General features: G+C 46.5%; 51 protein-coding genes, 2 tRNA genes and 1 rRNA gene. 4 read left to right on the top strand and 50 right to left on the bottom strand.

The features are described from left to right. Positions 1-404: 404 nt before the first annotated feature. The 13 genes from lysS to spoIIE all read right to left on the bottom strand — a co-directional run bounded on the left by lysS (position 405) and on the right by spoIIE (position 15,131). Positions 405-1,892 carry a lysine--tRNA ligase gene (gene lysS, locus LCM20_RS18995; protein ID WP_225197071.1) on the bottom strand — a complete coding sequence of 496 codons (1,488 nt, stop codon included), beginning with the start codon at positions 1,890-1,892 and terminating at the stop codon, positions 405-407. A 164-nt stretch (positions 1,893-2,056) separates the two neighbouring features. After that, positions 2,057-2,557: a 2-amino-4-hydroxy-6-hydroxymethyldihydropteridine diphosphokinase gene (gene folK / locus LCM20_RS19000; RefSeq protein ID WP_225197072.1), complete on the bottom strand. Its 501-nt coding sequence runs from the start codon at positions 2,555-2,557 to the stop codon at positions 2,057-2,059. Further along, complete coding sequence (folB, locus tag LCM20_RS19005) at positions 2,554-2,916, bottom strand: dihydroneopterin aldolase (RefSeq protein ID WP_225197073.1); 363 nt, start codon at positions 2,914-2,916, stop codon at positions 2,554-2,556. The genes folK and folB overlap by 4 nt, the downstream gene beginning before the upstream one ends. Continuing rightward, positions 2,909-3,682: a dihydropteroate synthase gene (gene folP, locus LCM20_RS19010; protein WP_225197117.1), complete on the bottom strand. Its 774-nt coding sequence runs from the start codon at positions 3,680-3,682 to the stop codon at positions 2,909-2,911. The genes folB and folP overlap by 8 nt, the downstream gene beginning before the upstream one ends. A 179-nt stretch (positions 3,683-3,861) precedes the next feature. After that, entirely contained in the window at positions 3,862-4,788 is a 927-nt protein-coding gene (gene cysK / locus LCM20_RS19015) for a cysteine synthase A (protein WP_225197074.1), read from the bottom strand. A 172-nt stretch (positions 4,789-4,960) separates the two neighbouring features. Next, entirely contained in the window at positions 4,961-5,842 is an 882-nt protein-coding gene (gene hslO / locus LCM20_RS19020) for an Hsp33 family molecular chaperone HslO (protein ID WP_225197075.1), read from the bottom strand. 6 nt (positions 5,843-5,848) lie between these two features. Next, complete coding sequence (locus tag LCM20_RS19025; protein WP_225197076.1) at positions 5,849-6,634, bottom strand: type III pantothenate kinase; 786 nt, start codon at positions 6,632-6,634, stop codon at positions 5,849-5,851. Between the two features lie 146 nt (positions 6,635-6,780). Continuing rightward, positions 6,781-8,835 (bottom strand): ATP-dependent zinc metalloprotease FtsH, encoded by a 2,055-nt coding sequence (ftsH, locus tag LCM20_RS19030; RefSeq protein ID WP_225197077.1) that lies wholly within the window; start codon positions 8,833-8,835, stop codon positions 6,781-6,783. Positions 8,836-8,952: 117 nt separating this feature from the next. Continuing rightward, a complete protein-coding gene (gene hpt, locus LCM20_RS19035) occupies positions 8,953-9,492 on the bottom strand; it encodes a hypoxanthine phosphoribosyltransferase (protein ID WP_225197078.1) in 540 nt (179 codons plus the stop codon). A gap of 12 nt (positions 9,493-9,504) precedes the next feature. Beyond that, complete coding sequence (gene tilS / locus LCM20_RS19040; RefSeq protein WP_225197079.1) at positions 9,505-10,938, bottom strand: tRNA lysidine(34) synthetase TilS; 1,434 nt, start codon at positions 10,936-10,938, stop codon at positions 9,505-9,507. Positions 10,939-10,974: 36 nt separating this feature from the next. After that, complete coding sequence (locus LCM20_RS19045; RefSeq protein WP_225197080.1) at positions 10,975-11,871, bottom strand: protein kinase domain-containing protein; 897 nt, start codon at positions 11,869-11,871, stop codon at positions 10,975-10,977. 13 nt (positions 11,872-11,884) lie between these two features. Continuing rightward, the gene (locus LCM20_RS19050; RefSeq protein ID WP_225197081.1) at positions 11,885-12,619 is read right to left on the bottom strand and encodes a vWA domain-containing protein; all 735 of its coding nucleotides are present in this window, start codon (positions 12,617-12,619) and stop codon (positions 11,885-11,887) included. A gap of 64 nt (positions 12,620-12,683) precedes the next feature. Further along, positions 12,684-15,131 carry a stage II sporulation protein E gene (spoIIE, locus tag LCM20_RS19055; protein ID WP_225197082.1) on the bottom strand — a complete coding sequence of 816 codons (2,448 nt, stop codon included), beginning with the start codon at positions 15,129-15,131 and terminating at the stop codon, positions 12,684-12,686. Positions 15,132-15,420: 289 nt separating this feature from the next. On the opposite strand from spoIIE, the gene LCM20_RS19060 reads away from it, so the two are divergent. From LCM20_RS19060 to LCM20_RS19070, 3 genes are all read left to right on the top strand, one after another. After that, a tRNA-Met gene (locus tag LCM20_RS19060) sits at positions 15,421-15,497 on the top strand. A 10-nt stretch (positions 15,498-15,507) separates the two neighbouring features. Next, positions 15,508-15,579: transfer RNA gene (locus LCM20_RS19065), tRNA-Glu, on the top strand. 194 nt (positions 15,580-15,773) lie between these two features. Next, complete coding sequence (locus LCM20_RS19070; protein ID WP_225197083.1) at positions 15,774-17,306, top strand: methyl-accepting chemotaxis protein; 1,533 nt, start codon at positions 15,774-15,776, stop codon at positions 17,304-17,306. A 169-nt stretch (positions 17,307-17,475) separates the two neighbouring features. On the opposite strand, the gene LCM20_RS19075 is transcribed toward LCM20_RS19070, so the two are convergent. The 25 genes from LCM20_RS19075 to metG all read right to left on the bottom strand — a co-directional run bounded on the left by LCM20_RS19075 (position 17,476) and on the right by metG (position 42,167). Further along, entirely contained in the window at positions 17,476-17,871 is a 396-nt protein-coding gene (locus LCM20_RS19075; RefSeq protein ID WP_225197084.1) for a S1 domain-containing RNA-binding protein, read from the bottom strand. Between the two features lie 75 nt (positions 17,872-17,946). Then, positions 17,947-18,330 (bottom strand): FtsB family cell division protein, encoded by a 384-nt coding sequence (locus LCM20_RS19080; protein ID WP_225197085.1) that lies wholly within the window; start codon positions 18,328-18,330, stop codon positions 17,947-17,949. Between the two features lie 22 nt (positions 18,331-18,352). Continuing rightward, a complete protein-coding gene (gene yabQ / locus LCM20_RS19085) occupies positions 18,353-18,937 on the bottom strand; it encodes a spore cortex biosynthesis protein YabQ (protein ID WP_225197086.1) in 585 nt (194 codons plus the stop codon). Beyond that, entirely contained in the window at positions 18,934-19,212 is a 279-nt protein-coding gene (yabP, locus tag LCM20_RS19090) for a sporulation protein YabP (RefSeq protein WP_225197118.1), read from the bottom strand. Before yabP ends, yabQ begins: the two co-directional genes overlap by 4 nt. 150 nt (positions 19,213-19,362) lie before the next feature. After that, positions 19,363-19,620, bottom strand: coding sequence for an RNA-binding S4 domain-containing protein (locus tag LCM20_RS19095; protein ID WP_225197087.1), 258 nt, complete (start codon positions 19,618-19,620; stop codon positions 19,363-19,365). Positions 19,621-19,622: 2 nt separating this feature from the next. After that, positions 19,623-21,083, bottom strand: a complete 1,461-nt coding sequence (mazG, locus tag LCM20_RS19100) for a nucleoside triphosphate pyrophosphohydrolase (RefSeq protein WP_225197088.1) — start codon at positions 21,081-21,083, stop codon at positions 19,623-19,625. After that, positions 21,080-22,630, bottom strand: coding sequence for a polysaccharide biosynthesis protein (locus LCM20_RS19105; RefSeq protein ID WP_225197089.1), 1,551 nt, complete (start codon positions 22,628-22,630; stop codon positions 21,080-21,082). The genes mazG and LCM20_RS19105 overlap by 4 nt, the downstream gene beginning before the upstream one ends. Before the next feature lie 157 nt (positions 22,631-22,787). Beyond that, positions 22,788-23,324, bottom strand: coding sequence for a stage V sporulation protein T (spoVT, locus tag LCM20_RS19110; RefSeq protein WP_318247333.1), 537 nt, complete (start codon positions 23,322-23,324; stop codon positions 22,788-22,790). A gap of 377 nt (positions 23,325-23,701) precedes the next feature. Then, on the bottom strand, positions 23,702-27,238 hold the full coding sequence (mfd, locus tag LCM20_RS19115; RefSeq protein ID WP_225197090.1) for a transcription-repair coupling factor: 3,537 nt from the start codon (positions 27,236-27,238) through the stop codon (positions 23,702-23,704). A gap of 31 nt (positions 27,239-27,269) precedes the next feature. Beyond that, positions 27,270-27,500, bottom strand: a complete 231-nt coding sequence (locus LCM20_RS19120) for an anti-sigma-F factor Fin family protein (protein ID WP_225197091.1) — start codon at positions 27,498-27,500, stop codon at positions 27,270-27,272. An 85-nt stretch (positions 27,501-27,585) separates the two neighbouring features. Next, on the bottom strand, positions 27,586-28,149 hold the full coding sequence (gene pth / locus LCM20_RS19125) for an aminoacyl-tRNA hydrolase (RefSeq protein WP_225197092.1): 564 nt from the start codon (positions 28,147-28,149) through the stop codon (positions 27,586-27,588). Between the two features lie 204 nt (positions 28,150-28,353). Next, positions 28,354-29,004, bottom strand: a complete 651-nt coding sequence (locus tag LCM20_RS19130) for a 50S ribosomal protein L25/general stress protein Ctc (protein ID WP_225197093.1) — start codon at positions 29,002-29,004, stop codon at positions 28,354-28,356. A 79-nt stretch (positions 29,005-29,083) separates the two neighbouring features. Then, complete coding sequence (locus LCM20_RS19135) at positions 29,084-30,037, bottom strand: ribose-phosphate diphosphokinase (RefSeq protein ID WP_225197094.1); 954 nt, start codon at positions 30,035-30,037, stop codon at positions 29,084-29,086. Between the two features lie 15 nt (positions 30,038-30,052). Next, a complete protein-coding gene (gene glmU / locus LCM20_RS19140; protein WP_225197095.1) occupies positions 30,053-31,432 on the bottom strand; it encodes a bifunctional UDP-N-acetylglucosamine diphosphorylase/glucosamine-1-phosphate N-acetyltransferase GlmU in 1,380 nt (459 codons plus the stop codon). Between the two features lie 180 nt (positions 31,433-31,612). Further along, positions 31,613-31,912, bottom strand: coding sequence for a septation regulator SpoVG (gene spoVG, locus LCM20_RS19145; protein WP_225197096.1), 300 nt, complete (start codon positions 31,910-31,912; stop codon positions 31,613-31,615). Positions 31,913-32,134: 222 nt separating this feature from the next. Next, on the bottom strand, positions 32,135-32,953 hold the full coding sequence (purR, locus tag LCM20_RS19150; RefSeq protein WP_225197097.1) for a pur operon repressor: 819 nt from the start codon (positions 32,951-32,953) through the stop codon (positions 32,135-32,137). Positions 32,954-33,019: 66 nt separating this feature from the next. Beyond that, entirely contained in the window at positions 33,020-33,880 is an 861-nt protein-coding gene (gene ispE, locus LCM20_RS19155) for a 4-(cytidine 5'-diphospho)-2-C-methyl-D-erythritol kinase (RefSeq protein ID WP_225197098.1), read from the bottom strand. Between the two features lie 121 nt (positions 33,881-34,001). Then, positions 34,002-34,175 carry a small, acid-soluble spore protein, alpha/beta type gene (locus LCM20_RS19160; protein WP_225197099.1) on the bottom strand — a complete coding sequence of 58 codons (174 nt, stop codon included), beginning with the start codon at positions 34,173-34,175 and terminating at the stop codon, positions 34,002-34,004. Positions 34,176-34,346: 171 nt separating this feature from the next. Continuing rightward, on the bottom strand, positions 34,347-34,607 hold the full coding sequence (veg, locus tag LCM20_RS19165; protein ID WP_035545428.1) for a biofilm formation stimulator Veg: 261 nt from the start codon (positions 34,605-34,607) through the stop codon (positions 34,347-34,349). A 200-nt stretch (positions 34,608-34,807) separates the two neighbouring features. Continuing rightward, positions 34,808-35,683: a sporulation peptidase YabG gene (gene yabG / locus LCM20_RS19170; RefSeq protein ID WP_225197100.1), complete on the bottom strand. Its 876-nt coding sequence runs from the start codon at positions 35,681-35,683 to the stop codon at positions 34,808-34,810. Between the two features lie 554 nt (positions 35,684-36,237). Beyond that, on the bottom strand, positions 36,238-37,125 hold the full coding sequence (gene rsmA / locus LCM20_RS19175) for a 16S rRNA (adenine(1518)-N(6)/adenine(1519)-N(6))-dimethyltransferase RsmA (protein ID WP_225197101.1): 888 nt from the start codon (positions 37,123-37,125) through the stop codon (positions 36,238-36,240). Continuing rightward, positions 37,118-37,678 carry a ribonuclease M5 gene (gene rnmV / locus LCM20_RS19180; RefSeq protein WP_225197102.1) on the bottom strand — a complete coding sequence of 187 codons (561 nt, stop codon included), beginning with the start codon at positions 37,676-37,678 and terminating at the stop codon, positions 37,118-37,120. The genes rsmA and rnmV overlap by 8 nt, the downstream gene beginning before the upstream one ends. Positions 37,679-37,888: 210 nt before the next feature. Next, entirely contained in the window at positions 37,889-39,109 is a 1,221-nt protein-coding gene (locus tag LCM20_RS19185) for a G5 and 3D domain-containing protein (RefSeq protein WP_225197103.1), read from the bottom strand. A 215-nt stretch (positions 39,110-39,324) separates the two neighbouring features. Then, positions 39,325-40,095: a TatD family hydrolase gene (locus LCM20_RS19190; RefSeq protein WP_225197120.1), complete on the bottom strand. Its 771-nt coding sequence runs from the start codon at positions 40,093-40,095 to the stop codon at positions 39,325-39,327. A gap of 113 nt (positions 40,096-40,208) precedes the next feature. Next, entirely contained in the window at positions 40,209-42,167 is a 1,959-nt protein-coding gene (gene metG, locus LCM20_RS19195; RefSeq protein ID WP_225197104.1) for a methionine--tRNA ligase, read from the bottom strand. 417 nt (positions 42,168-42,584) lie between these two features. Between metG and LCM20_RS19200 the strand changes: the two genes are divergently transcribed. Continuing rightward, a complete protein-coding gene (locus LCM20_RS19200) occupies positions 42,585-42,863 on the top strand; it encodes an AbrB/MazE/SpoVT family DNA-binding domain-containing protein (protein WP_225197105.1) in 279 nt (92 codons plus the stop codon). A 121-nt stretch (positions 42,864-42,984) separates the two neighbouring features. Here LCM20_RS19200 and rsmI read toward each other — a convergent pair whose 3' ends face one another. The 12 genes from rsmI to rrf all read right to left on the bottom strand — a co-directional run bounded on the left by rsmI (position 42,985) and on the right by rrf (position 50,987). Continuing rightward, positions 42,985-43,857 (bottom strand): 16S rRNA (cytidine(1402)-2'-O)-methyltransferase, encoded by an 873-nt coding sequence (gene rsmI, locus LCM20_RS19205; protein ID WP_225197106.1) that lies wholly within the window; start codon positions 43,855-43,857, stop codon positions 42,985-42,987. Beyond that, positions 43,832-44,122, bottom strand: coding sequence for a GIY-YIG nuclease family protein (locus LCM20_RS19210; protein WP_225197107.1), 291 nt, complete (start codon positions 44,120-44,122; stop codon positions 43,832-43,834). The genes rsmI and LCM20_RS19210 overlap by 26 nt, the downstream gene beginning before the upstream one ends. Continuing rightward, positions 44,112-44,855 carry a tRNA1(Val) (adenine(37)-N6)-methyltransferase gene (locus LCM20_RS19215; RefSeq protein WP_225197108.1) on the bottom strand — a complete coding sequence of 248 codons (744 nt, stop codon included), beginning with the start codon at positions 44,853-44,855 and terminating at the stop codon, positions 44,112-44,114. The genes LCM20_RS19210 and LCM20_RS19215 overlap by 11 nt, the downstream gene beginning before the upstream one ends. A 175-nt stretch (positions 44,856-45,030) precedes the next feature. Continuing rightward, the gene (gene yabA, locus LCM20_RS19220; RefSeq protein ID WP_225197109.1) at positions 45,031-45,381 is read right to left on the bottom strand and encodes a DNA replication initiation control protein YabA; all 351 of its coding nucleotides are present in this window, start codon (positions 45,379-45,381) and stop codon (positions 45,031-45,033) included. Positions 45,382-45,395: 14 nt separating this feature from the next. Next, positions 45,396-46,223: a stage 0 sporulation family protein gene (locus tag LCM20_RS19225; RefSeq protein WP_225197110.1), complete on the bottom strand. Its 828-nt coding sequence runs from the start codon at positions 46,221-46,223 to the stop codon at positions 45,396-45,398. A gap of 7 nt (positions 46,224-46,230) precedes the next feature. After that, positions 46,231-47,217: a DNA polymerase III subunit delta' gene (holB, locus tag LCM20_RS19230; protein ID WP_225197111.1), complete on the bottom strand. Its 987-nt coding sequence runs from the start codon at positions 47,215-47,217 to the stop codon at positions 46,231-46,233. Positions 47,218-47,230: 13 nt separating this feature from the next. Continuing rightward, positions 47,231-47,671: a YaaR family protein gene (locus LCM20_RS19235; RefSeq protein ID WP_225197112.1), complete on the bottom strand. Its 441-nt coding sequence runs from the start codon at positions 47,669-47,671 to the stop codon at positions 47,231-47,233. 17 nt (positions 47,672-47,688) lie between these two features. Further along, a complete protein-coding gene (locus LCM20_RS19240; protein WP_225197113.1) occupies positions 47,689-48,018 on the bottom strand; it encodes a cyclic-di-AMP receptor in 330 nt (109 codons plus the stop codon). Between the two features lie 31 nt (positions 48,019-48,049). Further along, positions 48,050-48,694 carry a dTMP kinase gene (tmk, locus tag LCM20_RS19245; protein ID WP_225197114.1) on the bottom strand — a complete coding sequence of 215 codons (645 nt, stop codon included), beginning with the start codon at positions 48,692-48,694 and terminating at the stop codon, positions 48,050-48,052. Continuing rightward, on the bottom strand, positions 48,691-50,145 hold the full coding sequence (locus LCM20_RS19250) for an aminotransferase class I/II-fold pyridoxal phosphate-dependent enzyme (protein WP_225197115.1): 1,455 nt from the start codon (positions 50,143-50,145) through the stop codon (positions 48,691-48,693). Before LCM20_RS19250 ends, tmk begins: the two co-directional genes overlap by 4 nt. A gap of 249 nt (positions 50,146-50,394) precedes the next feature. Next, positions 50,395-50,577 (bottom strand): sigma factor G inhibitor Gin, encoded by a 183-nt coding sequence (locus LCM20_RS19255; protein WP_225197116.1) that lies wholly within the window; start codon positions 50,575-50,577, stop codon positions 50,395-50,397. A gap of 296 nt (positions 50,578-50,873) precedes the next feature. Next, a 5S ribosomal RNA gene (rrf, locus tag LCM20_RS19260) occupies positions 50,874-50,987 on the bottom strand. Between the last annotated feature and the right edge of the window lie 3 nt (positions 50,988-50,990).

Here is a 50,990-nt window from a genome sequence, read left to right on the forward strand (position 1 = left end):
ATTTGCACATCGAAATGTGCTCGTTGTCTTTTCTTCACTAAGAAGAAAATATTGACGTACTGGTTGGTTCGTTCAGTTTTCAAAGATCAAAATGTTGTGTGCTGTTCAAAACAGCGACTCAACTATCATAACATTTTTTAAAGCGTTGTGTCAAGAACTTTTTTAAAATGTTTTTTTCAGTGTTGCCTTGCCGCGTTTGCGACTTAACTAATATAGCATGTATCTGCTATCGAAGTCAACAACTTTTTTAATGCGTTGTTTTGAATGACTTCGCTGTCTTTTTTGCGACAAGTAATAATATATCACGGTACCCAAACGGATGCAATAGGTAAATTGAAAAAAACTTCATTATTGTTGAAGATCAAATAAAAACCCTCTCTACCAAACGGCAGAGAGGGGCGTGATTAAGATTCACGGTTTCTCATTTGTGGGAACAGTAACACATCACGGATCGATGGAGAATCCGTCAGAAGCATGACCAGTCGATCGATTCCAATTCCAAGTCCACCTGTTGGAGGCATACCATACTCCAAGGCTTCAATGAAATCATTGTCCATCATATGGGCTTCATCATTTCCTTGTTCACGTTCTTTCAATTGAGCTTCGAAACGCTCACGTTGATCAATTGGATCATTAAGCTCAGAGAATGCATTTGCATGCTCTCTTCCTACAATAAACAGCTCGAAGCGGTCAGTGAAACGACTGTCCTCTTCGTTTTGTTTAGCTAGAGGAGAAATTTCAACCGGATGTCCATAAATGAACGTTGGCTGAATAAGCGTTTCTTCTACTCGTTGTTCAAAGAATTCATTCACAATATGTCCGAATGTCATTGTATCGTTAATTTCAATACCGTGTTCAGCTGCTAGCTCTTTAGCTTGATTGTCAGACATGTGCTCCCAGAAGTCTACGCCTGTGTGTTCTTTAATAGCATCTACCATGTGTAGACGTGTCCATTGAGGTTTCAAATCGATGGATTGCTCATTATACGTAACCGTTGTAGATCCGAGTACTTCTTCTGCTATGTGAGCCACCATGTTTTCTGTAAGGTCCATCACATCATGGTAGTCTCCGTATGCCTCATATAACTCAAGCATCGTGAATTCCGGGTTGTGTCGAGTCGACACCCCTTCATTACGGAATACGCGGCCAATCTCATAAACTTTCTCTAGGCCACCTACAATAAGACGCTTTAAGTGCAGCTCAATGGCAATACGCATATAAAGCTGCATGTCCAACGCGTTATGGTGTGTGATGAATGGACGCGCAGACGCTCCACCAGGAATGCCGTGCATCAGTGGTGTCTCCACTTCCAAGAAACCAAGCCCGTCCAAATAACGGCGCATGGATTGAATGATTTTACTTCTTGTAATGAAGGTATCACGGCTTCCAGGATTCGTAATGAGATCCAGGTAACGTTGACGGTAGCGTTGTTCGATATCTTGGAGACCATGGAACTTCTCTGGTAGTGGGCGAAGCGATTTCGTAAGAAGGTGGAATTCGGATGCTTTAACCGAAAGCTCTCCTACGTTCGTCTTGAACATAACACCTGTGACACCTACGATATCTCCAAGGTCAGCGGTCTTGAACACTTCGTAAGCCTCTTCGCCAATTTCGTCTTTACGTACATACAATTGAATTTGTCCACTTACATCCTGGATGTGAGTGAATCCCGCTTTCCCTTTTCCGCGCTTCGTCATGATACGACCAGCGATTGTAGCAGGGATCTGCTTTTCTTCTAATTCTTCTTTAGAAAAGGCATCATACTTTTCGACAAGTTCCTCTGATAGGTTGGTACGCTCAAATTTCCCGCCGAAAGGGTCCATCCCCTGTTCTCGATAAGCGTTCAATTTATCACGACGCACCTGCATCTGTTCATTGAGTTCTTCTGACATGATCATCACTCCATTCCCTTATATATAAATTAATTGCCGCTTCAATAATAAAAACTGCCAGCGGAATACTGGCAGCAGACTGTCTATGGTTTAGTATAGAAAAGTCCTCCAACCGTGTCAACGATGATGGGGGTGCGGTTCATCCTAAATTTGATTCTCATCTATTATAAGGTTCCCCACACCTTCAAGCTTTCGACATCCTCTTTCGGTAATTCACTCGCTACTTCACCAGCCGTCTTACCGAGAGTGGGAATTTCCACATCGGGGGAAAGATTCGCAAGCGGCACCATGACAAAAGCCCGTTCCTGCATATGGGGGTGCGGAATCGTTAAGTGTTCTGCCTCCATATTTTCTTGATTATAAAGCAAAATGTCAAGGTCGATCGTGCGAGGTCCCCACTTCACGACACGCTTCCGACCCAATTCCTCCTCTATCGATTGGCAAACATCAAGTAATGCAACCGGGCTTAGTGAAGTAGACACTTTCAGTACCATGTTCAGAAAATCATTTTGATCGGTGTATCCAACTGGCTCTGTTTCATATACAGTGGAGCGACCGATCAATCGGATGCTTTCATGCCGGTCAAGAATCTGGATGGCCTGGGATAAGTATTCTTCCCTCTCGGATAAGTTCGATCCGAGAGCAATGTAGGCTTGGTTCTTCACTGGCGGCTCCTGTAGATTTCAATCGCAACTGACTGATAGTGCCCAGGAATCGGCGGGTCCGGCTTGTACATCTTGATCCGGCAGGCATGAAGGATTTCAAATTGTTCCAAAAGCTGACTTGCGATCTGTTCCGAAACGGACTCGACAAGGTTATAAGCCTTCCCTTCAACTACAGCTTTCGTAATCTCATAAATCTCAGCATAGTTAATCGATTGGTTCATATCGTCCGATTCTCCGGCAGGCTTAAGATCAAGTTCAAGCTCCGCATCTACATAAAACCGCTGCCCAAGCTTATTCTCTTCCGGAAACAACCCGTGATAACCCCAGAACTGCATCTGATTCACATAAATCTTATCCATTCTTCTCACCCTTTCCTATCATAGCGTCCATCATCTTCGTCATTCGTACAATGGGCTTTACATCGTGCACTCTTACCATTTGTATCCCCTGAGCGATCGCATAGCAAACGGTAGCGCCCGTCCCTTCCATACGCTCTTCTTTAGGAAGGTCGAGTGTGAGCCCTATAAAGGACTTCCGGCTGCTGCCGAGTAGTACTGGATATCCGAGCGCATGAAACTGATCCAGACTTCTCATCACCTTAAGGTTATCTTCAGGTGTTTTGGCGAATCCTATTCCGGGATCAAGAATGATGTTTTCATCTTTGACGCCCGAGTTCTTAGCAATCGTGATGCTTTCCTCAAGGTCGCTTTTCATATCTTCTATAAGGGAGGTATAACCCCGTTGCGGTCTGTTCTGCATGAGAATGATGGGAACTTCGCATCTTGCTGCGACTTTTGCAATCGCCGGCTGTCTCTTAGCGCCCCATACATCATTTATAATCGATGCCCCCGCCTCAATCGCACGACTTGCGACTTCTGCCTTGTACGTATCAATCGAGATCGGAATTTCAACGGCCTGCTTCACTGCACGGATAATGGGCAGGATCCTATCAAGCTCATCCTGCTCAGAAACCGGTTCATGTCCTGGCCGGGTCGACTCACCACCTATATCAATAATATGGGCGCCGTCTTTCTCCATTTGAACAGCCTGTTTTACAGCGCTGTCCACATCGTTATACTCCCCACCATCCGAAAAAGAGTCCGGAGTCACATTCAATATCCCCATGACAAGCGTTTCTTTCTTTAGATCGTATGTTTTTTCTTTCGTCTTTAATTGATAGTTCACGTTTCCAGCCCTCTTTCTGTAGGAACTCTTCCTATCATCTTACAACATTTCACCTGAACAATCATTTCAGAAAAAAAGAGGCATCGATGAAAGACTCATCAATGCCTCTACCTTTATTCTTACTCTTCATCAAATTGATAAAGAGGCGTAGAAAGATATCGTTCTCCGTTACTTGGAATAACGGCAACGACTTTCTTTCCTTTTCCAAGCTTTTTAGCCACTTGCTTTGCGACATGGATAGCTGAACCAGAAGAAATCCCACCAAGGATTCCATCTTTCCTTGCTGCTTCACGAGCAGCTGCGAAGGAATCCTCTTTCGAAACCTGGTACACCTCATCGTAAATTTCAGTGTTCAGAATCCCCGGTACAAAGCCAGCTCCGATACCCTGGATTTTGTGTGGCCCAGGATCTCCACCTGAAAGGACAGGTGAGCCGTCTGGTTCAATGGCTATGATCTGGATATCCGGATAGCGCTCCTTCAATACCTTCCCAGCACCTGTGATCGTTCCACCTGTACCGATCCCTGCAACGAAGGCATCAAGCTGATCTCCCATTTGTTCAACGATTTCCGGTCCGGTCGCCTTTTCATGAACGAGTGGGTTGGCTTCATTGTTAAACTGCTGTGGCATAAAGTAATTATGCTTAGACTGAAGCTCCGCCGCCTTTTTGATGGCCCCTTTCATGCCGTCGCTTCCCGGTGTCAGAACAAGGTCTGCACCATATGCACGAAGAAGGTTACGACGCTCTTGACTCATCGTGTCCGGCATAACCAGAATCGCTTTATACCCTTTGGCTGCAGCAATCATCGCAAGACCGATTCCTGTGTTACCGCTGGTCGGCTCGATGATCGTATCTCCCTCTTTTAGTTCACCGGCTTTTTCTGCTTCTTCAATCATGGAAAGAGCAATACGGTCTTTGACCGAGCTGCCTGGATTCATATATTCAAGTTTTAAGTAAATATCTGCGCTGTCTTCATCGGCACTTCGGTTCAATTTTACCATTGGTGTCTGACCGACTAACTCACTTACATTGTTTGCAACTCTCATTGTCTCACTCCTAAAACCAAGTATTTTTATAGGATTTAACCTAAATGTACTGGAGTTACATGCTATTGTCAAACATTTCAATCAACTCACACAGGAACACTTCCCTATATAGAAAAGAGCGAAACAACACGTGTTCCGCTCTTAGTATATCGTAACTTCAGAAAAACAATGACTAGTTCGCTTGCTCTGACTGCAATTCCTGAAGTTGTTCAATTGTAAATTGATAATCTTCGTTACAGAAGTGGCACTTCGCTTCTGCTCCGCCATCTTCTTCGATCATACGCTCGATCTCTTCATCACCAAGACTGGCAATCGCCGTTTCGACACGCTCACGGGAGCAGTGGCATTTGAATTGGATCGGCATTGTGTCGAGCACCTCAACGTTCTCTTCACCAAGAAGCGTGTGCAGAATCTCTTCAGGTGATTTGCCTTCACGCACCAACCCAGAGATGGATTGAACTTCAGACAAACGTTTCTCGATCTCTGCCGTCGTCTCTTCGTCTGCCCCAGGCATCATTTGAATGATAAAGCCTCCTGCAGCTGCTGTTGTATAATCTGTATCTACAATGACACCAGCTCCTACAGCGGATGGAACTTGTTCAGAATTTGCGAAGTAATACGTAAAGTCCTCACTGATCTCACCAGAGACAAGTGGCACCTGACCTGTAAAGTGATCTCTCATACCGAGGTCCTTCACAACACTTAACGTTCCAGCCGTTCCTACAGCACTAGCTACGTCAAGCTTCCCTTGGTCATTCGACTCAAAGTCAACGTGAGGGTTTTTAATATATCCGCGCACTTCACCTTTGGAATTCGCATCGGCGATGATCGCACCAGCAGGGCCGTTTCCTTCGATTTTTATCGTTATTTTATCTTCACCTTTGAGCATGGCACCCATCATAGAGCTGATGGTCAGCGTACGTCCTAAAGCAGCGGTCGGTGTTACCCATGTATCTTGTCTGCGACGGGCTTCTTCAACGGTCTCGGTAGACTGAACAGCGTAAGCACGGACCTGACCATCAAACCCCATTGCGCGAACTAAATAATCTGACATTGCTTATCATTCTCCTTTAAATGTTTCTTTGTTGCGTTGATAAATCTTGTGCAGGCCTTTAAGTGTAAGATGGGCGTCTACATAATCAATCGTGCTGGATTGATCGGCAATCAACGAAGCAAGTCCTCCTGTCGCAATGACCGTCGGCTTCTTGTCTCCCGTTTCCTTCATACGTGTCACGACCTCATCCACTTGGCCTACATATCCATAAAACACTCCAGACTGCATCGCTTCTACTGTGCTTTGTCCAATGACGTGTTCCGGGCGCTTAATTTCGATTTTCGGAAGTTTGGCCGCTTTCGCATACAAAGCTTCCATGGAGATATTGATACCAGGTGCGATCGCTCCACCCAGATATTCTCCGTTTCCATTTATATAACAATACGTTGTCGCTGTACCAAAATCAATAATGACTAGTGGAAGTTCATACTCCCCGACGGCACCGACAGCATTGACAATACGGTCAGCTCCGATCTCTTCAGGGTTCGGATACTTCATCGGAAGACCATGGTCCACCCTGCCGTCCCCAATGATCATCGGACGCTTTTTAAAATAATAAAGGGACATGCGTTCAAGTGCAAACATAATGGGAGGTACAACAGATGATATGATCACACCATCCATGTCCTCGAACCGTAACCCTTCATGATCGAACAAAGACTTGATCAGCATACCGAATTCGTCTTCGGTTTTATGCCTGTCCGTCTTGATTCTCCATTGATACTTTAACTCCCCTTGGTCAAACACACCCAATACTGTGTTGGTGTTCCCAACATCAAGGACAAAATTCATGCTTACAGCCTCCTGTACCAAATCCTTCGGTTTCCATCATATCACAATTGCAGCGATGACTCTCAAGCAGATGAACTGGACACACAGAAAACCACACCACCTTCGTAAGAGGGGTGTGGTTCTCATCAGTTTAAGCACAATCAAAATTAAGAACGACGGTCATCTGAATCGTTCTGACCATCTTCGTCGGAAGTCTTCTCATCAGAAGGTTTTTCATCGGTAGGCTGTTCAGCGCCTGAATCCGTTTCTTCCTCTTCTTCCTTCGACTGGATGTTAACACGTACATCTTCATCATCTGTTGACTCAGAAGAGGTATTGTTCTTGATTTTCTCATTATTTTTACGAGCGATTTCTTCCAATTCCTCGTCGGTCGGCATGCGGCCTTTATCGAACAGGGAACGGATCTCTGTTGCATCCAGTGTCTCCACATCAAGCAACGTTTGAGCAATCAACTCAAGCTTATCTTTGTTTTCAGTCAAGATCTGCTTAGCGCGATCATAACAGTAATCGATGAAGTTCTTCACTTCCTGATCAATTTCGTAAGCGATTTGATCAGAGTAATTCTGTTCATTCTGAATGTCGCGTCCAAGGAAGACTTGACCTCCGGAATTGGAACCGAACTGAAGCGGTCCGAGCTTATCACTCATTCCGTATTCGGTTACCATCTTACGGGCAATGTTCGTGGCACGCTGGAAGTCGTTATGAGCACCGGTGCTCACTTCACCAAAGATGACTTCTTCTGCTACACGTCCACCTAGAAGGCCGGTAATCTTATCAAATAGTTCCGGCTTCGTCATGAAGTAACGGTCCTCTTTAGGAAGCATGACGGCATAACCACCAGCTTGACCACGAGGAACGATCGTTACCTTGTGAACCATGTCTGCGTCATCCAGAACCATACCGATAACGGTGTGACCACTTTCGTGGTGAGCGACGATATCGCGCTCTTTCTTGGAGATGACACGGCTCTTCTTCGCTGGTCCTGCAATGACACGGTCAATCGCTTCATCAACATCGTCCATATCGACACTCTTCTTATCCGCACGGGCTGCCACTAGCGCAGCTTCGTTGAGCAGGTTCTCAAGATCGGCACCAGAGAATCCAGGCGTACGTAAAGCAATTGTCTTCAAGTCGACGTTTTCTGATAGCGGTTTGTTCTTAGCGTGTACGGCAAGGACCGCTTCACGACCTTTCACATCTGGGCGGTCAACCGTAATTTGACGGTCGAAACGTCCCGGACGAAGCAAGGCAGGGTCCAGAATATCAGGACGGTTAGTCGCGGCGATGATGATGATTCCTTCATTCACACCGAAACCGTCCATTTCAACAAGCAGTTGGTTCAACGTTTGTTCACGTTCATCGTGACCGCCGCCAAGACCGGCACCACGTTGACGACCTACTGCGTCAATCTCATCAATGAAGATGATACCAGGTGCGTTCTTCTTCGCATTCTCGAACAAGTCACGAACACGAGATGCACCGACACCGACGAACATTTCTACGAAGTCCGAACCACTGATGGAGAAGAACGGAACTCCCGCTTCCCCTGCAACTGCGCGGGCAAGCAATGTTTTACCTGTACCTGGAGGTCCTACAAGCAGGACACCCTTCGGAATGCGGGCACCAACGGCAGAGAATTTACGCGGATCTTTCAAGAAGTCCACGACTTCGACAAGTTCCTGCTTCTCTTCGTCCGCTCCAGCTACATCTTTGAAACGCACTTTCTTCTTCTCTTCTGTGTACATCTTCGCCTTACTCTTACCGAAGTTCATGACACGGCTTCCGCCACCCTGAGCTTGGTTAAGCAGGAAGAAGAATAGAATGAAGATGATGATAAACGGTATAATCGACGTTAAGAATGTCACCCAGGCGCTGGGTTGGGATTCTTCTGCGACATTCAGAATACTTTGGTCTGTCGCGAGGTTCGTGACATCGGCAATAATTTGATCGTTTGCCGGAAGGTTCACCACGAACATCCCTTCGCCTTCTTCAGCACCTTGAAGCTGACCCGTAGCTTGGATCACCCCATTGACAGGCTGAAGTGTGACTTCCTCAATTTGACCGTTCTCCAATCTATTAAGAAATTCTTGAACATTAAAGTTTTCTTGCGGCTCACCTTGACCTCTGAATAGACCAACTACGCCTATAACGACGAGGAAGATAAGTAAATAAAAGATAGTGTTACGAAATATACGGTTCATTGCCTACCTCCTCCCAAACGAGAAAAACTATAGTAAATCGTACCATATACAGAACGGACCTCACAACTAATTACCCTTGCAGGTGAATCCCCGAAACATGCCGCCGCAGATTGAATGTTATCCGCCATAGACTTCCGGTTTCAGAACACCGATGTATGGAAGGTTTCGGTATTTCTCTTCGTAGTCCAACCCATACCCGACTACAAACTCATCCGGCACTTGGAACCCGATGGTGTCTGCTTTGATATTGGCTGTTCTTCCAGTCGGCTTATCAAGCAGCGTCACGATTTTGATAGATCTTGCACCACGATATTTGAAGAGATCAACGAGATAACTTAACGTCAATCCACTATCGATGATATCTTCTACGATCAGAAGGTCACGCCCTTCCACTTTCGTATCAAGGTCTTTTTCGATCTTAACCTCACCGGATGATTCCATTCCCCCGTGATAGCTTGAAACATCCATGTAGTCGATCTCCAAGTGAGTTTCTACACGTTTCAGTAGATCTGCCATGAATGGTGTCGCCCCTTTAAGAACACCGATAGCCAATGGGAAACGGTCCTGATATTCTTCTGTCAGCTGTGCTCCGATTTCTTTGCACTTCTGTTGAATATCTTCCTCGGAGATCAAGACCTTTTCAATTTCGTTATGCATGTTTTGCTCCTCCTACGTCTCTGCTTTATTTTCATAGTGTAACCGAAGCACTTCTCCAGAACCTTCCCCTTCAGGAAAACCACATTTCTTCAGACCGACGAGCCAGAGGATCTTTCCTTGGCTGTCTGTCACCAACGGCCACGTATCTCGTTTAGCAGCGGGGATTTTTTGGTCAATAAAAATATCTTTAACTTTTTTTGAACCTTTCATTCCCCTTAAACGGATACGGTCACCATTTCTTCTCGTTCTCACCACGAGAGGAAGCTTTACGTGATGGGCATCACAAATGAAGTCATAAGTTCCTTCTACCCTGTTCTCCGTCCACTCTGCGGATAGTCTGGCACCATCCGGCAGGTCAATCGTCTCTCCTATAAAGAGAGACTCATTGATAGACGGCTGCTCTTTCTTAATGAAAGAGAACGTCACTTCGTCATAAGCGCGAACGATAGTCAACCCTTGTGGAAGGTGGAGTTCTGCATTCGGTTTTGATTCAATTAATAAGTCAAAAAACATCTCCTCATGCAAATAGGAAATATCTTCTGTTTTGCTGATATACAGATAGTTCAATATTAGATGAAAGGCAGTCCTTTGTAAAGCAAGCGGGAATGTTTTGAAAGTTTCGATGGATAATCGCGCCGATTTGTGGTCATTCGAGGAAAAAACGACGGTTTCAAGAACGGATTCCGCTTGTTTAGATATGTACGATTGATTCTCCTGCATACGCTCACTCATCGCCTGCATATGCTGGTGCACTTTAGGGTTCTGCTCTTTTAAAAAGGGGACCACTCGTTTCCTGAAAGCATTCCGTTGATACGTCGTCTCTTCATTGGAAGGATCCAATCGAGGATGAATGGAATGGTTCGCTACGTAGTGCTCGATATCATCTTTGGACACAGCTAGGAATGGCCTCACCAGTCGTCCGCCAGCGAATGGGCGTTCGACAGGGATGCCCTTGACCGCTTCTGGTCTTGCGCTTGTCGCCATCTGCATCATTATCGTCTCGATTTGGTCGTCTCCGTGATGGGCTGTGACAAGGACGTCTGCGTTCCATTGGTTCATCTGTTGTTCGAACACTTGATAACGGAGCTGACGCGCGGCCTCCTGCGTGCCCAAGCCTTCGCTATCCTTGTACGCCTTCACGTCGACGTGTGCCCCGGTACATGGAACGTCCCATTCCTGGCACATCCGCTTCACATACTCGAGATCCTCCTGCGATTCCTTCCCTCTCAGCCCATGATCAACAGAAACCGCCATTATGGTTAAAGACCACTCTTTACGTAGTTTTGTTAAAAAATGAAGCATGGCCATCGAATCGGGACCGCCGGAGACGGCAGCGATAACCGTCTCGTTCGGGCGGATCAGTTGGTGCTTCTTGATGAATGAATGGACGAGCTGATCCATGAGACGGTTCACTCCTATGTTCAATAAACTTATTTCTTCCTCCATCGTACCACTCTTCACAGGTTCTGCAAAAGAATACACTTACATCCAGAAGCTATAAATGGAGATCCCTAAAAAGGCGGTCACAAGGACTGATAATGTGAGCATTTCAGAGGCCTCTGTATCGTTAGTTTGAGCCCTTTTCCGGGCTCTCGGGACAGTGGGTACAGGCTTCTGGTTCTTCCGCTTCATGACGACTCGCGACAGCGCGGCTTTCATTTCTGCTGCATCCTTGTATTTCCCCTGCCAGCATTGCAGCAGGAAAGACCTATACGGCTTCAACCAGACGGATGCCCCCGCTTTGTGTTCCAGCGTCTTTCTCGGATCAGATCCTTTTTCAAAGCGGTGCGGGTAGGCCATCTCCATCATGATCATCGTCACCGCAAACAAATCATAGCTCGGCTCTGCCTTTCTGGATCCCATATTCCAATAACCGCGGTCGTAGAACTCTGTATATTCTTTAATGGCACGTCCGATGGCTGTCACACCTCCGACGTCGATCCACCTCAGCTGTGTCTGGTGAATCAGAAGGTTATCGGTCTTCAAGTCTCCGAACACATACCCAGCCTTATGCAGGTGGTCCAACTGCGACAATAACTGAAGGGCACATACTCCGATCCAGTCTTTGCTACGCCCTTTAATGAACGAATGGAGCGACTCGCCTTGAATATATTCCATGACGTAGAACGGGTACGTCGTCGTTCCCGTGACCCAGTCATCTACGTCAACGAAAGAAGGCCCAAGCTTGACGCCTTGGACCTTGCTGAATTTCTTAAGCATATTCACCTCAAGCATCATTCGTGAACTGTCCGTTCCGACCTTAAGGGCATACGTGTCCCCTTGGTTGTTTTTGCACAAAAAAACCGTCCCACACGCTCCTTTTCCAAGCTCACGAATGACGGTATATCTCCGTCCGCTCCACTTTCCCCGTATACTCATCCCTGGATATATTTTAAAAGCCGGTTTCTTCATAAGGATCGACTCCATCTTGCATTCCGCGCATTGGTCTCTCTGTAAAAGCATACAACGCTTCTTTCAGTGCTGGTCCTGTCGGTGTGTAGCCACCACTTGAAAGCTTCGAGAACACACGGTTCATATCCCCAAGCTCCGGTGTCCATTCGATGACTTTCTTAATGGTGTCGTTCACATCAGGAAACGTAAATACACTGAAATGATTCTTCCCTGATCTTGCATTCAGACTTAATGAAAGGTCGTACAAGGCATCCTTCACCGTCGGAAGCTTATGATGCATGCTGGCACTTGTATCCACCAGAACGAGTACCTCGAGGTCACACGTTTCCCCGAGGTCATCAACGACTTCAACGACTTCCCCTCGTTTTTCCGGAGGAAGTTCCTCGATCGACTGGTCTTTCCCTAAAATCTCTTGTAATTCTTTATTAACGACTCCTTGAATCGTTTGAGTCATGGCTTGTCTCGTCACCATCTGCACGGTTTGGGACAAACTCTTCTGATATACAATTTGACTGACGCCTCCACCTGCTTCAGCAATCGACTCTACTTCTTCCAGCCCCTGTGGCTGGCTTTTCTGCTGATCGTCAAGAACGCCAATCACATTGACCGTTACCCCCTGATTCTGAGCAAGCGCGGCTACTGCAATCGGGTCTTCACCATGGTTCGAGCACCCATCTGTTAATAAAAGAATCTGTTTTAAGCGACCTGGTTTCATCGTCGTCATCCCTCCTGATTCGTTGTCACCATCTTCGCCGAAAAAGGAGGATCTTATACTCGTGCTATGCCTCTTTTTTATCAACCCGAATGGATGACCATTCAGGCATATATCGATCGATCCTTGCCACTAATATGGTCATGTCGTCATCAATCGCCCCCGCTCGTGTTCGAATCACTTCCTCAAGTAATAGATCCGCTACTTCCTGAGGATCTTCACTCGTAATTTCGCGTATTTTCCGCTTCACCCACACCTCCACATTCTCAATGTGCTTCGGACCTTCCAGCAACCCGTCACTCATCATGATCAGAAGGTCGCCTGCCTTCAGCTGTTCGCTCGTCATATCGACATCGACCTCCGGAATAATGCCCATCGGTAAGTTCCCCGCTTCCACCGTCAGGATCTGCCGCCCCCGCTTGATGAAGCTCGGTGTACTTCCGACCTTAATGAATTTCGATGTCGCCTGGTGTAAGTCAATGACAGCTAAGTCCAACGTCGAGAAAATCTCATCATTGGTCCGTAACGAGAGAATCGAATTAATCGACTGGATCGCAACAGACTCCTGAATCCCGGACTGCAGGATCTGCTTCAACAGCCGGAGTGTTTCCATACTCTCTTCATGGGCCCGCTGCCCGTTTCCCATTCCATCACTGATCGCTAACGCATATTTTCCCCTCCCCAGTTCCATCATGGTAAAGCTGTCTCCGGATATGAATCCTCCCCCTTTTGCTGCGTGCGCCACGCCTGATTCAATCGCATAATGCTTGGCCGACCCGAAGGTTAAATAACAACGGCCATTTGGATAGGGCGATATTTCCTCCATCGTGACCACAATCGTTTCGCCTAAAATATCCGATAGCACGGGAGCGATGATCTTAGCCCCTTCCCCCCTGTAATCATCCAGCTCCACGATCAATTCCAAATCCATATTTCCTGAATCGAGTGAATAGATTTCAAGTTTCTGAATGACCATCCCCATTCGTTCGAGTGATTTATAAATAATCTGTTCCTTCTCCTCATGATGTTCACGCTCTTTGACGATCTCAGCCGCAAAATTATTCATGACCTCGGATACACCCTGAAGCTGCTCCGCTACGAACCTGCGACTTTCCAACACCTGTTTTTTCAATTGTTTATTCGCATGGTAGAAAGACAGCTCGTGGTTCATCGTGTCAATCAGTTTCTGCGACTTCACACAATGCTGGTCTACATTCTTACGTAGAATACGGCTCGGTTCCCCCTTCTCATCCAATTCGGTCATCAGATCGGTCATCATGTCATGGGTATCATCGAACTTCGTGACCCAGCATTTCTCCTTTTTAAAGCAGGACTGACATGTTTTCTCCGTCACGTGACTGAGAAAATAATCGATTTCTTCTGCTTGTTCCTCCTCCTTTTCTTTAGGCACCTCTAGATGACTGAAGCTTTTAGATAACGCTTGGAAAACGTCAGAGAATTTCCCAACACGAACAGCCGTGACATCACGGACTTTTTGTAAGTATTTCTGTTGTTCATATTCATGCTCGTCCGTACCTGGGACATACCTGGAGATCCGTTTCACCCACGCATTCGGGGTCAAAAAGAACAGCAGGACCGCCCACCCCGTTGCCCATAGCGAAGATGGCAAATAGGCACCGTTACTTACATAAAACCCAATAAGTAACGTGCCGACGACAAGTCCAGCACTAACCCCCGCTTTTTTCCCCTCCTTCAACAGCCCTCCCAACAACCCGGAAAAAGCGAGGAGACTCATCTGATAGACGTGCTCCATATTCGATAGACTGAGCACCAATCCTGTTACAACACCAACGGTCGATCCAATCGCCGCCCCTGCAATATAGGCCAGCAGAATGACTAAGTACCTTGCGAATATATCAACAACCGCAACACCTGATATTTCCCATCCGATCATTCCCGTTAATACGGATGCCAGCAGAATGATCAAACAAACAATTTCTTCATTTTTCAGTGTCGGTTGGTATCTTTGTAGTGATAAAAGGGGAATACTCTGCATAAAGATTAAAACAAGGATAAAGCTTAAGATCCCTTCTGCGACCATTAAGGTCAGTTCATAGAGCTGCCACCGATCCAGTAAAGCGAGACTCGCCGTCCTCGGAATCATACTGGCGAATAACGCGAGCAGCGGCAGCCATTTCTGGGGGTGACTTATTTTGTACAGCCCCAGACTTAAGAGCAAAAAAGTCGCCGACGCTCCTGCAATAAAACCCGCGTGTCCATAACTATATGTACTCGCTCCTGCTGCCATCATGATCGTAACGGGAATCACCAGCGGACGTTTAAGCCACCAGATCACCGATAAGAACGCGACGGCGAACGGGGCCATCGATGATAGAATAATTGCCCGGCCGAGAAGAACTGCGAGCATCATGTGGAAGATCCCCTTGTCCATCATGAATGTATAAGTCCCCATAGACATTCTCTGCATACCTCTTTGAAACCCTGACTGCTTCACAACCTGCTGATCCCCACGCTTCGTTAATGCTTGTAACATATCATCACTCCTTCTCCCTGTTGAAATCTATTAAATCACATAGACAAGCAAGCATTTTGTCAAAACAAGAGGAGAGCAGAAACAAAAGTTTCGATAGTATTCTTACGGTCGTGGAGGTTTTCTACAAATTATCGCCCGACCGTCTACGCATGCCCCCATAATGCAAGACATTTCCCTAGCGAAAAAGACAGACTACTCTGATATTTTATTTTCTTGTTGACACTTTTTTTATGATGGTGTACTATATTTCTTGTGCTTAAGAAAAGCACACGAAACAAATCAACCATATGGCGGTGTAGCTCAGCTGGCTAGAGCGTACGGTTCATACCCGTGAGGTCGGGGGTTCGATCCCCTCCGCCGCTACCATATTACATAAGGCCCGTTGGTCAAGTGGTTAAGACACCGCCCTTTCACGGCGGTATCACGGGTTCGAATCCCGTACGGGTCATCTAGACACATTTTTGTCCTAAAAAAGACGCTTTCTCTAAAAAGAGAAGGCGTCTTTTTTTTCGTTTCTTCCGCCTATTGCACGACAACCGATGTACGCACCGGGGTTTATAGGTTTTACAACAGGGGAACTCCGTGTTAGACCACCACCTTTAGAAGGGAAGAACACATTTGGTTTCTCAAAAAAACAGAACGATGATCGCTTTTGCTCTAATTGGAATCTTCATAGCCTGGGCCATACACGCTATCCACCGCTTCATGCCGATGAACGACTCCTTTTCCCCCGTATCTTATTTCCAGACATACGAACCATACTTATACGTCTCTCTCATCATTCCTATGGTACTCGTAGCTGTCACAATCGTGCTTTATCAGATGAACCCTACCGGTAAAAGAATCCCGTGGATGATGAGCGTGACCTTTACGTTTATCAGCCTAGCGATGATTGTGAACGGAGAAGGGATGGTCGTCTATCATTTCTCGATCTTTCTTGTCGTCGCTCTGATCGCTTTTTATGACCGTCTCGATACGATCACCTTGATGACTATGATTTTTGGCGCCTTTCATTTGGTAGCCATGTTCGTCGGTACTGCCTTTCTTTACGGCTCATCCGATTATACCTGGTTCATGTTTGCGCTTCATGCTTTTTACTTAGTGCTGACAAGCGCCGGTACATCCTATCAGATCGTCTTAAAGAACAACCATACAAGCAGGCTGGAACGGGAAAACGAAGAGAAAGAGATTAGATTACAGCAGGTATTTCGTGAAGTGGACCAAATGGCAGCGTCGGTTCATCAGACCGCAGACCGGCTCGAGGACGAATCTCAGCAATCGACACGCTCTTTCTTAGAGGTCACAGGCTTGTTGAAAGAACAGAATAAGCACTCAGACCTTGAAGTGAAGGAAGCGGAACAGAATGCTTTGTACATCTCAGATATTCAGTCGGCGATCGAACAAATCGACCGCAGCATCGAAGCCGTTTCGGTCCAAGCTGAATCGACTTCTGAACAGACTTCCCAGGTGCGAAAGCAAGTTCATTCGATGGTCTCGGATATGAACGAAACCCGGACAGCTATTCAGGATACGAATAACGGACTGCACAAGTTACGTTCGCGCTCCAAAGAAATTGCAGGCATCACAGAAGAGATCTCAGACATCACAGAGCGGACAAACCTACTCGCCTTGAATGCATCCATTGAAGCGGCGCGTGCCGGACAACACGGTAAAGGGTTCAGTGTCGTAGCGGATGAAGTACGGAAGCTCGCCTTTCAATCGGAGGAAGCAACCAAACGAATCCTATCCATCATTCAATCGATTCTGGACGAGATCAACCGAGCCAACCAATCCTCCACTCTGAGTGTCAGCCAGGTGGAAAACAACAAAGATCAGCTGCATGATGTCGTCACGGTGTTTGAAGCCTTGCACGCGAAATCTCAGCATGTTGAAGAACGGACTCGCGAAGTACGCTCCGCTTCTGAGGAGCTTCTCTCAAGCACCGCTTCCATAAACGAGACCTTCGACCAACTGGTCCACTTCACCAAGCATGCGAAGGATCAAAACAAGCATGTATTAGAAGCTTCGCAATTCCAGCATCAATCGATGGAAAATATGCTGTCGAACGTGCAATCGTTAGTCGCGATGACGAATGACTTGAATACCATCACCTCATCCATGAGCGAAGAACGAAAAGCGAATCCTTCAACAGATGTGATGCCGAAAGTCGGTTAAACCAAAAGACCCCTGATCCACGAGTGGATCAGGGGTCTTTTTTAGACAGTGCGGGGCTGCGGGCAGACACTCCCATCAACCAAAAAAGAAAGCCAGCCCCCACAGCGGGACCAGCTTTCCTGTTATTTAAACGTGCATATCTTTTACTCATTGTCCTAGACAGCAAGTTTTAACCGCGTTTAGCACCTCGGCCTCCACGCTTGGATTCTGTGTGCTTTTTCAATGACGTTAAGCGCTCTTCACTATCTTTCATGAAACGGTTCATCTTTTGTTCAAAAGACTCAGCCGGTTTACGAGGCTTAGACGGCTTAGATGGGCGACGATTATAATTCTCTTTCGCTTTCTTGATGGAAAGACCAATCTTTCCATCATCTCCTACATTGATGACTTTCACTTCAACCTGGTCGCCCTGGCTTAAGTGTTCATTGATGTCCTTTACGTAGTTGTCGGCAACTTCACTAATGTGTACGAGCCCTGTCTTACCATCTGGAAGCTCAACGAAAGCTCCGAAATTAGTGATACCTGTTACCTTACCCTGTAGCTTGCTGCCTACTTCAATTGACATAAAAAAAATGCTCCTCCTTAAGAATTTCGATATATATCGTTACTTATATATTATATATAAGCTTTGAAAAGAGTGTCAATATAATGGGTCCTCATTAGGCATTTTAAAGATGATTTCGCCTTCTTTTGAGAAGAAATAGTTCGTTCTGGCAATTTGCAGGACGTATTCTTCGTTATTCAAAAGCTCAATCTCCTGTTTCAGATCCTTCTCCTCTTGTTTCAAAACTTCCATATTCTCCTGTAATTGGTCGTACTGTTCAAGCTTCTCTGCGTACACGGCTTTCTGTTTTATATGATAAAAGCCCATAAAGCCCGCAACGACCATCACTAAAACAGCAAACATCACAAGACGGCGAACCAGACGCTTCTTTTTACGCTGGTGTCGTTCCATGTATGCATCGTAATGCTGCATGTATGTAGAATCTAAACGAGCGACGGACTCAGTCTGTTTCTTCGCCATGGATGTAGTCAGCCTCCTTTAATTACTCCTTAGATTTCCATTTGATTATTGTATTCTTTATTTTATCCCATTTCCCCTTTAAATACCTTAAGTAATTTTTCGCATTTTTTGGCAGAAGACGCCATAAGACATTAAAAATCATCCGAACAGGATAAAAAAGAATGATAAACAACAATAATATACCCTTTAAAAGTATCTTATAAACCACGAGGAGTAAAGAAAAAATGAGGGTAATCAACGTTTGAACGGGCCATACAATGAAATAATAGCCTAGTTTTTTCAATACATTCATGACAGAAACCGCCCAACGGATCAATCGGTTCAGCCATTTATTGAAAAACGTCTGAAAAAGGGCCCGGTACATCGCAAACCCGCATACGACTGCAATGAAGACATAGACTCGAAGCTCTCCATAGTTCGCCAGATAAAGAATATAGAATAAAAGCACCGCCTGACAGAACCAAAAGCCGAGCTGGTAGAAGATTTCAAACCAGCTCCTTTTATTCCGCTTATGGAAGAAGCGCTCGAACATATCCAACGATGCACCGACGATTATCCCCCCACCGATCATAGACAGGATCGTGACGAACTGTGTGGTCAGCGTCATTTGAACAGCTTGCTAAAGAGTCCTTTAGCTTTTTCTCCCTGATGCTCGTCCAAGTACGTCATCTCATACATTTTCCCTTTGATGGAGACAACACCCGAGTCCAGATCAAGGTTCTTCATTTGTAAATTCTGGCCTCTGATGACGAGGTAGCCCATCGAAGTCTGCAGCAGAAATTCTTCGCTGTCGAAGCTGTCCACCTCTTTCACCCCCGAGATTTCCATGTTTCTTCTATTCCAAACCTTCACGTTATGCTCGACTTGTTGTTGACTGCGCATCGTATGGTTTTTATCATAGCTTTCCATTTATACAGCCCCCTTCTCTAGTACAAGCTATGAGAATCAGGGGCCTTTTAGAACGAAGAAAATCCTCCTCATAAAGTGAAAAAGGGAATGACCTATACGTCATCCCCATTAAATCTTTTCATTTTAATTGACCGCTTCTTCCTTCTTAATTTCGTATAAAGTCGAAGCTTCATTTTTGTTCACATTCTCTCTAAGGGACTTCACTTCAATTGTGAGCACCTTCTGACCAAATTGAATCGTCAACTCATCTCCGACCGCCACTTTAGTGGCCGCCTTACTCGGACTTCCGTTAATCGTAATCCGGCCCTGGTCTGCCACTTCCTTCGCCAGTGTACGGCGCTTGATCAAACGTGATATCTTCAAGAATTTATCTAAACGCATCGTTACTCCGCTCCTTTGTTTTTCTCTTTCGCTTCAACCCAAAGCTCTTCTAATTCATCCAAGGAATAGTCCTCTAAAGATCCGGTCCGCTCAGCCGCCGCGCGTTCCATAGCAGCAAGACGTGTACGGAACTTGGTGTTCGTTCGCTGAAGGGCTTGTTCACTGTTCAACTTGTAGTGCCTTGCGACATTCGCAATGGCAAACAGATAGTCTCCGAACTCTTTTTCCATTTCCTCTATATTCTCTTTCTCTCTTGCTTCGTTGAATTCCTGCCATTCTTCCTGCACTTTCTCTAAGACAGGCTCGACTTCATCCCAGTCAAATCCGACTTTAGCCGCTTTTTTCTGGAGCTTCTCAGCCTGAAGTAAAGCAGGGAAACTCTCCGGGACGCTGTCTAATATCGATTCAGGCTTAGTCCCTTTCTCTACTTGCTTGATGGCTTCCCAGTTTGTGACGACTTCATCAGCGTCGTTGACCGTCACCTGATCGAACACATGAGGATGGCGGCGGATCATTTTATCCGTAACCGATCGAATGACTTCATCCACTGTGAAGAACCCGTCATCTTCCCCGATCTGGCTGTGCAGCATCACTTGTAACAAAACATCACCAAGCTCTTCGATCATGTTGTCATCATCTTGACGGTTCACGGCATCAATAAATTCATACGCCTCTTCAATCAAGTATTTTCTTAACGACTCGTGGGTTTGTTTCTGATCCCACGGACACCCACCAGGAGCCCGAAGACGACGAATGACTTCGCGCAGTCGGAAGAACTGATGATTCAGCTGATCTTCCGGAACCGGCGGAACGTACACACTCGTCAGATTATCGACTTCTACCGAACGATCCAGCTCTTCCAGAGGAACGGTTGTGATTTTTTCGTGTCGGCTTCCCGCTGCTGTTACGATTGTAACGGGATAGTCGGGTGTGAGGTCCTCAAGCAGGGTCAGCTTCAATTCAGACGCAATCATCGCATCGTACACCTGACAGAACACCGTATGGTTCATCAACTGCATGCGCTCGCTGCTTAAATCAGTGGCATCAAAGAATTGAAAACCTTCGATCGGATCGATTTCCAGCGCCTGAAACGTCGAATCTAAGAAGCTTTGTCCACCCTCAATCGTTAATGCGATCTCTCCGGCATCGCGGGCTTGAATCAATAGTTGGACCGTACGCTCAGCGAGCATCGGGTGTCCAGGAACGACATATAACACGTCCCCCGTTTCATTTATCAAGCGTTTCGTAATCTCTTCATAGACGCCGGTGAACTGATCATTCTGCTCATACACCGCATCAAAGCTTTCAAAGGTGACGCCTTCCTCCTGAAGAGCCGCTATGACAGGATGGTCTAATGTTCGAGCGTAAACCGTCCCTTCATATTGAAGGATCCGGCGGTAGACCCCAAGCGGCAATTGTTCGAGATCACCTGCTCCGAGCCCTAGTACTTGTATGTTATTCATAACTTCAATCCTTTCGGCAATAATCGAAGCCACCCGTGACTAAATGGCATGGCTTCCACTTCTCTTTTCGTAAACGCCCCGATCTTCAACAAAGCCACGAGGTAGATGGCAGCCCCGACAAGGACGACACCCAATGTGAATACGAGTGAAAGGAAACGATCCCCCTCCACCCATGGATGCAGATAAGAAACCGGCCAAACGAATGCCGTCATGGCGATGGCAGCAACGATAATCGGGCGCCACGGGAGCCACATCCACCGGTTCGTCTTCATTTCTTGTCCTAAGGTTACGATATTTCCTATCAAAACGAAAGCCACAGCTACGACTGAACCTATAGCCGCCCCTTTCAGTCCCAACGCAGGAACGAGCTGCAGGTTTACAATCGTCTTCAGTACAGCTCCTCCCACAATCCATAATCCCGTCGTAATAATATAGTTCAACCCCTGCAGCACGGATGCCGTAGACATCTGCAGCGAGCTCAACACGATGACAAGCATGAGAACCTGCAAGGCACCCGTGCCACTTGAATCCAGGAAAAAGAGTGGATTAATCAAAGGAAGCAGCAGGATCAGACCAAGGCTGGCTGCCAGCCCGATGACGAAACTGAATTTGATCGCAGACGAAACAGAAGCACGCATACGCTCCGGCTCCTCGGCCCATCTCTTCCTTGTTACGGAAGGTACGAGCGCTAAAGCAAGGGAGGAAGCAAGGACAGTACCTAGTTGAATCAGCGGCTGCCCACGGTCAAAGACCCCTTTCGCTTCTTTAGCCCTTTCAAGTGGCATTCCTGCATCGACCAGTCCCGGCACGAGCGTAAGGGCATCAATCCACTGCAAGGACAAAAGCAATGTGTAATTCAGACTGATGAATAAACCGTAAACCACGATGGTTTTCACATATTTGTACGACGCTTTCCATTTCCATTGAAACACTCCAGCATGCCTGTTCATAAACATGACCAGGATAAGGAAGGCGCCTGTCGATGCGGCAAAGGAAGCATATACAGCTCCTTTTCCCACCATGTACGAGTCACCAGACCTTGAGACCATCCACGCTACAGAGAGGATTCCGATGACCCGGATCAATTGTTCGGTTATTTGAGACAGGGCGGTCGGCAGCATATGACCGTTCCCTTGAAAGACACCTCTGAATACGGAAAGAAGCGGCACAAAGAGGAAAATGAAAAACGCAGATTCAAGCGAAGGAACCAGACGCTCATCCCCCATTATGGAAGCCAGTCGTTCCGCTTGACTGAACCCCACAAGGGAAGCTGTTCCGCATAGAACAGACAGCACAAGCAAGACAGGGAAGAAGGACACCCGTTCTTCTTCCGTTGCAAGCTTTGAGACGGCAGCCGGAAATCCATATAACGCAAGGATCAGCGCAGCGCCAAGTATGGGGTAAACCTGCTGATACACATAAAAGCCCAGGTCACCCGTTATATTTTGAAGAGGAACCCGATAAAACGCGCTGAGCACTTTCCCAAGCAGCCCGGCGATCGTTAGAATCATGGCGCCTTTTATGATTGAAGTTGTTGAAGTGGTCATAGTCGACCCTTTCTTTCTATGTAAAGTCATACGCGCATTATACCATATAAAAGGAGGACATTATTGGGCAGGATGATGAGGAAGAACGGGGACAATCTTTTTCCCATAGAGAAAGGCCAGATCCATGTTGGTGCGGGACCTGACCTCAGGAGCCCGCCTACTCCATTTGTTTTGCCAAAAAACTGGCTGCGGCTTGAATTGCCTTCTCGGTCCCCTCTTCTAACGGAGAACCTTCCTTCGTCATGGCAATCACACATCCGATCGGATCACCTTGAGCAATAATAGGATAAATGATAAAAGAAGTGACTTCTTCCTCCTGACCTTTCACAAACTCGACAGGCGCCGGATGTTTTTCCATTTCCATAGAGCGGCTTTCCATGACTTCTTCCACTTTGGCTCCAACTGACTGATTCAGGTAACCTTTTTTTACTCCTCCTGCAACGGCGATATATTCATCACGGTCACATATAAGTACGGGAGCATCCAACGACTCACTCAATGCTTCTGCATATTCTTTTGCAAAATCACCTAGCTCACTGATCGGGGAATATTTCTTTAAAATGACTTCCCCTTCACGATCCACGAAGATCTCCAAAGGATCCCCTTCACGGATGCGTAATGTACGGCGGATTTCTTTCGGAATTACAACTCGACCTAGATCATCAATACGTCGAACAATGCCTGTTGCTTTCATTCTTATGCTGCCTCCCTTTCTGTAGTGTAAGCCTTGACTATCCTGGTTGAAGCGCATGCAGAATAAGCAGGTGATTACAGTTAGTATGATTCAGCAGGAAAAACCTATACACCCTTGGAATGGATTTTTTTATCAATGGGCGGGTTTACAGTATAATTATTCCAATATATTTTCTTTTTAATCAAAGCACTCATACAAAGATGACGCCCCTTATTTTGACTATATTAGAAAAACAGAGAGGCGGAATAGGAGATCGATTTAAAGGAACAAAAGTCCAGACAAAAAAGCTGGAACACACGTGTCCCAGCCTCTCCTGAATATTTTATTCCTCTTTTTTGTCCCTGATATTGCAGAAGTCCTACACAAATGTATGGCTTTTAGGCGTTCGTATGTTCCCGCATCATGTCCGGAAGTTGACTAATGAACTTTCGCACCACTTCATAACGGTCGAACTTCGTCTTACGGTCCCAAGAGAATGTCGCTTTCAGTTGATTATCTTCCGTTGAAAGCTGAACCATTCGTCCGTATTGGTTCGCTAAATCAAACAGCTTGGCGCCGTCGATCTGCTGACTTTGTTCTTTCTCCATGACCATCTCGATCTTTTTCTTCTTCTCACTCACTGCTTCAATACGGGATTCCTTAGCATGTAAGCGGATCGTCGAGGCTGTAAAGAGATTCTCGACCTCCTGCGGATAGTCCCCGAAGCGGTCAATCAACTCATCACGAAGGTCCTGGATATCCTCTTCTGATTCAATTGCCTGGAATTCCTTATACATATCGATCTTCTGCTTCTCATCTGCAATGTACTCAGGCGGAATGTAGGCGTCAATCATCAAGTCAAGCTCTGGACTGAACGGCTGTATCGCTTCCGGCTCTTTACCCTGCTGTTTGGCCTCGATGGCATCCTTCAGCATTTGGGAGTACATATCAAACCCGACGGAATCGATGAATCCGTGCTGCTGGGCACCAAGCAGGTTTCCAGCGCCTCGGATCGACAAGTCGCGCATCGCAATCTTGAAACCGGAACCGAGTTCCGTGAACTCTTTAATCGCCTGCAAACGTTTCTCCGCCACTTCCGTCAGCACTTTGTCTTTCTGATACGTGAAATATGCGTAAGCGACACGGTTAGAACGTCCAACTCGTCCGCGAAGCTGATAAAGCTGACTGAGTCCCATACGATCTGCATCATACACAATCAGCGTGTTTACGTTCGGAATGTCCACACCTGTCTCGATAATCGTCGTACTGACAAGCACATCCGACTCTCCTTCAAGGAAGGAGAACATGACATTCTCAAGCTCTGTCTCGTTCATCTGACCGTGCGCAAACGAAACACGCGCCTCTGGCACGAGCGCGGCAATTTCCTGTGCCATACGTTCAATGTTTTCGACGCGGTTGAACAGGAAGAACACTTGCCCATCTCTCGCCATTTCCCTCTCCACGGCTTCCCTTAAGAAGATCGGATTATATTCAAGCACATAGGTCTGAATAGGGAAACGGTTGGCCGGCGGGGTTTCAATGACTGATAAATCACGCACGCCGAGCATCGACATGTGCAGTGTACGCGGAATCGGTGTTGCGGTTAAGGTCAGCACATCGACATTGTTCTTCAGTTGCTTGATCTTCTCCTTGTGCTTTACACCGAATCGCTGTTCTTCGTCCACAATCAGAAGACCGAGATCCTTGAACACGATATCCTTAGACAAAATCCTGTGCGTTCCAACGATGATGTCGACTAATCCTTTTCTCAGGCGGTCTGTCGTCTCTTTCTGCTGCTTCCTCGTACGGAAACGGCTCATAAGCCCAATATTAATGCCAAAGCCCTGGAAACGCTCCTGTAGCGTCTCATAGTGCTGCTGAGCAAGAATCGTAGTAGGGACGAGGATCGCCACCTGCTTGCCATCGAGAATCGCCTTGAATGCAGCACGAATCGCGACTTCGGTCTTCCCATACCCGACATCCCCGCACAACAGACGGTCCATTGGTCTGATCCGCTCCATGTCTTCCTTGATTTCTTCGATACAACGGATTTGGTCCTCCGTTTCTTCATACGGGAAAGCCGCTTCGAAATCGCGCATCATTTCATGGTCTTTGCTGAAGGCATAGCCTTTTGAAGCTTCGCGTTCGGCATAAAGCTGAATCAAATCATCCGCAATATCCTCAACAGAGGACTGCACGCGGCTTTTCACCTTTTTCCACTCGCTGCCGCCGAGTTTATACATCTTCGGCTCTTTGCCCTCTGAACCGACATACTTCTGAATCAAGTCGATCTGATCGATCGGAACATATAACTTGTCATTCCCGGAATACTTCACCATAAGAAAATCTTTATGAGTCCCGTTCATTTCTAGCGTTTCGATCCCCAGGTACTTCCCGATCCCGTGGTTGGCGTGAACGATATAATCGCCGACTTTAAGTTCCTGATAGTTCTTGATTCGTTCCGCATTAGACATCTTTTGTTTACGCTTCGGTTTCGCTTTCCGTTTCTTGAACAGTTCTTTCTCCGTAATGACGGCGAGATGGTGCATCGGAAATTCGAAGCCATTGCTCATATTGCCGATAACAATGGTCGGTTTCACCAACGGAAGAGTGACCGATTCTTTTGAAATCACAGCTTCCATATCGTAATCTCTCAGCACGGATTCGATTCTTTCAGCACGCTTGTCGTCAGGCGCAAATATGAGAACGGAGAAGTCCTGCTTTTCCCAGCGGTCCATTTCTGTCTTTAAAAGGTTCATCTGACCGTGGAATTCCTGCATCTGCCGACTGGAGATATTCACGATATTCTGCGGCTGCGTATTCGGAATATGCCGCATAAAAACAGACATATAAAGACGGGGACGATCCATCTTTGTCCACGCCTCGTGCCAATCGAATGACAGTTTCAATCCACGAACGGTCTGGTTCGCTTCAAGCAGGCTCTGATGCCACTCCGCTTCTTCCTGATCGAGGCGGTTCGCCGTTTCCTGAATACGGCTCATTTCATCCAATATGATCAAACCATTCTCTGGCAGGTAATCTAGCAAACTGTAGTTTTGTTCATAGAAAAAACCGATATATTTATACATCTCTTCGAACCGTTCCTGCTGCTTCAAACGGCCGATATCATGTTCGATGACTTCATTCAGCGTTTCTTTCGCTTCTGATTTCTGCAATTTGGCCAACGACTCACTAAAGGCTTCTTCCAACCGGTGCTCAGCACGGGCAAAGTCTTCCTCAGTCAAAAGCAGCTCAGTCGCCGGTCCAATGCTGACGTGGTCCAGCTTCTCATGTGAGCGCTGTGTTTCCGAATCAAATGTCCTGATGGAATCAACCTCTGTATCAAACAACTCAATTCGATAAGGGAACTCCGACGTCAGCGGGTACACGTCCATGATCCCCCCACGCACAGAAAACTCCCCCGGGGTGGCAACCATTTCCGAGCGTTCATATCCCATACTCACAAACCTATTCAAATAAGTGTCAAGGTCGATTTCTTCCCCAACACGAAAAGGGAGCTGATTGTGCTCCCAATACTGTTTCGGTGCCATGATTCGTTTTAATGCTGCGACGGGCGCAATGAGGATCCCCGACTCCTGGTTCAGCCATTTGTGCAGCGATTCAATCCGCTGGCTTCTCAGCTCAGGGCTGGCCGTTGCGATTTCAGATGCCATCAATTCATTCACCGGATAAAGGTGAACATCTTCTTCATTTGTCAGCTCCTGAAGATCATCATACAACTGCTGAGCCTGAATCAGTTGATGCGTCACAAGAAGCACCGGACGCTTCAACGATTCTTTCAACAAAGAAATCAAAACGCTTCTCGATGCACCGGATAAACCAGCCACCATTTGTTCTTTTAATCCAGACTCAAAGCCATCCACAACAGAATGAATGTCATCCTGCTGATACAAATACTGCTTTATTCCTTGCATAACGAACTCCTCCACCATCCCTAGGCGGGACTTAATGAATAAAATTATCTAATTCATGGTAGTGAGGATGCCGGTCGAGCCCTTCCTTGCATGAATCACAAATCGTATGGATGTCCAAATTCCCATCACTCTGCATATGGACCATCTGTTCTTGATCCGCATCGTTCAGCACATCAAAACCGAGTTGTGAAGCATCAACCTTCTCAGCATCCAGTTCACCGACCTGATGTTGACAGTGCCGACAAAAATAACGAATTTTCATTTCCATCCTCCTCTAAGAGTTGTGATGGTCATTAGTTTTGCCGGCATTTCACCGCGTTATTCAAAAAGAGCCGCTTGCTGACTCTCTATTTTGCATTAAAGTCATTCATCACTTCATCAAACGACTGCCCCATCCACGCTTCACATGCTTTCACAGCTTGATCGATGCTGTCTGTGACATCTTGCTGCTCAGACTTCGGGAATTCACCCAACACGTAATCCACCACGGTAACGGGTGCAGCAGGACGACCGATTCCCATTCGGAGTCGCTTGAATTCTTTTGTTCCAAGTTGATCGATGATATTACGAATGCCATTATGACCTCCGTGCCCACCTTTTTTACGAAGACGGATCTTCCCTGGCGGCAGATCGAGATCATCATACACAACAAGAAGATCATCTACCTCGATATCATAATAATCCATAAAGGCACGTACCGACTCCCCCGATAAGTTCATATATGTCTGCGGTTTGAGGAGAAGGATCTTCTCTCCATCCACATGTTCTGTCGTATATAAACCACGGAACTTCGTCTGTGATACGGACCAATGATTTTGGGCGGCTAATTCATCTAACACCATAAATCCGATGTTATGTCTTGTCTTATCATATTTCTTTCCTGGGTTCCCAAGACCTACAATGCACTTCATTCATAACTCCCTTTTCTGTTCCGGAACTTTCACTTATGATAAGTTCCTCTTATTATATCAGAGCTGTTCTGAAAATGATGTCAAAAGAACAAGAGTATCAAGAAAATTCAAACGGCTATACGAACAAGGCACGTCTAACGAAACAAGTGATAGACAAAGAAAAAGGACGGGCCCTTTGGCCTCGCCCCTGTTCTTTGTCTATCTTTATTCTTTGTCTTCTTGTTCTTCACCTTCATCATCGCTCTTCTCATTGATGACTTCCGGCTCTGCGTCAGCATTCTCAGTGTCAGGCTCTTCCGGCATTTCTTCTGGTGGCGTTACAGATACAATGGTTGTATCTGGATCTTCAGTAATCTCATACTTACGAGCTTCTTTCAGATCACTTACCAGAATGCTGTCCCCGATGTTCAATTCAGAAACATCAAGTGTGATTTCTTCTGGAATATCAGCCGGTTTGGCACGAATAGCCAATTCATAAAGCGGCTGCTGCAATACGCCGCCTTCTTTAGAACCTGCAGCTTCACCTTCTAGGTGTACAGGTACTTCAACGTCCATTTCTTCAGACATGTTTACGACGTAGAAGTCTGCGTGAATCAATTCATCTTTAAGTGGGTCAACCTGGTATTCATGTAACATAACGTCGACCGTTTCACCATTATCGATATCTAAGGAGATAATAGCGTTCTTACCTTCGTCGCGTACTGTTTTAAGAAGTTCGATGCTGTTTACAGAGACTGTAATCGGTTGGTTCTCTTTGCCGTAAACAACGCTTGGCACGTTTCCTGCAAGTCGAAGTTCACGTGTAACAGACTGTTTAAGATTTTGTCTTTGGTTCGCTTTTAGTTTAGTAGCCAAATTAATCATCCTCCATATAAATACCAATCATTTATATCAGTTTCCCGTTAATTTAAGACCTTAAACCTCTTTTTGCAAATTAATCAAACAAAATGCTGATGGACTGACGTTCATGAACGCGGATGATCGCTTCACTGATCAAGCCGGCAACGGACAATTCCGTAATCTTATCAATTTTCTTCTCTTCCCCAAGAGGAATCGTATTCGTGACGACTAACTCTTTGATCTTCGAGTTGTCGATTCGTTCAATCGCAGGACCTGAAAGGACAGGGTGCGTACAACAGGCATATACATCTTTAGCGCCATTCTCAATCAGAGCATTGGCAGCAAGCGTAATGGTTCCCGCTGTGTCTATGATATCATCGATCAGAATCGCTGTCTTCCCTTCGATATTACCGACGATGTTCATGACCTCGGCTACGTTTGGACGTGGACGTCGTTTGTCGATAATGGCGATTGGAGCTTTCAAGCGATCCGCCATTTTACGGGCTCTTGTAACTCCGCCGTGGTCTGGAGACACGATGACAAGGTCGTCAAAGTTCTTTTCTTCAAAGTAGTCGGAAAGAATTGGAACCCCTACCAGGTGGTCAATCGGTACATTGAAGAAACCTTGAATTTGCGGAGCGTGCAGATCAAGCATAAGGACACGGGACGCGCCTGCTGTTTCCAGTAGGTCTGCCACTAATTTCGCTGTGATCGGCTCACGTGCACGTGCTTTACGATCCTGTCGTGCATAGCCGTAATAAGGCATTACGATGTTGATCGTTTTCGCAGAAGCACGCTTCAGCGCGTCGATCATGATCAACAGCTCCATAATGTGCTGGTTGACCGGTTCGGATGTGGATTGAACGACATACACGTCACAACCTCGAATACTCTCTTCGATGTTAATTTGAATTTCGCCATCACTGAAGCTTGTCACGGTACATTTACCGAGGTCGACTCCAATGTTATCTGCTATAGCACTCGCCAGCTCAGGGTTCGAGTTCAGGGAGAAAACTTTCAGGTTTGGATCCTTATATCCCGTTGTCATGGATGATACCCTCCATTAGTCTTTTTTTATCGATTTGATTCTTGATGCGTAGCCTTCTTTGTTCGTCTGACGAGATCGTGCAATCGACAAAGCTTCTGCTGGTACATCTTTATTGATCGTTGAGCCAGCCGCCACATAAGCGCCTTTTCCAACGGTTACTGGTGCAATTAAATTCGAATTACAGCCGATGAATGCATCGTCTTCAATGGTCGTCAGGTGTTTGTTCTGACCATCGTAATTCACTGTAATCGTTCCACAGCCAATGTTCACGCCGCTGCCAACTTCAGCATCTCCGATATAACTTAAATGAGAAGCTTTACTTCCGTCACCGAACGATGCTTTCTTTACTTCTACAAAGTTGCCGACCTTCACATCGTCACCCAATGAAGATTGAGGGCGGATGTGTGCGAAAGGTCCAACCTGAACGCGGGCACCGATCCGGCTGTTGTTCGCTACACTCTGCTTCACGACGGACTCTGCACCGACATGACAGTCTTCAATCGTAGAATGCGGACCGATCTCCGCATCCGCTTCTACGACAGTATCCCCTTTAAGAATACTCCCTGGATGCACCATCACGTCCTGTCCGATTTTTACATCCGGACCAATATACGTGTTAGAAGGATCGACGATTGTCACTCCGGCACGCATGTGCTTTTCATTAATCCGTTGTTTCATGAGGGTCTCTGCCTTCGACAACGCAACGCGGTCGTTCACACCTAAGGACTCCGAGAAGTCAGGTGTTTGGTATGCGCTGATGGTTTCAGACTGACCTTTCAAGATTTCTACAACATCCGGCAGGTAGTATTCCCCTTGGACATTGTCGTTAGACACATTTTGTAACGCTTGAAAAAGCATCTTGTTATCAAAACAGTACGTACCTGTGTTGATTTCTTGAATCGCTTGTTCTTCGTCTGATGCATCTTTTTGCTCTACAATACGTTCGACTTGGCCGTTTCCTCCACGAATCACACGACCATACCCTTGTGGATCTTCTGCATGAGCCGTTAGAACCGTAGCTTTGGCTCCTTCTTGATCATGGTGATCCAAGAGCTGTTGAAGCGTATCGGCTGTCAGCAGCGGAGTGTCTCCACAAACGACCACCGTCGTACCTTCTTTATCAGCCAGAATATCTTCCGCCTGAAGCACAGCATGACCTGTACCAAGCTGCTCTTTTTGAATCACATAGTGACTGTCATCTCCAAGTTGGTCCTGCACTTTCTCCGCGCCATGCCCAACTACTGTAATCAGTTCACTCAGATCTAACGTCTTCAGCTGATCCACGACGTGTTGGACCATCGGTTTACCACATACAGGGTGTAACACTTTATATAACTTAGACTTCATACGAGTTCCTTGCCCGGCTGCCAATACGACAGCATATCGATTCGTCATGAACGTACCTCCATCCTAATTATCCATTATGAATAATATCTTAAAAACCGTCTAATTTCAATCCATAGCAGAAGTGGCAGAAACAGTCAGACACCTACCTATGGACTAGTTCTACAACCTCTCTAAACAAAAAAAGAAGCCTAACCACTACATAGGTTAGACTCCCGGTGTTCGTAAGTATTAGGAAGCGCCGGCTTCTTCAAACTCTACTTCTGCCTGCTCCTCGTCTCCAGCACGTTGGTATGCTCCAAGAACAGCTTCCTGAATCTTCCCACGTGTACCAGAATTGATCGGGTGCGCAATGTCTCTGAACTCACCATCTGGTGTACGCTTGCTCGGCATGGCTACGAATAAACCATTGTTGCCATCAATCACCCGTATGTCATGGACAACAAACTCCTGGTCCAAGGTAATAGAAGCAATTGCTCGCATTCTTCCTTCCGTATTTACGCGTCGCAGTCTTACGTCAGTTACTTCCATTAAGATTCACCACCTTTTATAAAAAAGAACTTATATACTTCAATTCCACAAAACGCCAAAAATTCCTGCTTCATTTAATAAAAAGTTTTCAAATAAATTGATTTTTTTCGTCCATTGGTTGTATTTCTAAAGTATGAGTCTGGTGAATGCTGTTGTAGAGCGTTTTCATGCAGGCTCCTAATAAAAAAGCTTCTCAAACCTGGAAGTTGAGAAGCTTTCCCATTATAAATACTGTAACAAGTTTCCTGGTTTCACTTCAATGCTTTGAGCACGATCATCAGCATTTATGATTTGAACCAGTGATAAATAGTCTTCTACTACGCGTTCTTCATCCTCATCCTCTGCCTCTGCCAATACACCGATACCAGCCACTTCAGCGTCGAACTCCTTCAACAGATTCTTCATTCCGTTGATGGTGCCTCCCGCTTTCATGAAGTCATCGATGATACAGACGCGCGCCCCTTGCTGTAAGGAACGCTTCGTTAGGACCATCGTCTGAATCTTGCGAGTGGAGCCTGATACGTAATTGATACTGACGGTGGAGCCTTCTGTCACCTTCGGGTCTCTTCTGGCGATGACCACCGGGACATTCAAGTAGGATGCCACAGCATACGCAAGCGGAATCCCTTTCGTCGCCACCGTAATGATGGCATCAATGTCTTGATCATGGAAGGCTGATGCGAAAAGACGGCCGATGTCACGCGTCGTTTTCGGGTCTCCGAGAATATCACTCATAAACAAATAGCCACCGGGCAGAAGCCTCTCTGGATCCTCGAGCTTTTCACACAACGATTGCACGAATTCAAGGCTGTATTCCTTGGAATAGGACGGAATGTACTTCACACCGCCTGCCGCTCCGGCAATCGTCTCCAGATAGCCGATGCCTTCTTCCCGAAACATCTTATTCACAATTGCTAAATCTTCGCTGATCGATGACTTCGCCGAATCGAACTTCTCTGAAAAATAAGGAAGAGAAACCAACTCTTTAGGGCGGTCCAAAATGAAATGTGTCATCGCGACTAACCGTTCACTTCTTTTCATGATTCACACCTCAAAATCCGAATATTATTTATACAATATATCAGATTTGTACGGATTTAATCAAGTTCATTCCCGATATCCTAACATTCTTACGATATATACTTCTTCACAAAACCCTTTCAGGCTATTGTAAATCCGCTGAGCACGGGCATCCTGTTCAACCAGGGCAAAGACCGTCGGACCGCTTCCGCTCATCAGCACAGCATCCGCTCCGCCTTGGCGCATCTGATCTTTAATCTGGCCCACTTCTTCGTGAAGGTTCATCGTGACCCCTTCCAATGTGTTGCCGACATTGCCACAGATCGATTTGAAGTCTCCATCCTTCAAGGCTTGAATCATCGCTTCCGTATTCGGGTGAGCCGCTTCTTGTAAGTCCAAGTTCTGATACACCGTCTGTGTCGACACGCCGATTGTCGGCTTCGCCAATACGACCCAGCACGGAGGTGGCGCAGGAAGGGCCTCGACCTTTTCCCCTCGACCTGTAGCGTGGGCCGTCCCGCCATACACGCAGAATGATACATCTGAACCGATTTGAGCACCGAGTTCAGCAAGTTCGTCTGTCGTTCGGTTCAATTCCCACAAGCGGTTCAATCCTCTAAGCACTGCCGCGGCATCGCTGCTTCCACCAGCAAGTCCCGCTGCAACCGGGATATTCTTCTCTATAAAAATCCGGACGCCTTTCTTCACGCCATAATGGTCCTTTAACAGCTTCGCCGCCCTGTAGGCCAAGTTGCGTTCGTCATTCGGAACGAACCGATTCTCCGATTCGACTTTAATGACATTCTGCTTCAAGGGAGTCAGTTCGATCCGGTCAGCCAAGTCGACGGTCGTCATGACCATCTCCACTTCATGGAAGCCATCATTTCTTTTGTACAGCACGTCCAAAGATAAATTTATTTTCGCAGGAGCTTTTTCTAACATTTGCATGCGAGCACCTCATCTTTAAAGGTTATCTCCAAGCATTGTATCACATTTTCAAAATAAAAAGCGTCACCATCTTTTTCTGAGCACACGAAAAACCCCCTCGCGTCGCACGAGGGGGGAATACTTATTTCTTCATCATTTGCTCTTCAGCCATTTGAACTGCCCGCTTTACCATGTTACCGGCATCGCGAGTCGTAATGCCGCCCCAGCCGTCTTTTTGCACTGTGTCGTAAAAACCAAGTTCTTTCGCGATCTCTTCTTTCAACGAATCGGACATAATACCTTTACGTCTGCCCATCGTCTTCAGCTCCTTTCGCTTTCACTTGTACGACACCCTTAGCTTACGCAGGAGAGCTCGACCTTAAACAGGCACATACAGGGAAGCATGGAAAAGGATACAGCGAGAAAAAAAGCGGAATTGGAACAAACTATCTGTGTGAAAACAAAAAAAAAGCAGCAAACGAAGTGTTTACTGCTCAAGAGCCATTGTTTGTAGGTCGTCGAAGTTCAACTCAACCGTTTCTGTAAGTACATCTGCATAGCTGTAGGATACACGTTCAAAAGCATTTTCTTCTTGGTCAAGTTCAACAATGAACACAGCTGGGTACGTCTCTGCCAGAATGCCTGAACGTTCAATCGTTTTGCGACGTCCACCATTTGCCTTCAGCGTTAAACGTTTACCAATCTGACCTTCTAAGGACTGCTTGATTTCTACTAGCGTTTTAGCCACTACACTCCACCTCACTGATATTTAGTTTACCACGCATACGGGACAAAGTCAAATAAAATTATTAATTATACCAATGTTCATAAAAACATGTCAACATAAGATTACTGAAAACCCTTCTTAAGTTAGCTTATCCATGATTAGGAAAATTATGTAGAAGTGCCTGAAATTCTAAAAAGCCGCCTATGTCGATCAATAAGCGGCTATAAATCTTCGTACGATTCTTGTGAATATGGCATGCCGATTCGCAGTAATCCTCTCGTCTCAATTCCTCCGAGGCCCGATTCCCCACTAATGGTATTTCGAATGACCTCCCATATATTGATATGATTGGTGACCGACGTATATGCCACCCTTGCTGCAACATATACAGGATCGATCGCATGAATGTTCACACGCTTTGGTGAACTAGCAAAGTTCGCCCCGGCCTTAATGATCGATTCAAAATGGGACTGACACGCCCCGGCAAAGACGACCATCTGATCGAAGTTCGGGTATTTCTGACGGATGTTCCGTACCGCTTCCACGAAGTAACGCGAATGACGATAGGACTCCAGCTCACGCATCGAACCCTTCGCCTTCGAATAAGCGTCATGCCCCGTGATCACCACGATTTCGGGATGGACTTTCTCAATCAAATCCATGATCCTCGTCGGCATTTCTTTTTCATGCATATATTGACCATGTACTTGAAGTCCGAGCTGTTCATACAAGGCAATGCATTTTTTCAGAAAAAGAGGATCTCCATCTACATGAAGAATTCGAGGGGGGATTTGAAAATAGTTCGAGTCTTGGCTGCTGGAGTACCCGCTGCCAGCTTCTGATTCCCGCTGCTCCTTCAACAAGCGGTAATCCTGCCTGAAGAGACGATAGGAATACGATTCCTGCTCATCAACCTTCTCTTTCATCCGGTGATATTCAGCTCCGGTCACCTCTTGCAGATCACCCAAGGGGGCATCTGCCTCTAAACGGACATGCTCTCCCATTAACTTGATGATCGGTCCACCTGTCGACTGCACGCGAAAAATAATGTCATTGGAGTACGATTTTCTTGTCACTAAGTCTCCGGTTGTTATCATAATCTCCCACCTCACAGAAAGCACTAATGTAGTCTATGTGGGCTGACTTTACGATGTGTCACTTTTCCTAATTGAGGATGTCCGAACGAGACCGCCACGTTCTGTTGGGCCGCGGAAAGCGAGTGGTCCCCCCACTCTTCACTCCAGTTCGTACAGATCAAAACCAAAAAAAGCCCAGACGTTTAGACGTCTGGGCTTTCCAGTCTGTTGAAAAAGGTTGGAGAACGCTTCTGTTACAAATGTGGAGTTTTCCACCCCACTGTACAAAAGTAGCGCGAACAGAACCGAGCAGGAATATGGAAAGGCGAACGCTATGCTGTGCCATCATCGCCTTTTCGGACGGTAGCATAAGAGGTTCCGTCTTTCCTTCATAAAGGTGTTGGCGAAACTGCGAGACTCCTATGGGAGCAGAGTACAGATGAGACCCCGCAGCGAACGAAGGGAGCGAGGAGACTCAGCGGACGCCCACGGAAAGCGAGTTGTTTCGCCAACACCGCTTCTCAAACTTTATAAGAACCGATAGGACTTCTCGACATCCTGAAAAGCCCAGACGTTTAGGCGTCTGGGCTTTCAGTGGTGTCTAGACGGTTGGCGAGAAGGGCGAATTCTTCCATTGAGAGCGATTCCCCTCGTCTTCTCGAATCGATTCCGATTTCATCAAGACGTTTATTCAATTCTTCTTTATCATAGATCCCTTTAAAGTGACGGGCTAAGTTATTCATCAAGGTTTTTCTTCTCTGTCCGAATGACGCTTTGACCAAATCGAAGAAGAAGTCTTCGTTGTTCACGTCCACCGGAGGCTCAGATCGCATGTTCAGATGCAGCACGGCGGAGTCTACATTCGGCTGTGGTTGAAAAACGGTTTTCGGCACGTTCATGACCACTTTCGCCTCTGTATAGTACTGAACCGCAATCGAAAGGGAACCATAGCTCTTCGTATTCGGCACAGCAGCCATACGATCCGCCACTTCCTTCTGAATCATGACCGTCAGACTGCTGATTGGAAGACGGTCCATCAGCAGCTTCATCAAGATCGGTGTTGTGATGTAATACGGGAGGTTCGCTACGACATGGACAGGCTGTCCCGGCTCAAACTTCTCCTCCATCACGTTTTGCACATCCGCTTTCAGAATGTCCTCATTAATGATCGAGACATTGTCATAGTCCTGCAGCGTATCATCCAGAATCGGCAAAAGGCGCTGGTCGATTTCAAATGCGACAACATCCTTCGCGTGGATGGCGAGTTGCTCGGTCAGCGCCCCGATTCCAGGTCCGATTTCAATGGCCCCTGCTTTTTCATCAATGCCTGCATGTTCAATGATGTTCTTTAATATATTGACGTCCACCAAAAAGTTCTGTCCTAGACTCTTCTTAAACGAAAACCCATATTTCTTAAGGATTTCCCGTGTTCTTGTCGGTGTTGCTACTGCTCGGTTATTCATCTCTTTCCTCCTGAATGATCTGCCTCATCGTATCATCAAGCTGCTCCTCTGATATGCGGAACATATTCAAACGGCGCAGCAGTTGTTTTCCGTTCGTTTTGCCAATGCTCAGGTGGATGCCCAGCTGTTCACGACGTTTTCGTGCCTTTGGTCCACCAATTAAGCCATAATCGATTAGGTCGTCTTTTGTAATGGTTTCCTTCCAGTCATCTGATAATTCATAAACAGATGACAGAGCTTCCCTGATGTCCTCGGCAGTGGCATGCTCAATGCCGATGCCTTTGTCCCGCTTCGCGCGTGCCAGATGCTTCGGGAGAAAAGCATGCTTGCAGTTGGGTACGCTTTGCGAAACGATATGACGAATCCGCTCCCCGGGATAATCCGGATCTGTAAAAATGATGACCCCCCTCTTTTGCTGGGCATGCCTGACCTGCTCAAGAACCGCATCATCCACAGCCGATCCATTCGTTTCGATGGTATCCGCATCGACCGCTTCTCGAATACGTGCGGTATCATCTTTTCCTTCCACTACAATGACTTCTTTAATTTTCAATCTTGTTTCCCCCTGTATAAGCGAGCCATAATCCACCCTTAGCATACCATGAATCCATCACAGAGGCGACAACCCGTCCTTGAAGGGGATTCTACCTCCTGCCGCTAAACAGCCGCATAAGAGCCCTCTGAATCATTATGGTGAACAAGCTGTCTTCATGCTTTCTAAAAACAAAAAAGGAGCAGGGATCCGATACCCCTGCTCTTACCTTTAATCTAGTACTTTCACTTTCACATTGCGTCGACCGAAGCTCAAGGCTTTGCTCTTCGAAGGAACGAAGAGGTCGATGCGGTTGCCATTGATCGCGCCACCTGTATCTCCTGCCACAGCATAGCCATAGCCTTCAACCCAGACGCGCGTGCCAAGTGGAATGACATTCGGGTCCACGGCGATCACTTTCGCGCCAGGGTTCGCTTTCAGGTTAATTCCCGTAGCTGTTACACCGGAACATCCGCTGCAATTCGCCGTATAAGCTGTTGCATGCATATATAACGTGCGTGAACTGTCAGAATTTCCGCGGGATACGGTGGTAACGGCGTTGTTCGAGCTTGCTGTCGAAGTGGTTTGCACTTTCGTTCCTAAGGCGACCACTTTCTTTTTGCTCTCTTTCTTTACCGTTTCATCGATCAGCTCGCGGCTTGTCTCTTTCCCGTTCTTAATGATGACTTCGTATTCTCTCGTGACGAGACCATTCTCTCCAGCAGAGAGAACTTCTTTTTGACCTTTTGTGATCGAATTGTCCTTCCGCGTCTCGACGGTGAAGCCGACCTCTTCATCGACGATGTCGGTCACTTTCTCCACTCGTGTCAACGTGATCGGAGTGTCAGGTTGAAGAGGCTTCTCTTCAGCCGGTTTCAATTCATCGAGCTTGTTGACGGTCACTTCTTGATTGTCGATGAATTCACCGACAGTTGAAGCCGTGGTCCAAACTTCTTTCTCTTTACCTCCATCATTGAAGGTCACCTGGAAGGCCCGCTCAATCTGAATATCCATTCCATCCTTGAGCGCAGCTTCCGTATCGTGCGATAGATCGTCTTGCTCTTTCACATCTACCTCTTCTTCTTCAAGAAGCTCCCCAACGGTCCGGGCAGTTGTGTGATACGTTTCTGTATCGTTGTTGTCGATTGCTAGATTTATAGATTTAGATGGTATGTACGTAACATCCATTCCAAAAGTTACAGGGTCTGATAGTTCGTGTGATAATTCATCGTGCTGCTGTACATCGACGTTCAGTTCATTCAGCAATTCACCAACCGTATTCGCATGCGTGCGAACCAGTTCGGTATCGCCGTTTTGAGTCACTTGTACAGAAGCTTTAGTAGCTTGATACGAAACGGTTAATAAAAAGGCAATACTCGCGACAGAAATCATAGAAATCCACACCATTGTGTTTTTAAACAACGACTGTGAACCTTTCTTTTTGTTTTCCATTTCTGCTGCCTCCTTTCTTAAACACTCGTTCAATTTTAGTCGCAGCTACTAAGGATGTCAATCAAACGCCTCTTGAAATAAAAAGAGGAGCCAGCATCCTTTTGGCTGACTCCTCTATTATGCCTTTTCGCCTAGTCGATTAACATAACAAACATGTTACAATTCCCATACATTTTGATGTTGGTTCTGTAACATTGGGTATAAAGTACCCGATTTTAAGACGAAATCCCGAAAAATTCGAGTGCATTCGCCGTTGTCACTTCACTGACTTCTTCATAGGAAATCCCCTTCAGTTCAGCGATTTGCTCAGCTACAAGCGAGACGTACGCCGGCTCATTGCGCTTTCCACGGTTCGGATGCGGCGCAAGGAACGGACAATCCGTTTCGACAAGCATGTGCTTCAAGTCGATCTCTTTCGCGACTTCTTTCGGCAGCTTGGCGTTTTTGAATGTCACAGGACCACCGAGGGAAATCATGAAGTTCATCTCAATGCATTCCTTAGCAATCTCAGGCGGTCCGCTGTAACAGTGCATGATGCCGCCGACCTCTGCCGCGTTTTCCTCACGTAATATGTCAACGATATCTTCTGTTGCTTCGCGGTTGTGAATAATGATCGGCATCTTCACTTTCTTCGCAAGAGCAATTTGCTTGCGGAATACTTCCTTCTGAACCTCAACAGGCGATTTATCCCAGTGATAATCGAGGCCCATCTCTCCGATGGCCACCACTTTAGGGTGCGCCGACAACTCTTCGATCCATTTCAAATCCTCTTCTGTCATATCAATCGCATCGACAGGGTGCCAGCCGACTGCTGCAAAAATGTGATCATGGTCTTCGGCGATTTGAATGGCTTTCGGGATCGTTTTCCGGTCAAATCCGACGACCGTCATGTAACGGACCCCCGCTTCCCGGGCACGAGAAATCGTCTCTTCTAAATCCTCTTCAAACTGATCGGCGTTCAAGTGTACGTGCGTATCAAAAAGCATCGTTTTTTTCCACCTCTCGCTTAGTATCGTCTTCATGATGAAGAAAAGGGAAGCGGCTGCCTCCCTTTTCTTCTACACAGTGCGAATCGTCCACAGACTTCTCCGCTTTCTGATTATTTAACTTTCGTTCCGTTTGCCATCGTTTGATCGATGGACGCTAACGACAGCTTGCCGTTTTCGTCTTCTCCAGCAAGAATCATGCCTTGTGACAACTCTCCACGGAGCTTGACCGGCTTCAGGTTCGTAATGCAGATGACTTTACGACCTTCCAGTTCCTCAATGGAATAGTGCTTGGCGATGCCGGAGACGACTTGGCGTTCTTCATAGCCAAGGTCCAGCTGAATTTTCAGCAGCTTATCGGCTTTTTTCACTTTTTCAGCCTTCTTGATTTCGGCTACACGGAAATCGAGCTTGGAGAAGTCCTCGATCGTCACTTCTTCCACCTGCTCAGGTTTCTCCGGCTTCTTTTCTTCTTTCTTCGGTTCAGGCTTCTTCATCATATCCTTGATGACTTTCGTCTCTTCTTCTGCGTCGAGTCGAGGGAAGATCGGATCGTCCTTCTGTACCTTAGTACCAGCAGGGATTGCTCCGAATTCAGTCATGCTGTTCCATGTCTTCAAGTCATCGGACTGGACACCCAACTGTTTGAAGATACGTTCCGGCGTTTGCGTAAGGAACGGCTGAAGAAGGACACCAATGTGACGAAGGGATTCAGCTAAGTGCGCCATAACATTGCCTAGTCGATCCTTCTGGCTTTCGTCCTTCGCAAGCACCCATGGCTGTGTTTCGTCAATGTACTTGTTCGTACGGCTGACAAATTTCCACAAGTCCGCAAGCGCTACAGAGAACTCCATGTTCTCAAGAGCATTCTCAACGGAAAGACGCGTTTCCTGCGCCATTTTCTCAAGGTCTTGGTCGAATTCGTTCTCGCTTTGTGTGACGGCAGGAATTTCACCATCAAAATACTTACTGATCATAGCCACGGTACGATTCAACAAGTTACCGAGGTCATTCGCCAAGTCGTAGTTCGTACGCTCAACGAAAGCTTCTGGTGTGAACACACCGTCGCTTCCGAATGGAACTTCACGAAGAAGGTAGTAACGAAGTGCATCCAGACCATAGCGGTCGCTTAGTTGAACAGGGTCGACAACGTTTCCTTTTGATTTAGACATCTTTCCATCCTTCATCAAAATCCAACCGTGCGCGAATACTTGCTTCGGCAGCGGAAGGTCGAGCGCCATCAACATGATCGGCCAGTAAATCGTGTGGAAACGAACAATTTCTTTTCCTACAAGCTGAACATCTGCCGGCCAGAATTTCTGGTAACGGCTATCATCATCGGAGTCGTAACCTAGTGCCGTAATATAGTTACTTAGTGCATCGATCCACACGTAGATGACGTGCTTCTCGTTGCCCGGAACGCCGACTCCCCAGTCAAACGTCGTACGGGATACAGCCAAGTCTTCAAGACCGGGTTTGATAAAGTTATTGATCATTTCGTTCTTACGGCTTTCCGGTTGAATGAAGGTCGGGTTCTTCTCGTAGAAGTCCAGCAGCTGATCGACGTATTTACTCATTTCAAAGAAATACGACTCTTCCTTAACCTTCTCAACAGGGCCTCCGCAGTCCGGACAATGACCATCATCCAGCTGACGTTCCGTGAAGAAGGATTCACAGGATGTACAGTACCACCCTTCATACTGATCCAGGTAGATGTCGCCCTTCTGCATCAAGTAGTCAAATATTTTAGCGACGACTTTCTTGTGACGGTCCTGCGTCGTACGGATGAAATCATCGTATGAAATATCAAGCTTGTCCCAAAGCTGCTTAATACCACTTACAATCTCATCGACATACTCTTGCGGTGCAACGCCTTTCTCATCCGCTTTCTTTTGGATCTTCTGACCGTGTTCGTCCGTTCCAGTCAGATACATGACTTCATACCCCTGAAGTCGTTTATATCGAGCCATAGCGTCACCGGCTACCGTTGTGTAGGCATGCCCAATGTGTAAGTTGCCGCTAGGATAATAAATCGGTGTGGTGATGTAAAAGGTGTTCTTTTCCTCTGGCATCATGTTCCCTCCTCAAAAATCTAAAGCACGTGTTGGCTTTTTCACTTATTGTTTCATTCTATCGATTTATCTACTTTATTTCCATTCCTAACATTAAAATATACCGAATTCCCAATATGATTGTCAAAAATCTTACAGTTATGTATTTCACATTTGTAAAGACTCTGGTAAAATTAGTTGTAAAAGATAGATGGTTAATTCAACCATATTTGGTACATGTCACGTACTATTCCTTTAACCAACATCAGGTCTGATGACGCATTATTCAGTCTTTTTGAATACCCATGCGTGTATAGAGAGTTGGAAACACATTTTATCTTTAAAGGAATTGACTTGTCTGGGAATGGTTGGTACTATTATGTCGAGACATATGTCGAAAGATGACGAAAATACTTTTGATTGAGGGGAGACAGAATTATGAAATCTACAGGTATTGTACGTAAAGTTGACGAACTAGGTCGTGTGGTGATTCCGATTGAACTTCGTCGTACGCTTGGAATTAACGAAAAGGACGCTTTGGAGATCTATGTGGACGACGACCGCATCGTATTGAAGAAGTATAAGCCGAACATGACTTGCCATGTGACTGGGGAAGTTTCTGATGACAACATGAAACTTGCAAATGGCAATCTTGTCCTAAGCAAAGAAGGCGCAGAACAGCTAATTTCAGAGATTCAAAACAACTTAAATAAATAAAACCATAGAAACAGAGAAACATTTGAGACGATAAGGTAAAGAGACGATTCATTTTTAACAAAGACATATGTTTATAGAAAAACCCCTTACTGGGCACAGACCTGCAGTAAGGGGTTTTTTTTCATTCTACGTGGTAAGCCTGGTAAACATCACGCTTCGGCAGTTGCCGATCAAGGGCCGCCTGCTTAATCGCCGCCTTGCTCTTCATGTTTTCCTTTTCCATGTAGTATTCAACGTGTTCGACAATTGTCAAATCCGCCCACCAGACGTCTTCTTCCTCGATTTCATCCTCTGAAGCGCCTTCTACGATCACACAGAATTCACCTCGAACATGCTCTTCCGAGGCCCATTCGACAAGTTCCTCAAGCGTTCCTCTGACGTACTCCTCATACCGTTTCGTCAATTCACGGGCAAGAGAAGCCTTCCGATTTCCGAGGATTTCATGCGTATGGGTCAGCATTTCCTTCAACCGGTGAGGCGATTCATAGAAGATCAAAGTAGCCGATAGACGCTTCAAATCTTCTAATTGGACCGCTCTTTCTTTCTTTTTTCGTGGCAAAAAGCCACAAAAATAAAACTGATCCGTCGAAATACCAGATCCAGCCAAAGCGGGAAGGGCCGCATTTGCACCCGGCAGTACGACGACCACAACATCCGCTTCCACCGCAAGCGCAACGAGATCCGCTCCCGGATCCGATACGCCCGGCATACCGGCATCGCTGACCACAGCAATCGACTCTCCAGCCTCGAGGCGTTCAATCAGCTGCGGTCCCTTGGAGTGCTTGTTGTGCTCATGGTAACTGACAAGTGACGTCTGAATTTCGAAGTGATTGACAAGCTTCCTCGTATTCCGCGTATCCTCCGCTGCAATCACATCGACTTCTTCAAGTGTTCTGACCGCTCTGTATGTCATATCTTCCAAGTTGCCAATCGGCGTCGGTACAACATATAGTGTACCTGTTGTTTTTTCAGAAAAACTTTTTTGAACTTTCATCCGCGTCGCCTCCTCTAGCCTCCGCCAGCCACTTTTCTTTCTGTGCCCGAGACATCTGTTTGATTCTATATTCAGCCTTCATCGCTTCCTGCTTCGTATCAAAAGTCTTAGCGATTTCAAGTTCGAATGGTCCTCTGCCCCTCGTATATTTTGCACCTTTTCCTGACTCGTGCTTCTGGATCCGCTTGGTCAAATCATTCGTGTATCCCGTGTAAAGCGAATGATCCTTACACCTTAAAACGTAGACATAATGGTTATCCGCCATAGAGGATTTTCCTCAGCTCAGGCGTATAATCCCCCGAATCCGTCAATGCGTAAAGAGGGGGCAGGACATCAAGTCCGGGCTTACCATCCCTCGTCCCTTCGATTAAGAGAATGTTCGCTTCCTTCCCTTTTTTCGGATAGACGAGCCTCATCCGTTTCGGTTCAATCTTATACTGACGGAACAACGTCAGGATGTCGACCAGACGCTCAGGGCGGTGGACCATGGCCACTTTGCCACCTGACTTCGCAAGCTTGCTGAGCGATTCGATGACCTCCTCGAGCGTACAGTGAATCTCGTGTCGTGCAATCGCAAGATGTTCATTCAAATTTTTCTGTTCCGTTTTCGGAGTCGGGAAATACGGAGGGTTACATGTCACAAGGTCGAACTTGTTGTTTCCGTAATAAGCCGGCATCTCCTTCAAATCTCCGTGGATCATCGATAATTGATCACCCAACTCGTTCAATTCGATATTCCGAAGCGCCATATCATAAAGACGCTCCTGGATTTCCACCCCAGTAATCGGCACCTCTGACCGGGTGGACAAAAAGAGCGGGATGACACCATTCCCGGTGCATAAATCAAGGATCTTCCCTCTCGTCTTAGGGACATATGTGAAATCGGCCAGAAGGACCGCATCCAGTGAAAACGCAAAGACACTTTCACTTTGGATGATTCTCATGTTTTCTTCTGCCAATAAAAAATCGATTCGTTCATCTCCATATAATTGAACCATCGCGCTTGTTCCTTTCCTATATCTGTATAGCGAATTGGTTGTCGCTTACCTTCATTATTTTACAATGTCTTGCTTCATGACTCGTTGTCTTATTCAAATCCATAATACCATTTTCGTTCTCTTACAAAAAAGAAAGCCCTCCCTCTAGAGCAAAGGAAAGGCTTGGACCTGGGACTTATTTTTGTTTATTTAAAAAGGAAAGGCAGAATAGGCAGTCTTCATCCCGTGGGCTGCCAAAATGCAAGTTGCAAATATGAAAGCCTTCTTCATAAAGCCTGGCAAGATTATCATATCCCTCACCCACAACCGCGCCACGACCCTGTTTGGAATCACGCGAAGAAGCGGTCTGCTCCTTCTCATTCTCATGATCCAGGCGCTGCCGCAAGTGATGATTTTCAAGCGATAAGTGCTGATTCTCTTCTAATAAATAAGCAAGTTGCTTTTTTAAATCGCCGAGCTGCTCGTACAATTCGCCGATTTGGCTTTCTAAGTGGGATACTTGTTCAAAAATGGCTTTCTTCTTCACGCTTGACTCCACCTTTATTCTGAAGCTTCGGTTTGGAGTACTCCTTCATCGATTAACTCCTGTAAGGAATACTCGAGCACACGCTCTTTATCACGAAATTCCACCTGTACCATTCGCTCAAGCATGTTCAGACCGACTACTTTTCCTTTTCCATAAGAAGTTGCAATGCTTTCTCCGAGGTCAGGGAGTTCTTTCTTAGCTGATTCGTAATCGTCATTTTCATACTTCAGGCAGCACATCAGACGACCACACAAACCGGAAATTTTGGCTGGATTCAGTGATAGATTCTGGTCTTTCGCCATCTTGATTGAAACCGGCTCGAAATCTCCAAGAAATGTGGAACAGCAAAGCATTCGACCACACGGGCCGATTCCACCTAACATTTTCGCTTCGTCACGAACCCCAATCTGGCGAAGTTCGATACGTGTCTTAAACACGGAAGCTAAATCTTTCACCAATGTCCGGAAGTCTACCCGGCCATCGGCTGTAAAGTAAAAGATCACTTTATTTCGATCAAATGTATATTCAACATCGACAAGATTCATGTCCAATTTATGTTCACGAATTTTCTTTTCACAAACACGGTAAGCTTCGGATGCATTGTCCTTGTTTTCATCTACCGTGACTTTATCTTTGTCATCTGCCATGCGGATGACTTTCTTAAGAGGAAGTACGACATCCTCTTCATCTACGGATTTGTTAGCAATGACAACTTTCCCGAATTCGATCCCCCGGACTGTTTCGACAATCACGTAATCTTCTGTGGTCATCTTTAATCCACCGGGATCAAAATAATAAATCTTTCCCGCCTGTTTAAATCGGACACCTACAACTTCGATCATTCGGTAATCACCTCTGTAGTTGAAGGGTAAGTTGTTCCATCACTAAGTTCGGATGGACATTCTGATTTATCTTTCGCTTCGCCTCTAACACCTTCGTCAGACACTGCGCTGCAGACTGACGCGACCACTTCATCGCTGCCTGGTTCAATCTCTCTTTCTCTGTGACAAATACGACAGCTTCATCCCGGTCCACATGGTCATTGATCACATCTTGAAACCAAAGCATAAGTACGTCGAGTCCGCGCTGCATATGGGCACGTTCTTTGAAGTGAGGCATCCACTGATGGTTGATAAATAAAAGTCCTTCGTTTGGTTTATTTTGAAGCACTTCAATTAATTGTATCACTAATTTTCGCACATTAGCAAACCACTCATCCTCGTTCATTTCCAAGGCCTCATCCAGGTTATTCGTCAGCGAAGCGAGCAGTTTCGCGTTCGACTGTGAAACCCCTTCCTGAACGAGCCGCTCTTCAATTCTAGCAGGATTCAGTGGCTGAAAAGCGAGCAGCTGACAACGTGAGCGTATCGTATCAAGCATCGTCTGTCCACTCTCTGTAAGCAGCATGGCCGTCGTCTGCTTACTCGGCTCTTCTAAAAACTTCAGCAGACGATTGGACGCATTCGTTGTCATCTTGTCAGCATCGACGACAATGTACACTTTGCGGTTCGACTCCATCCCAGTGTAAGTGAATTCCTTCTGCAAATGAAGGATCTGTTCTTTTTTAATCGACTGGCCATCGGGCTCGACCCAGTGCAGGTCAGGATGGTTCCCGGAATCGATCCTCTTACATTCCCGGCAATGCTGACACGGCTCAGCTTCTTCACGATTCGAACAAAAGATGCTCTTCGCAAACAGAACCGCCATTTCCTTCTTTCCTGTTCCCCGGCTGCCCTGAAATAAATAAGCATGCGAGATTCGATCCTTTTTAAAACTGTTCATGAGCATCTGCGCAGCCAGTGGCTGCAGCTCTTTCATTTCTGTCCATGTCTGCATACGTGGTCCGTCCTTACGTATATAAATTGATAAGAAGCCCCTTGATCTCCCCGATTAAACCGAGAAGATCAATCGACCCCTTCTCCTGATCCATGATCGCATCCGTGAGTTCCGCCAGCTTCTCATCAACGGATTCGACGATGGTCAGCTTCCGGGTCTGTCCGTGGGGACTGAAGCTTCGTGAATGCTTCAAGTTCATGCCATATTGAACGGACTCACCCACGAAGTCCTTGATCAAACGTTTATATTTAGCTAAATCACGGAACGAACGGAACCGGGCCACCCGTTCACCCTGAGACGTAATTTTCGACATCAGCTGATTCAATTGAGCTTCCTGCATCTGTCTCGTCTGGGACTGCACCAGCGTATCAAAGCTCTGTCTGCCTTTTTGAGACGGAGGTGCCTGCTTCTTAGCTGATTCCATTTGTGTCCGCATTTCCTGACTGATTTTCATGAGGCGTCTCCTTTATTTTAGAACTGGAAAAAAGACTCCACTGGTAAGATGAACACAGTGGCTCCTCCTACTTCCACTTTGACCGGCTTCGGAATATAGGAATCCGCATTGCCGCCCATAGGGGAGATCGGCGCAATCATCTGCTCCCGCTGACTGCAGTTCTCTTTCACGACGTTCAACACATCATCGACTTGGTCATCCTCACAACCAATCATGAACGTTGTGTTTCCTTCTCGTAAGAAACCACCCGTCGTCGACAGCTTCGTCGTTTTGAAGTCGTTCTCTGCAAGTGCATCCGTCAAACGACTGCTGTCTTTATCCTGTACAACGGCTACGATCATTTTCATTGGAGTAAATCCTCCTCGTATTTTTATCTTATTATAACATCCCCGGCGTGTCCGACGGTAGATGTGGTGTAATAGCGGCATAGGCTGACGCTGAGACCGTTTCAATAGATGGTCGTGCATCAATCACCTGGATTCGGTCGTAACACTCTACCAGCTTCTTATAGGCCTCATAGACCTTTTCATGAAAATCAATCTTCTCCAAGTCCAGTCTATTCTGTTCCCGGCCTTTATTCGCTTCGATTCTAGCAAGCCCTTCCTCCGGTGTAATATCGAAGAAAAGGGTCAAATCCGGCATCTGGTCCTCAATGGCGAACTCATTGATCCGGTAGACATCATCCATCCCAAGCCCGCGTGCATAGCCTTGGTAGGCAAGACTAGAATCGATAAAACGATCGCAAAGCACAATCATGCCCTTCTCGAGCGCCGGTATCACCTTCTCTACTAAGTGCTGCCTTCTCGCCGCCGCATAGAGCAGCGCTTCCGTACGGCCATCCATCGCTGTATGGGAAGGCTCTAAAATAACGTGGCGGATCTTCTCGGCAATCTCGATTCCACCTGGTTCACGCGTTTCCAGAACAGGGTACCCCTCTTCTTTCAAGCGCCTCCCCACTTCACGCAATACCGAGCTTTTACCGGCGCCATCGCCACCTTCAAATGTAATAAACAATCCTGTCACTTCCATTCTCCTTTAAACACCATGATCCCCTGTTCAATCTGTTCGTTCTGAAAGCTCGCTCCCTGCTTGATAAGTGCCTGTATATAGTCGATTTGACTCCGGGATATACGCTCCCCCTTCAAGACGACGGCAATGCCCGGTGGATAAGGAAGCACAGCTTCAGCTGCTACCTCTCCTTCCGCATCCTGCCAGCGGCACCATTTAACAGGCGTCTCTATCATGTCAGAGAAGCTTAACGCCAATGATTGAACGACGGGGAGCCGCGGTTGATCTACCTTTATTGTAGCACGCTTAGACTGTTTTTTTAATTGACGATCCACGTCCATCAGCCTTCTTTTCAGATCCTCAACCTCAAAGCTCTCTCCAAGACCGAATGTCAGCAATACTTGACCACTCGTCGCAAGCTCTGGGAAAAGACCAACAGACTCCAAAGCCTCTGCGAGAGCAAAACCACTGCCTTCTTTTTCTAGTATGAGCTTCAACGGATCATCCCACTCGGTAAGAGGAGGCACGTTCCAATGAGGAGAAGAACGAAACACGTCCCTGACCTCCATGACAAAACGAATCAGTACCCTCACGTCTTCCTCGGTCATCCCAGCCATGTAATGACGGGCTAGATCGAGACTGGCCATCAAAGGATAAGACGGACTGCTGGACTGAAGCATCTGCAGATAATGTTTCAGCCTTCTTGTGTTCACCCTGTCAGAACCTACGTGCAGGAAAGAAGCCATCGTCATGGCCGGTGCCATCTTGTGCGCCGATTGAACGACAACATCCGCCCCCGCTTGAAGAGCAGGTTCAGGGAAGGGGGCCCCCATGTGAAAATGAATCCCGTGCGCTTCATCTACCAGGAGTGGAATGCCATAGTCATGTACGCATTCCGCCACCTCCCTCAAAGCATACGTCCGTCCAAAATAATCAGGGTACGTCAACAACACACCTTTAGCATCAGGATATGCGTCCAAAGCCTGTTTAATCGCTTCTTTCGTCATGACGCTGTAGCGATTCGTTTCCTCCTCCCATTCAGGCGCAACAAAGATAGGTTCTGCCCCAGCCAGCTCCAACCCGTTCAGAACCGACTTGTGGCAATTCCGCTGTACAATCAGTTGATCGCCGGGATGACACGTCGCAAGCACCATAGCAAGATTACCGACCGTCGAACCATTCACAAGAAAAAAAGACTCGAGGCTCCCAAAGTAATGAGAAGCAATGTCCTGTGCCTCCTTGATCACGCCCTCCGGTGCATGCAGATCATCCAAACCACTCACTTCTGTAGCATCTATATGTAAAACCGATTCAAACGCTGTACCATCCGGGTAGACGCGGCCGAATTTATGACCCGGCACATGAAACGAAATCGGATCTTTTTTCTGATGTTGAACCAATGCATCATACAGAGGTTTCTTCTTCTGTTCCATTTCCATCCCACTTTCTTTAAGTCTATCAACCATTGTACAATGATTTACTCTAGCATTTCACTACCATAGCCAGTTGAGTTGTTTTTACCCGATCATATAGGGCATCCCACTGCCATGAATAGCGAAATATTTCTCTATTACCCCATTTGCGAGAAGAACATCGGAATGACGGTAGACAACTCTCCCCTCCCAACTTTCACAAAAAAACCCGAACAATCGGTCAAACTCCTTTGGAACAGGAATCAACCTTCGTTCGGGTTTCTTCATAGCTGCTACGCTTTGTTACGAAACAATCATAGATCGATGCGCCTTCGACATTTGATCGACAAAGAACTGATACTTCGGATCTTCAACTGGTGTACGGACCATTTCCTGCTCGCAATCGTGACATAGAAAAACGCTCAATACGTAAATCCCTTCACTTGTCTGTTTAGAACAGACGCTGCAACATGCTGACTCTCTCATTTTTTTTCGCCTCCCCTGAATGTTTCCTTATGATCTAGTGTCTCCAACTCTATCAAGGTTATACCTACTTTCTTATGAAACTTTCAGGCTTCGTGTAAACATGACGATTGAAAAAGCAACACATTTCGGAAAAGAGGTGACTACAACATAGGTATGAAGCGAGCTTGTATGGTGTGACTTCCTTATCTTTGTTCATAAGAACAAGAGCTTAAAATACTCGAATCGTGGATGCTTTTATCATTTCCTAAGCATACGAAAAGCCCCTCAGAGGAGATCCTCTAAGGGGCTTTCTGTTGACGTGGCGGCGTCCTACTCTCACGGGGGTAAACCCGACTACCATCGGCGCTGAAGAGCTTAACTGCTGTGTTCGGCATGGGAACAGGTGTGACCTCTTCGCCTTCACCACCACATCA

Origin of the sequence: Halobacillus litoralis (assembly GCF_020171725.1) — a bacterium.
Lineage (GTDB): Bacteria > Bacillota > Bacilli > Bacillales > Halobacillaceae > Halobacillus > Halobacillus litoralis_F.

What these genes read in the sequence shown, in the direction of transcription:
- glmU (WP_225197095.1), bottom strand. Translation starts at nt 31,432, where the DNA reads ATGACGAATCGATATGCTGTCGTATTGGCAGCCGGGCAAGGAACTCGT.
- yabG (WP_225197100.1), bottom strand. Translation starts at nt 35,683, where the DNA reads ATGATAACAACCGGAGACTTAGTGACAAGAAAATCGTACTCCAATGAC.
- LCM20_RS19080 (WP_225197085.1), bottom strand. Translation starts at nt 18,330, where the DNA reads ATGGCGAAGAAACAGACTGAGTCCGTCGCTCGTTTAGATTCTACATAC.
- spoVT (WP_318247333.1), bottom strand. Translation starts at nt 23,324, where the DNA reads ATGAAAGCAACAGGCATTGTTCGACGTATTGATGATCTAGGTCGAGTT.
- folB (WP_225197073.1), bottom strand. Translation starts at nt 2,916, where the DNA reads ATGGATAAGATTTATGTGAATCAGATGCAGTTCTGGGGTTATCACGGG.
- LCM20_RS19120 (WP_225197091.1), bottom strand. Translation starts at nt 27,500, where the DNA reads ATGAAAATTCGTTATTTTTGTCGGCACTGTCAACATCAGGTCGGTGAA.
- hslO (WP_225197075.1), bottom strand. Translation starts at nt 5,842, where the DNA reads ATGTCAGATTATTTAGTTCGCGCAATGGGGTTTGATGGTCAGGTCCGT.
- LCM20_RS19045 (WP_225197080.1), bottom strand. Translation starts at nt 11,871, where the DNA reads ATGAGTATACGGGGAAAGTGGAGCGGACGGAGATATACCGTCATTCGT.
- spoVG (WP_225197096.1), bottom strand. Translation starts at nt 31,912, where the DNA reads ATGGAAGTAACTGACGTAAGACTGCGACGCGTAAATACGGAAGGAAGA.
- LCM20_RS19190 (WP_225197120.1), bottom strand. Translation starts at nt 40,095, where the DNA reads ATGCTTTTTGATACGCACGTACACTTGAACGCCGATCAGTTTGAAGAG.
- LCM20_RS19095 (WP_225197087.1), bottom strand. Translation starts at nt 19,620, where the DNA reads ATGCGTTTAGATAAATTCTTGAAGATATCACGTTTGATCAAGCGCCGT.
- LCM20_RS19225 (WP_225197110.1), bottom strand. Translation starts at nt 46,223, where the DNA reads ATGATCGAAGTTGTAGGTGTCCGATTTAAACAGGCGGGAAAGATTTAT.
- LCM20_RS19050 (WP_225197081.1), bottom strand. Translation starts at nt 12,619, where the DNA reads ATGAAACCAGGTCGCTTAAAACAGATTCTTTTATTAACAGATGGGTGC.
- purR (WP_225197097.1), bottom strand. Translation starts at nt 32,953, where the DNA reads ATGAAAAGAAGTGAACGGTTAGTCGCGATGACACATTTCATTTTGGAC.
- cysK (WP_225197074.1), bottom strand. Translation starts at nt 4,788, where the DNA reads ATGAGAGTTGCAAACAATGTAAGTGAGTTAGTCGGTCAGACACCAATG.
- LCM20_RS19025 (WP_225197076.1), bottom strand. Translation starts at nt 6,634, where the DNA reads ATGAATTTTGTCCTTGATGTTGGGAACACCAACACAGTATTGGGTGTG.
- tilS (WP_225197079.1), bottom strand. Translation starts at nt 10,938, where the DNA reads ATGGAGGAAGAAATAAGTTTATTGAACATAGGAGTGAACCGTCTCATG.
- LCM20_RS19210 (WP_225197107.1), bottom strand. Translation starts at nt 44,122, where the DNA reads ATGGCGGATAACCATTATGTCTACGTTTTAAGGTGTAAGGATCATTCG.
- lysS (WP_225197071.1), bottom strand. Translation starts at nt 1,892, where the DNA reads ATGTCAGAAGAACTCAATGAACAGATGCAGGTGCGTCGTGATAAATTG.
- LCM20_RS19200 (WP_225197105.1), top strand. Translation starts at nt 42,585, where the DNA reads ATGAAATCTACAGGTATTGTACGTAAAGTTGACGAACTAGGTCGTGTG.
- metG (WP_225197104.1), bottom strand. Translation starts at nt 42,167, where the DNA reads ATGCCAGAGGAAAAGAACACCTTTTACATCACCACACCGATTTATTAT.
- LCM20_RS19235 (WP_225197112.1), bottom strand. Translation starts at nt 47,671, where the DNA reads ATGAAAATCAGTCAGGAAATGCGGACACAAATGGAATCAGCTAAGAAG.
- LCM20_RS19250 (WP_225197115.1), bottom strand. Translation starts at nt 50,145, where the DNA reads ATGGTTGATAGACTTAAAGAAAGTGGGATGGAAATGGAACAGAAGAAG.
- LCM20_RS19105 (WP_225197089.1), bottom strand. Translation starts at nt 22,630, where the DNA reads ATGACCACTTCAACAACTTCAATCATAAAAGGCGCCATGATTCTAACG.
- ftsH (WP_225197077.1), bottom strand. Translation starts at nt 8,835, where the DNA reads ATGAACCGTATATTTCGTAACACTATCTTTTATTTACTTATCTTCCTC.
- LCM20_RS19185 (WP_225197103.1), bottom strand. Translation starts at nt 39,109, where the DNA reads ATGGAAAACAAAAAGAAAGGTTCACAGTCGTTGTTTAAAAACACAATG.
- LCM20_RS19255 (WP_225197116.1), bottom strand. Translation starts at nt 50,577, where the DNA reads ATGAGAGAGTCAGCATGTTGCAGCGTCTGTTCTAAACAGACAAGTGAA.
- mazG (WP_225197088.1), bottom strand. Translation starts at nt 21,083, where the DNA reads ATGAATAACATACAAGTACTAGGGCTCGGAGCAGGTGATCTCGAACAA.
- mfd (WP_225197090.1), bottom strand. Translation starts at nt 27,238, where the DNA reads ATGCAAGGAATAAAGCAGTATTTGTATCAGCAGGATGACATTCATTCT.
- LCM20_RS19135 (WP_225197094.1), bottom strand. Translation starts at nt 30,037, where the DNA reads ATGACAACGGGATATAAGGATCCAAACCTGAAAGTTTTCTCCCTGAAC.
- folP (WP_225197117.1), bottom strand. Translation starts at nt 3,682, where the DNA reads ATGGGGATATTGAATGTGACTCCGGACTCTTTTTCGGATGGTGGGGAG.
- hpt (WP_225197078.1), bottom strand. Translation starts at nt 9,492, where the DNA reads ATGCATAACGAAATTGAAAAGGTCTTGATCTCCGAGGAAGATATTCAA.
- LCM20_RS19070 (WP_225197083.1), top strand. Translation starts at nt 15,774, where the DNA reads ATGATCGCTTTTGCTCTAATTGGAATCTTCATAGCCTGGGCCATACAC.
- LCM20_RS19240 (WP_225197113.1), bottom strand. Translation starts at nt 48,018, where the DNA reads ATGAAAATGATCGTAGCCGTTGTACAGGATAAAGACAGCAGTCGTTTG.
- holB (WP_225197111.1), bottom strand. Translation starts at nt 47,217, where the DNA reads ATGCAGACATGGACAGAAATGAAAGAGCTGCAGCCACTGGCTGCGCAG.
- LCM20_RS19215 (WP_225197108.1), bottom strand. Translation starts at nt 44,855, where the DNA reads ATGGTTCAATTATATGGAGATGAACGAATCGATTTTTTATTGGCAGAA.
- LCM20_RS19160 (WP_225197099.1), bottom strand. Translation starts at nt 34,175, where the DNA reads ATGGGCAGACGTAAAGGTATTATGTCCGATTCGTTGAAAGAAGAGATC.
- yabP (WP_225197118.1), bottom strand. Translation starts at nt 19,212, where the DNA reads ATGCGCAGTCAACAACAAGTCGAGCATAACGTGAAGGTTTGGAATAGA.
- ispE (WP_225197098.1), bottom strand. Translation starts at nt 33,880, where the DNA reads ATGCAAATGTTAGAAAAAGCTCCTGCGAAAATAAATTTATCTTTGGAC.
- yabQ (WP_225197086.1), bottom strand. Translation starts at nt 18,937, where the DNA reads ATGACGCTGACCACACAGTTCGTCACGATCCTGTCTATGATCGGTGGG.
- rsmI (WP_225197106.1), bottom strand. Translation starts at nt 43,857, where the DNA reads ATGAAAGTTCAAAAAAGTTTTTCTGAAAAAACAACAGGTACACTATAT.
- pth (WP_225197092.1), bottom strand. Translation starts at nt 28,149, where the DNA reads ATGAAGTGCATTGTAGGTCTTGGGAACCCAGGAAAGAAATATGATAAG.
- LCM20_RS19075 (WP_225197084.1), bottom strand. Translation starts at nt 17,871, where the DNA reads ATGTCAATTGAAGTAGGCAGCAAGCTACAGGGTAAGGTAACAGGTATC.
- rsmA (WP_225197101.1), bottom strand. Translation starts at nt 37,125, where the DNA reads ATGAATAACCGAGCAGTAGCAACACCGACAAGAACACGGGAAATCCTT.
- spoIIE (WP_225197082.1), bottom strand. Translation starts at nt 15,131, where the DNA reads ATGTTACAAGCATTAACGAAGCGTGGGGATCAGCAGGTTGTGAAGCAG.